Annotated in this window: 48 protein-coding genes and 1 pseudogene (1 of these 49 running past the window's edge); 33 read left to right on the forward strand and 16 right to left on the reverse strand. The window is 71.8% G+C overall.

Annotated features, from left to right (window positions below):
- Positions 1-164 precede the first annotated feature (164 nt).
- Positions 165-743 (reverse strand): biotin transporter BioY, encoded by a 579-nt coding sequence (locus tag ACWD4O_RS16270; protein ID WP_451280336.1) that lies wholly within the window; start codon positions 741-743, stop codon positions 165-167.
- Between the two features lie 458 nt (positions 744-1,201).
- Between ACWD4O_RS16270 and ACWD4O_RS16275 the strand changes: the two genes are divergently transcribed.
- The 11 genes and pseudogenes from ACWD4O_RS16275 (at position 1,202) to ACWD4O_RS16325 (ending at position 10,568) form a co-directional block, all read left to right on the forward strand.
- A complete protein-coding gene (locus ACWD4O_RS16275) occupies positions 1,202-2,428 on the forward strand; it encodes an ROK family protein (protein ID WP_451280855.1) in 1,227 nt (408 codons plus the stop codon).
- 236 nt (positions 2,429-2,664) lie between these two features.
- A complete protein-coding gene (locus ACWD4O_RS16280) occupies positions 2,665-3,732 on the forward strand; it encodes an ABC transporter substrate-binding protein (RefSeq protein WP_451280338.1) in 1,068 nt (355 codons plus the stop codon).
- On the forward strand, positions 3,729-4,595 hold the full coding sequence (locus tag ACWD4O_RS16285) for an ABC transporter permease (RefSeq protein WP_451280340.1): 867 nt from the start codon (positions 3,729-3,731) through the stop codon (positions 4,593-4,595). Before ACWD4O_RS16280 ends, ACWD4O_RS16285 begins: the two co-directional genes overlap by 4 nt.
- Positions 4,571-5,305, forward strand: a complete 735-nt coding sequence (locus ACWD4O_RS16290; RefSeq protein ID WP_451280342.1) for an ABC transporter ATP-binding protein — start codon at positions 4,571-4,573, stop codon at positions 5,303-5,305. The genes ACWD4O_RS16285 and ACWD4O_RS16290 overlap by 25 nt, the downstream gene beginning before the upstream one ends.
- Before the next feature lie 98 nt (positions 5,306-5,403).
- Positions 5,404-6,750 (forward strand): LLM class flavin-dependent oxidoreductase, encoded by a 1,347-nt coding sequence (locus ACWD4O_RS16295; RefSeq protein ID WP_451280344.1) that lies wholly within the window; start codon positions 5,404-5,406, stop codon positions 6,748-6,750.
- A 12-nt stretch (positions 6,751-6,762) separates the two neighbouring features.
- The gene (locus ACWD4O_RS16300) at positions 6,763-7,659 is read left to right on the forward strand and encodes a TauD/TfdA dioxygenase family protein (protein ID WP_451280345.1); all 897 of its coding nucleotides are present in this window, start codon (positions 6,763-6,765) and stop codon (positions 7,657-7,659) included.
- A 119-nt stretch (positions 7,660-7,778) separates the two neighbouring features.
- Positions 7,779-7,919 (forward strand): hypothetical protein, encoded by a 141-nt coding sequence (locus tag ACWD4O_RS16305; protein ID WP_451280347.1) that lies wholly within the window; start codon positions 7,779-7,781, stop codon positions 7,917-7,919.
- A gap of 46 nt (positions 7,920-7,965) precedes the next feature.
- Positions 7,966-8,466, forward strand: a pseudogene (locus ACWD4O_RS16310) (amino acid transporter); the annotation flags it as partial.
- A 185-nt stretch (positions 8,467-8,651) separates the two neighbouring features.
- Positions 8,652-9,293 carry a superoxide dismutase gene (locus ACWD4O_RS16315; RefSeq protein ID WP_451280349.1) on the forward strand — a complete coding sequence of 214 codons (642 nt, stop codon included), beginning with the start codon at positions 8,652-8,654 and terminating at the stop codon, positions 9,291-9,293.
- Between the two features lie 178 nt (positions 9,294-9,471).
- Positions 9,472-9,906: an MMPL family transporter gene (locus tag ACWD4O_RS16320; RefSeq protein WP_451280350.1), complete on the forward strand. Its 435-nt coding sequence runs from the start codon at positions 9,472-9,474 to the stop codon at positions 9,904-9,906.
- Positions 9,903-10,568: a LuxR C-terminal-related transcriptional regulator gene (locus ACWD4O_RS16325; protein WP_451280857.1), complete on the forward strand. Its 666-nt coding sequence runs from the start codon at positions 9,903-9,905 to the stop codon at positions 10,566-10,568. The genes ACWD4O_RS16320 and ACWD4O_RS16325 overlap by 4 nt, the downstream gene beginning before the upstream one ends.
- 21 nt (positions 10,569-10,589) lie before the next feature.
- On the opposite strand, the gene ACWD4O_RS16330 is transcribed toward ACWD4O_RS16325, so the two are convergent.
- Together ACWD4O_RS16330 and ACWD4O_RS16335 are read right to left on the reverse strand one after the other, a co-directional pair.
- Positions 10,590-11,366 carry an SAM-dependent methyltransferase gene (locus tag ACWD4O_RS16330; RefSeq protein WP_451280352.1) on the reverse strand — a complete coding sequence of 259 codons (777 nt, stop codon included), beginning with the start codon at positions 11,364-11,366 and terminating at the stop codon, positions 10,590-10,592.
- 57 nt (positions 11,367-11,423) lie between these two features.
- On the reverse strand, positions 11,424-12,068 hold the full coding sequence (locus tag ACWD4O_RS16335; protein ID WP_451280354.1) for a mycothiol-dependent nitroreductase Rv2466c family protein: 645 nt from the start codon (positions 12,066-12,068) through the stop codon (positions 11,424-11,426).
- A 152-nt stretch (positions 12,069-12,220) separates the two neighbouring features.
- Between ACWD4O_RS16335 and pepN (ACWD4O_RS16340) the strand changes: the two genes are divergently transcribed.
- From pepN (ACWD4O_RS16340) to ACWD4O_RS16350, 3 genes are all read left to right on the forward strand, one after another.
- Positions 12,221-14,809: an aminopeptidase N gene (gene pepN, locus ACWD4O_RS16340; RefSeq protein WP_451280356.1), complete on the forward strand. Its 2,589-nt coding sequence runs from the start codon at positions 12,221-12,223 to the stop codon at positions 14,807-14,809.
- A gap of 232 nt (positions 14,810-15,041) precedes the next feature.
- Positions 15,042-16,100 carry a hypothetical protein gene (locus ACWD4O_RS16345; protein WP_451280357.1) on the forward strand — a complete coding sequence of 353 codons (1,059 nt, stop codon included), beginning with the start codon at positions 15,042-15,044 and terminating at the stop codon, positions 16,098-16,100.
- Between the two features lie 116 nt (positions 16,101-16,216).
- Positions 16,217-16,567, forward strand: coding sequence for a hypothetical protein (locus tag ACWD4O_RS16350; RefSeq protein WP_451280359.1), 351 nt, complete (start codon positions 16,217-16,219; stop codon positions 16,565-16,567).
- 105 nt (positions 16,568-16,672) lie between these two features.
- On the opposite strand, the gene ACWD4O_RS16355 is transcribed toward ACWD4O_RS16350, so the two are convergent.
- The gene (locus ACWD4O_RS16355; protein ID WP_451280858.1) at positions 16,673-17,869 is read right to left on the reverse strand and encodes a glycosyltransferase; all 1,197 of its coding nucleotides are present in this window, start codon (positions 17,867-17,869) and stop codon (positions 16,673-16,675) included.
- A gap of 143 nt (positions 17,870-18,012) precedes the next feature.
- On the reverse strand, positions 18,013-18,462 hold the full coding sequence (locus ACWD4O_RS16360) for an NUDIX hydrolase (RefSeq protein ID WP_451280360.1): 450 nt from the start codon (positions 18,460-18,462) through the stop codon (positions 18,013-18,015).
- A gap of 260 nt (positions 18,463-18,722) precedes the next feature.
- Between ACWD4O_RS16360 and ACWD4O_RS16365 the strand changes: the two genes are divergently transcribed.
- Complete coding sequence (locus tag ACWD4O_RS16365; protein WP_451280362.1) at positions 18,723-22,034, forward strand: S8 family serine peptidase; 3,312 nt, start codon at positions 18,723-18,725, stop codon at positions 22,032-22,034.
- Between the two features lie 95 nt (positions 22,035-22,129).
- Here the strand turns inward: ACWD4O_RS16365 and ACWD4O_RS16370 are convergent, their stop codons facing one another.
- Positions 22,130-22,882: a hypothetical protein gene (locus ACWD4O_RS16370; protein ID WP_451280364.1), complete on the reverse strand. Its 753-nt coding sequence runs from the start codon at positions 22,880-22,882 to the stop codon at positions 22,130-22,132.
- A gap of 1 nt (position 22,883) precedes the next feature.
- Positions 22,884-23,411 carry a sigma-70 family RNA polymerase sigma factor gene (locus tag ACWD4O_RS16375; protein ID WP_398425356.1) on the reverse strand — a complete coding sequence of 176 codons (528 nt, stop codon included), beginning with the start codon at positions 23,409-23,411 and terminating at the stop codon, positions 22,884-22,886.
- A 319-nt stretch (positions 23,412-23,730) separates the two neighbouring features.
- On the opposite strand from ACWD4O_RS16375, the gene ACWD4O_RS16380 reads away from it, so the two are divergent.
- The gene (locus tag ACWD4O_RS16380; protein WP_451280366.1) at positions 23,731-24,762 is read left to right on the forward strand and encodes an aspartate-semialdehyde dehydrogenase; all 1,032 of its coding nucleotides are present in this window, start codon (positions 23,731-23,733) and stop codon (positions 24,760-24,762) included.
- A gap of 7 nt (positions 24,763-24,769) precedes the next feature.
- On the opposite strand, the gene ACWD4O_RS16385 is transcribed toward ACWD4O_RS16380, so the two are convergent.
- Positions 24,770-25,300 (reverse strand): DUF1203 domain-containing protein, encoded by a 531-nt coding sequence (locus tag ACWD4O_RS16385; protein WP_451280368.1) that lies wholly within the window; start codon positions 25,298-25,300, stop codon positions 24,770-24,772.
- Between the two features lie 81 nt (positions 25,301-25,381).
- A complete protein-coding gene (locus ACWD4O_RS16390; RefSeq protein ID WP_451280370.1) occupies positions 25,382-26,575 on the reverse strand; it encodes an MFS transporter in 1,194 nt (397 codons plus the stop codon).
- 150 nt (positions 26,576-26,725) lie between these two features.
- Here ACWD4O_RS16390 and pepN (ACWD4O_RS16395) point away from each other — a divergent pair, with 150 nt between their 5' ends.
- On the forward strand, positions 26,726-29,293 hold the full coding sequence (gene pepN, locus ACWD4O_RS16395; protein ID WP_451280372.1) for an aminopeptidase N: 2,568 nt from the start codon (positions 26,726-26,728) through the stop codon (positions 29,291-29,293).
- Positions 29,294-29,349: 56 nt separating this feature from the next.
- Here pepN (ACWD4O_RS16395) and ACWD4O_RS16400 read toward each other — a convergent pair whose 3' ends face one another.
- Positions 29,350-30,264 (reverse strand): EamA family transporter, encoded by a 915-nt coding sequence (locus tag ACWD4O_RS16400; protein WP_451280374.1) that lies wholly within the window; start codon positions 30,262-30,264, stop codon positions 29,350-29,352.
- Between the two features lie 139 nt (positions 30,265-30,403).
- Between ACWD4O_RS16400 and ACWD4O_RS16405 the strand changes: the two genes are divergently transcribed.
- A complete protein-coding gene (locus tag ACWD4O_RS16405; protein ID WP_451280376.1) occupies positions 30,404-30,925 on the forward strand; it encodes a MarR family winged helix-turn-helix transcriptional regulator in 522 nt (173 codons plus the stop codon).
- 51 nt (positions 30,926-30,976) lie between these two features.
- Here ACWD4O_RS16405 and ACWD4O_RS16410 read toward each other — a convergent pair whose 3' ends face one another.
- From ACWD4O_RS16410 to ACWD4O_RS16430, 5 genes are all read right to left on the reverse strand, one after another.
- Entirely contained in the window at positions 30,977-32,809 is a 1,833-nt protein-coding gene (locus ACWD4O_RS16410; RefSeq protein WP_451280378.1) for a hypothetical protein, read from the reverse strand.
- A gap of 119 nt (positions 32,810-32,928) precedes the next feature.
- Positions 32,929-33,189 (reverse strand): hypothetical protein, encoded by a 261-nt coding sequence (locus ACWD4O_RS16415; RefSeq protein WP_451280380.1) that lies wholly within the window; start codon positions 33,187-33,189, stop codon positions 32,929-32,931.
- A 91-nt stretch (positions 33,190-33,280) separates the two neighbouring features.
- Positions 33,281-35,353, reverse strand: a complete 2,073-nt coding sequence (malQ, locus tag ACWD4O_RS16420; RefSeq protein WP_451280381.1) for a 4-alpha-glucanotransferase — start codon at positions 35,351-35,353, stop codon at positions 33,281-33,283.
- Positions 35,354-35,539 (reverse strand): hypothetical protein, encoded by a 186-nt coding sequence (locus ACWD4O_RS16425; RefSeq protein WP_450945937.1) that lies wholly within the window; start codon positions 35,537-35,539, stop codon positions 35,354-35,356.
- A 190-nt stretch (positions 35,540-35,729) separates the two neighbouring features.
- Positions 35,730-36,266, reverse strand: a complete 537-nt coding sequence (locus ACWD4O_RS16430; RefSeq protein WP_450945852.1) for an HNH endonuclease — start codon at positions 36,264-36,266, stop codon at positions 35,730-35,732.
- Positions 36,267-36,590: 324 nt separating this feature from the next.
- Between ACWD4O_RS16430 and ACWD4O_RS16435 the strand changes: the two genes are divergently transcribed.
- The 14 genes from ACWD4O_RS16435 to ACWD4O_RS16500 all read left to right on the forward strand — a co-directional run bounded on the left by ACWD4O_RS16435 (position 36,591) and on the right by ACWD4O_RS16500 (position 56,171).
- Complete coding sequence (locus ACWD4O_RS16435) at positions 36,591-37,703, forward strand: mechanosensitive ion channel family protein (protein ID WP_451280384.1); 1,113 nt, start codon at positions 36,591-36,593, stop codon at positions 37,701-37,703.
- 246 nt (positions 37,704-37,949) lie between these two features.
- Positions 37,950-39,161 (forward strand): ROK family transcriptional regulator, encoded by a 1,212-nt coding sequence (locus ACWD4O_RS16440; protein ID WP_451280385.1) that lies wholly within the window; start codon positions 37,950-37,952, stop codon positions 39,159-39,161.
- 89 nt (positions 39,162-39,250) lie between these two features.
- Positions 39,251-40,600, forward strand: coding sequence for an ABC transporter substrate-binding protein (locus ACWD4O_RS16445; protein ID WP_351906335.1), 1,350 nt, complete (start codon positions 39,251-39,253; stop codon positions 40,598-40,600).
- 2 nt (positions 40,601-40,602) lie between these two features.
- Complete coding sequence (locus tag ACWD4O_RS16450; protein ID WP_351906338.1) at positions 40,603-41,547, forward strand: carbohydrate ABC transporter permease; 945 nt, start codon at positions 40,603-40,605, stop codon at positions 41,545-41,547.
- Positions 41,548-41,572: 25 nt separating this feature from the next.
- The gene (locus ACWD4O_RS16455; protein WP_351906794.1) at positions 41,573-42,466 is read left to right on the forward strand and encodes a carbohydrate ABC transporter permease; all 894 of its coding nucleotides are present in this window, start codon (positions 41,573-41,575) and stop codon (positions 42,464-42,466) included.
- Between the two features lie 90 nt (positions 42,467-42,556).
- Positions 42,557-43,822, forward strand: a complete 1,266-nt coding sequence (locus ACWD4O_RS16460) for a 6-phospho-beta-glucosidase (RefSeq protein WP_451280387.1) — start codon at positions 42,557-42,559, stop codon at positions 43,820-43,822.
- The gene (locus ACWD4O_RS16465) at positions 43,813-44,802 is read left to right on the forward strand and encodes an N-acetylglucosamine kinase (RefSeq protein WP_451280389.1); all 990 of its coding nucleotides are present in this window, start codon (positions 43,813-43,815) and stop codon (positions 44,800-44,802) included. Before ACWD4O_RS16460 ends, ACWD4O_RS16465 begins: the two co-directional genes overlap by 10 nt.
- Before the next feature lie 190 nt (positions 44,803-44,992).
- On the forward strand, positions 44,993-46,354 hold the full coding sequence (locus tag ACWD4O_RS16470; RefSeq protein ID WP_451280391.1) for a hypothetical protein: 1,362 nt from the start codon (positions 44,993-44,995) through the stop codon (positions 46,352-46,354).
- 44 nt (positions 46,355-46,398) lie between these two features.
- Positions 46,399-47,430 (forward strand): glutamate ABC transporter substrate-binding protein, encoded by a 1,032-nt coding sequence (locus ACWD4O_RS16475; protein ID WP_451280393.1) that lies wholly within the window; start codon positions 46,399-46,401, stop codon positions 47,428-47,430.
- 83 nt (positions 47,431-47,513) lie between these two features.
- Positions 47,514-48,863, forward strand: coding sequence for a hypothetical protein (locus tag ACWD4O_RS16480; RefSeq protein ID WP_451280395.1), 1,350 nt, complete (start codon positions 47,514-47,516; stop codon positions 48,861-48,863).
- Between the two features lie 2 nt (positions 48,864-48,865).
- Positions 48,866-51,568 (forward strand): tetratricopeptide repeat protein, encoded by a 2,703-nt coding sequence (locus ACWD4O_RS16485; protein ID WP_451280397.1) that lies wholly within the window; start codon positions 48,866-48,868, stop codon positions 51,566-51,568.
- On the forward strand, positions 51,569-52,951 hold the full coding sequence (locus ACWD4O_RS16490) for a PP2C family serine/threonine-protein phosphatase (protein WP_451280398.1): 1,383 nt from the start codon (positions 51,569-51,571) through the stop codon (positions 52,949-52,951). It begins immediately after the preceding gene.
- Positions 52,952-53,111: 160 nt separating this feature from the next.
- Complete coding sequence (locus tag ACWD4O_RS16495; RefSeq protein WP_351906362.1) at positions 53,112-54,458, forward strand: vWA domain-containing protein; 1,347 nt, start codon at positions 53,112-53,114, stop codon at positions 54,456-54,458.
- 48 nt (positions 54,459-54,506) lie between these two features.
- A complete protein-coding gene (locus tag ACWD4O_RS16500) occupies positions 54,507-56,171 on the forward strand; it encodes an FHA domain-containing protein (protein ID WP_451280401.1) in 1,665 nt (554 codons plus the stop codon).
- 154 nt (positions 56,172-56,325) lie between these two features.
- Here ACWD4O_RS16500 and ACWD4O_RS16505 read toward each other — a convergent pair whose 3' ends face one another.
- Positions 56,326-57,390 carry a methyltransferase domain-containing protein gene (locus ACWD4O_RS16505; protein ID WP_451280403.1) on the reverse strand — a complete coding sequence of 355 codons (1,065 nt, stop codon included), beginning with the start codon at positions 57,388-57,390 and terminating at the stop codon, positions 56,326-56,328.
- Positions 57,391-57,548: 158 nt separating this feature from the next.
- Here ACWD4O_RS16505 and ACWD4O_RS16510 point away from each other — a divergent pair, with 158 nt between their 5' ends.
- Positions 57,549-57,671, forward strand: partial view of a globin gene (locus ACWD4O_RS16510; RefSeq protein WP_451280405.1) — the start only. 291 nt of this gene lie beyond the right edge of the window; the window shows 123 of its 414 coding nt (coding positions 1-123); its start codon is at positions 57,549-57,551; its stop codon lies off the right edge, out of view.

Below are 57,671 nucleotides of genomic sequence, written 5' to 3' on the forward strand. Positions count from 1 at the left end.
GTACGAGCAGCAGGTCGTGTGGACCGTCGTCGGCACCGACATCGGTCCGCTGCTGCTGGCGCTGACGGAATCCGTCAGGCCACGCCCCTGTCGCAAATCGCCGAACAGGTTGCCGCTCAGCCACTCAGCCGCTCAGCCGCTCAGTCGCTCAGTCGCTCAGTCGCTCAGCGCTTGACGAGCTTCCAGGCCGTCGGCAGCAGGCCCATCGCCAGGAGCGCCTTGAGGGCGTCGCCGATCAGGAACGGTGTGAGGCCGGCCGCGATCGCGGCGGAGGCGGAGATGTCCGCGGCGTAGGCCAGGTACGGGACGCCGACGGCGTAGATGATCGCCTCGCCCAGCAGCATCGCGCCCGCCGTGCGCAGCACGGAGCGGTCGGCGCCGCGGCGGGCCAGCGCGCCCACGGCGGCGGAGGCGAGGATCATGCCGAGGATGTAGCCGAAGGAGACGCTGAGGCCCGAGGCGCCGTCGGCGAACCACGGCACGCCGGCGAGCCCGGCCAGCGCGTACACGGCGAGCGCGGAGACTCCTCGGCGGGTGCCGAGGGTCGTGCCGACGAGCAGCGCGGCGAAGGTCTGGCCGGTCACCGGGACCGGGGTGCCGGGGACCGGGACCGCGATCTGGGCCGCGAGGCCGGTCAGCGCGGCGCCGCCGAGCACGAGCGCGATGTCCCGGACACGGGAGGCGGGGAGCAGGTCGGCGAGGACCTGCCCGGGACGGGCGGCGGTGACGGCGGCGGTGCTCATGGGGACTCCGCGGGGTGGGGACGGTCGGGGACACCGCGACGCTATCCCAGCGATCACGGGCCGCTCACCGTCAGCGCTCGACAAAGGGGGGAACATGACCTTGGTCGGCTTCGGACAAAGGATGCGGGTTACACCCGGTACGGCGTGACGCCGATCACTGAGGTGGGGATGTTTCGCTCACCTTGCGGCAAGACGGCAGGATTGTGTGTTCCCACCAAAGGAATCCTAGTGGTCTGGTCGGATTCACCTTTCCTGCCCTACGCTTCCGGCCATGGTTGCCCAGGCCCAGGCCCTGAACTTCTCGTCGCGTCGCCATGTCGACCTGCGACGCGTAGGCGCTGCCGCCTGTCGCCCTCCGGTGTGAGGCAGGCGGAGTCGGTCACCCGGCGCGCCGTGCCTCACGGACGGCGCAGTGTCGGACCGGCTCCCGACTTCCGAGGAAGTTCCCCATGGCTCCCATGCCCCGTACCGCGGCTCCCCCCGCCCGGACCTCTCCCGTCGCCCACCGGGTCGCCGACAGCGACCGGCGGCGCACCAGTGCCAGCGTGATCCTGCGGTCCGTGCTGGAGCACGGGCCGGTCGCGCGCTCCACCATCGCCCGGCTGACCGGGCTGTCCCCCGCCTCCGTCACCGACCACTGCGCCCGGCTCACCGGGCTCGGGCTGATCCGGGAGGCGGCCGCGCCCCGGCGCAGCAACGGGGTGGGCCGTCCACACGTTCCCGTGGACCTGGACGACTCCCGGCTGGTGGTGGGCGGGGTGCATGTGGCGGTGCCGTACACGACCGTCTCGCTGCTGGATCTGCGGGGACGGGTGGTGGCGCGGCGGGAGTTGAGGCACCAAAGCCTCGAACCGTCCGAGGTGCTGGCACGGGCCGCCGACGGGCTCGGCGCGCTGCTGGGCGAGGCGCCCGGCTGCCTGGCCCTCGGCGCGGGGGTCGCCGTGGGCGGCTGGGTGGACCGGGACTCGGGGACCGTCGTCGAGCATCCGCTGCTGGGCTGGCGGGACGTGCCCGTGCGGGAGACCCTGGCCGCCCGCAGCGGGCTGACGGTCCATGTGGACGGGCATGCGCGGGCGTTGGTCAACGCGGAGCGGCTGTTCGGACGGGCGCGCGGCAGCCGGAGCCTGCTGCAGCTGTTCGTCGGGAACGTGGTCGACGCGGCGTTCGCCACCAACGACGAGGTGCACCACGGGCCGCGTTCGCAGGCGGGCGCCATCGCGCATCTGCCGTTGGCCGGCGGCAGCGAGCCCTGCGACTGCGGACGCGTCGGCTGCCTCCAGGCGGAGCTGAGCGAGCGGACGTTGTGCCGGCGGGCCGCGGCGGCAGGGGTGATCGACGGGGTCAACCCGATGCATGTGCTCGCCGCTGCGAAGGCCGGGGACCCGGTCGCCGTCCGGCTGCTGCGGGAGCGGGCGCGGATGGTGGGGCGGGCGGCCGGGCTGCTGCTGGACGTGCTCAATCCGGAGCGGGTCGTCGTCACCGAGGTGGGCGTGCTGTTCCGGGAGGACTGCCTGGCCGCACTGCGCGACGAGGTCGGGTCGGAGCGCGCGGACTGTGTCCTGCCCGCGAGTTTCGGGGACTCCGTGCTGGCCGTGGCGGGCGGCGCGGTGGCTCTGGACGTGCTGTACCGGGATCCGCTCAGCTCCTCGCCGGGGCGCAATACTCTGCCCGCCGCGCCCGGTTAATTCAGAAACTCCGAATGTTGACAGGCCTTGCCCGAGGACGGGAATATCGTTCCATGAGCTGTCGCACCTTCTGTTGCTGACGCCCCGGTGCGCCGGGAGCGCGCCCTTCTCTTCTCTCTCTGCCTTGCATCTCAGCCTTGCTTGCTCCGCCTTTCATGCGTGAGCTTTCTTTGTCGGGCCATGGTGCACCCGTAATTCCGCACGCCTTTCCTTCGTATTCCCCTGGGGGTTCTCCCATGCCCGTTTCCCGTGCGTCCGGTGTCGACCGACGTCTCTTCCTCGCTTCTCTGCTCGGTGCCGCCGCCGGGGTCGCGGGGCTCAGCGGCTGCGCCGAGAGCAGCGCCGCCACCGGCGGCGAGGGCGCCTCCACGGCTCCGCTCGCCGACAAGGTGCCCGCCGGCACAAGCCTGAAAATCGCGTCCTTCCAGGGCGTGCAGCAGTTGCAGTTGAAGCTGGCGAATCTGCCCGAACTGCCCTTCACAGTGTCGAGCTGGCTGAACATCGGGGCCGGTCCCGATGTCATCAACGCCTTCCGCGCGAAGTCCCTGGACGTCGCCAACAATGCGGGTATTCCGCCGATCCAAGCGCATTACCAGGGCTTCGACGCGAAGATCGTCGCGATCAACATCACGCGCAAGCCGAACTACGTCTTCGCCACCAAGCCGGGCAGCGACATCGAGACCGTCGACGGCTTCCGCGGAAAGAAGCTGGCGTTCTCCCAGGGCCAGGCGCAGGGCGTCGTCCTGCTGCGGGCGCTGAAGAAGGCCGGTCTGAAGTACGACGACGTGAAGCTGGTCCCGCTGACCAGCAACCAGTTCCTCACCGCCCTTCAGTCGGGCCAGGTGGACATCGCCCCGCTCGGCAACACCCAGTCGCCCGCGTACCTCAAGCAGTACGAGTCCAAGGGTGCCCGCATCATCACCACCGACGTCGTCGACCTGCTCAGCCTGCTGTGGGCGCCGACGTCCGTGCTGAACGACAAGGCGAAGGCCGCCGCCGTCGCCGCGTACATCCCGCAGTGGGCTCAGGGCCTGGTGTGGAGCTACGAGAACCCGGACGTCTGGAACGAGGAGTTCTACGTCAAGACACAGAACCTGACCCTCGACCAGGCCAAGTCGATCACGGCACTCGCCAACAAGCCGCTGTTCCCGCCGAGTTGGGACGAGGCCATCAAGTGGGAGCAGGAGACCGCGGACCTCCTCGCGGACGGCGGCTTCGTGAAGAAGTTCGACGTCTCCTCGCTCTTCGACCACCGCTTCGAGGGCATCGCCGCGAAGTCCGTAGCCGCCGAGTACCGGAGTTGACCGCCATGACCACCACCACCGCACTGGGCACGGCCCCCGTCGTCACCGTCGACGACGACACCCCCGGCCGCCCCCGCCGGCGACGGCGTCGCGGCCTCGCCCCCGGCCGCCGGCTGCCCGCCGTCCGTCTCGTCGGGCCCCTGCTGCTCATCGTCCTGTGGGCGGTCGCCTCGGCGGCCGGGCAACTGGACACCGGCGCGATCCCCGCGCCGTGGACCGTACTGGAGACCGGCGTCCACCTGTGGACCGACGGGACGCTGACCACCGACATCCTCACCTCGCTGGAACGCGCCGGGTACGGCTTCGCGATCGGTCTGACCGCCGGGGTCACGCTCGCGCTGGCCTCCGGGCTGAGCCGGACCGGTGAGGCGCTGATCGACGGAACCGTGCAGCTCAACCGGGCGATCCCGACCCTCGGCCTGATCCCGCTGTTCATCCTCTGGCTGGGCATCGGCGAGACCTTCAAGATCGCGATCATCGCCATCGTCGTCTACATCCCGATCTACCTCAACACGCATGCCGCGCTGTCCGGCATCGACCACCGGTTCGTCGAACTCGCCGAGGTGCAGGGCCTGTCGAAGGTCCAGTTCATCCGGCAGATCGTGATCCCCGGCGCGCTGCCCGGATTCTTCGTGGGACTCCGGCTCGGGGTGACCGGCTCCTGGCTGGGGCTGGTGGTCCTGGAGCAGATCAACGCCACCAGCGGCCTCGGCTACCTGATGTTCCAGGCCCAGAACTACGGCCAGTCCGACGTCATCCTCGTCGGACTCCTCATCTACGGCGTCTTCGGACTGATCTCCGACAGCGCGGTCCGTATCGTCGAACGGAGGGTGCTGTCGTGGCGCCGCACACTGAGCAACTGACCCGACCCGCCGTTCAACTGCGCGGGCTGACCCGGTCGTTCGACGGACGCACGGTCCTCGACGGCATCGACCTCGACATCCCCGCCGGCCAGTTCGTGGCGCTCCTCGGGCACAGCGGGTCCGGCAAGTCCACCCTGCTGCGAGCGGTCGCCGACCTCGACCACGAGGTCGTCGGCAGCGGGCAGCTCACCGCCCCCGAGCGGGTGTCGGTGGTCTTCCAGGACTCCCGGCTGCTGCCCTGGCGACGGGTGCTGGACAACGTCCTGCTCGGGCTGGACGGCAAGGAGGCCGGCCGGAAGGGACGGGCCGCCCTCGCCGAGGTGGGCCTCGGCGGCCGGGAGCGGGCATGGCCCAACGAGCTGTCCGGCGGCGAGGCGCAGCGGGCGGCGCTGGCTCGCTCGCTGGTCCGCGAGCCCGAGCTGCTTCTTGCCGATGAGCCGTTCGGGGCGCTGGACGCGCTCACCCGGATCAAGATGCATGCGCTGCTGCGTGAGCTGTGGGAGCGGCACAAGCCGTCCGTGCTGCTCGTCACCCACGACGTGGACGAGGCGATCGTGCTCGCCGATCGGGTCCTCGTCCTCGAGCACGGACGCATCGGGCTCGATCTGACGATCGATCGGCCGCATCCTCGCTCGTATCGCGATCCGTTGCTGGGGGAGTACCGGGAGCGGTTGTTGGCGGCGCTGGGTGTGACGGAGGACGTGGGGTGAGCGTCTGCTGGGGGCTGCGCCCCCAGACCCCCCTTCGGCCCTGAACGGGCCTCGTCCTCAAACGCCGGACAGGCTAAAACAACCAAAGGACCTCGCCCATGCCCCGCCACCTCCACCTCAACGCGTTCCTCATGAGCACCGGTCATCATGAAGCCTCCTGGCGGCTTCCGGAGAGTGATCCGTTCGCTCATGTGGAGCTGGATCACTATGTCCATCTGGCCCGGATCGCCGAGCGCGGCACCTTCGACTCGCTGTTTCTCGCCGACGGGCCTCAGCTCTGGGGCAACATCGCCCAGCGTCCAGCCGGCGCCCTGGAGCCGCTCACGCTGCTCACCGCGCTGGCGACCGCGACTCAGCACATCGGGCTGATCGCCACCGCGTCCACGTCCTACAACTCCCCCTACAACCTGGCCCGCAAGTTCGCCTCGCTGGACATCATCAGCGCGGGCCGGGCCGGTTGGAACATCGTCACCACGGCCGGCGCCGAGGCCGCCCGCAACTTCGGGCTCGACGCCGAGCCCGCGCACGCCGAGCGGTACGCCCGCGCCGCCGAGTTCCTCGACGTGGCCCTGAAGCTCTGGGACAGCTGGGAGGACGATGCGATCGTCGCCGACAAGGCGTCCGGCGTCTGGGGCGACGACGACAAGATCCACCCGCCCCGGCACCAGGGCACCTACTTCAGCGTCGAGGGCGCCCTCAACGTCCCGCGCTCGCCGCAGGGTTACCCGCTGCTCGTGCAGGCGGGGTCGAGCGAGGACGGGAAGGCGTTCGCCGCCCGGTACGCGGAGGCGGTGTTCACCGCGCAGCAGACCGTCGAGGACGCGCAGGCGTTCTACGCCGACCTCAAGTCCCGTACGGCGGCGGCCGGTCGCGACCCCGACCACATCAAGGTGCTGCCGGGGATCGTGCCGGTGATCGGCTCGACGGAGGCGGAGGCGCGGGCGCACGAGCAGGTCCTCGAGGATCACATCGTCCACTCGCACGGTGTGGGCAATCTGGAGAGGCTGCTCCAACTGCCCGCCGGATCACTGGAGTTGGATGCCCAGCTTCCGGCCGATCTGCCTCCCGAGAGCGCGATCGAGGGCGCCAAGAGCCGCTACACGCTCATCGTCGAACTCGCCCGGCGGGAGCGGCTCACCGTGCGGCAGCTGATCGGGCGGCTCGGCGGCGGACGGGGGCACCTCACCTTCGCGGGGACGCCCGAGCAGGTCGCCGACGCGATCGAGACCTGGTTCACCCAGGGTGCCGCCGACGGCTTCAACATCATGCCCGCGGTGCTGCCCTCCGGCCTGGACGCCTTCGTCGACCACGTCGTCCCGATCCTGCGTGCCCGCGGTCTGCTCCGCACGGAATACGGGCCGCGTCAGACCCTGCGCGAGAGGTACGGCCTCCCGCGCCCCGCCAACCAGCACATCAGCCCCGCACCCGCACCCGCCCTCGTCTGAAAGGACCCGCACGTGTCCGTCATCGAAATCCAGAAGGTCACCGCCAATATCGGCGCCCGGGTGTCCGGCGTCGACATCTCCAAGCCCCTCGACGAGGAGCAGGTCGCCGCGATCCGCGAGGCCCTCAACGTCCACAAGGCTCTGGTCTTCGACGAGGTGAACCTCGACGACGCGAGCCAGCAGGCCTTCGTCCGTCACTTCGGCGACCTGACCACCGCCCACCCGACGGTCGGGTCCGTCGACTCCGCGCCGAACGTGCTGCCCGTCGACAGTGAGCGCGGCCGGGCCGCCAACCACTGGCACACCGACGTCACGTTCGTCCTCAACCCGCCGCAGGCCAGCACCCTGCGCAGCATCACGATCCCGCCGTACGGCGGCGAGACGCTGATCGCCAGCTCCGCCGCCGCCTACCGCGACCTGCCGGAGTCCCTGCGCCGGCTGGCCGACACCCTGTGGGCGGAGCACACCAACGACTACGACTACGCGGTGCCGGCCGAGGAGCTCGACGAGGAGCAGGCCGCCCAGCGCGCCCGGTTCACGTCGATCAAGTACCGCACGGTCCACCCGGTGGTCCGCGTCCATCCGCTGACCGGCGAGCGCGGACTGTTCATCGGCGGCTTCGCGCAGCGGATCGTGGGCCTGTCGCCGGCCGAGTCCCGCAAGATCCTCGACCTGCTCCAGGCGTACGTCACCCGGCCGGAGAACATCCTGCGCCACCGCTGGTCCGTGAACCAGCTCGTCCTGTTCGACAACCGCATCACCCAGCACTACGCCATCGACAACTACAACGGTCTGCCGCGCCGTCTGCACCGGGTGACCGTCGCCGGTGACGTGCCGGTCGGCATCGAGGGCAAGGAAAGCTACTCCATCGAGGGGGACGCGGCGCACTACACCTCCGTCGCGGCGTAGGCACTCTGCGCGACCGGCGTGTCCGGATACTGGGCAGTCCCTCCCTGTGAGCGGAGGGGCTGCCCAGACTATGGGCGTTTTTGCCCTTCTCACGTCGACGCATTGGACGAGCCGCGCCCATGCCCACCAGCACCAACGGCAATACCGGCACTACCAGCACCACCGGCACCACCGAAGCCACCGGCACCGCCGTCGAGGCTTCGCAGGAGTCTGACGCCAGCGCCCTCTCCCACGGCCTGAACAGCGCCACCTGTCGATGATCGCCCTCGGCGGCGTCATCGGCGCGGTCTCTTCGTCGGTTCGGGCGCGGGGATCGCCGCCGCCGGTCCGTCGATCGTCCTCGCCAACGTCTACGGCTCCTCGCGCATCGTGTACTCGCTGGTGGAGCGGGGTCAGGGGCCGCGGGTGCTGGGCCGGGTGTCGGGCGGCGCGCCGCGGATCGCGGTGCTCGCGTCCTGTGTCTTCGGGTTCGGCTGCGTGGTGGTGAGCCGCTGGCGTCCGGACGACGTCTTCCCCTGGCTGCTGAACATGATCGGCGCGGTGATCCTGGTCGTCTGGATCTTCATCGCGTTCTCCCAGCTGCGGCTGCGCGCCCGGCTGGAGCGGGCGGCGCCGGAGCGGCTCGTGGTGCGGATGTGGGCGTTCCCGGTGCTCACCTGGGTGGCGCTGGCGGGCATGGCGGCGATCCTCGTCCTGATGGCGCGGGAGCCGGGCACTCGGGTGCAGCTGTACTGGTCGGGCGGGATGACGGCGTTCCTGGCGGCCGTCGGGTACGCGTGGCAGCGGCGGCGGGCGGCCGCCGGCTGACCTCCGTCCTCCCCGGCTCCCCCCGGCTCCCCCATCGGCCCTCGCGTGGCGACACGCGAGGGCCTTCTCGTTCCCCGAACCTGTGGGCCGAACCTGTGGGCCGAGCCTGTTGCCCGGAACCCCCTTCTTATTGCTAGCCTGCACTTGCAAGTTGCTTGCAATAAGAGGTTTGAGGGGACCCCGCCATGCCCGTCTACACGCTGCCCGAACTGCCCTACGACTACTCCGCGCTCGCCCCCGTGATCAGCCCGGAGATCATCGAGCTGCACCACGACAAGCACCACGCGGCCTATGTGAAGGGCGCGAACGACACGCTGGAGCAGCTCGCGCAGGCGCGGGACAAGGAGTCGTGGGGCTCGATCAACGGCCTGGAGAAAAACCTGGCGTTCCATCTCTCCGGGCACATCCTGCACTCGATCTACTGGCAGAACATGACCGGCGACGGCGGCGGCGAGCCCCTCGCGGCGGACGGCGTCGGAGACCTGGCGGACGCGATCACCGAGTCCTTCGGCTCGTTCGCCGGCTTCAAGACCCAGCTGACCAAGGCCGCCGCGACCACCCAGGGCTCCGGCTGGGGCGTCCTCGCCTACGAGCCGCTCAGCGGCCGTCTGATCGTCGAGCAGGTCTACGACCACCAGGGCAACGTCGGCCAGGGCTCCGTGCCGATCCTCGTCTTCGACGCCTGGGAGCACGCCTTCTACCTCCAGTACAAGAACCAGAAGGTCGACTTCATCGACGCGATGTGGGCCGTCGTCAACTGGCAGGACGTGGCGAGGCGTTACGAGACGGCGAAGTCCCGCGCGGACGTTCTGCTGCTCGCGCCCTGACGGCCCGTGCGAAGCGTCCTGCCTCGTGATCGTCTTCTCACCCTTCACGCAGGCAGGCGGAATGAGGGAAGCCCCCGCGAGGACGTGACTCGCGGGGGCTCTCCATGAAATCAATCGACTCACCCACGGTGCGCATCGCGCGTTCCAGCGCCCGGCACGGCAGCCCGAGGTCGCGGAGGTGGCCGCGCCGGTCCGCCCCGCCGGCGGCCGGATCCTCATGGTCGAGGTGGCCCTGAAGGGCGAGGAGCGGGACGCCAAGAACAAGGTCGACGCGCTCACCGCGCAGACGGCGGCCGTCCAGAGCGCCCACCCGGAGCTGCTGCTCCAGGAGACCGGCAGCCCCTCCATCAGCAAGGGCGTCGACGAGCAGCGCGGGGACGATCTCGCGCTCTCCGAGAAGATCACCCTGCCGGTCACCCTGCTGACGCTGCTGGTCGTGTTCGGCTCGCTCACCATGGCCGCCGTGCCGCTGCTGCTGGCGCTGTCCTCGATCGCGGCGGCCGTCGGGCTGTCGATGGTCGCCTCGCACGTCTCCCCCGACACCGGGGGCGGCACCAACGTGATCCTGATGACGGTCTCGCCGTCGGCGTCGACTACACGCTCTTCTATCTGAAGCGCGAGCGCGAGGAACGGGCCCGCGGCGGGGGCCGGACCGGTTCGAAGGCGCTGGTCGAGCCGGCGGCGGCGACCTCGGGGCGGGCGGTGGTGGTCTCCGGGTTCGCGGTCGTCGCGTCGACCGCCACGCTGTACCTGGCCTCGGACGTCAGGACCGGGGTGGTGGCCCTGCTGGCCGGGGAGGACGGCATCGACCTGCGGATGCCGGTCCTCGACCGGGTCCGCACGACGACCGAGATCGTCGCCCGCCACCCGCGCACCCGGGTCCTGATCCTGACGACGTACGACACGGACGCGGACATCGAGCGCGGGGTGGAGGCCGGGGCCATCGGCTATCTGCTGAAGGACACCACGCGCGAGCAGCTCGTCGACGCGATCCGGGCGGCGGCGCGCGGGGAGACGGTGCTCGCGCCCCGGGTGGCGCAGAAGCTGGTCGCCCGGCTGCGGCGGCCGGTGCAGGAGGCGCTGACCGCCCGGGAGACGGACGTCCTCGGCGCGGTGGCCGACGGGCTGACCAACGCCGAGATCGGCCGCCGGCTCGTCATCGCCGAGGCGACCGTCAAGACCCATCTGCTGCGGCTGTTCGCCAAGCTGGACGTGAACGACCGGACCCGGGCGGTGGTGGTGGCCATGGAGCGGGGGCTGCTGCCCCCGCCGTAGCCCGGGGTCGGGCGGCCGGGATCAGGGCTTGCGGCCCAGGCCGCCGTGCTGGCCGATCGGGTGCGGGTCCGCGCCTGGGGCCGGACGCCACAGCGGCACGGACACCACGCCCGGCTCGACCATCTCCAGCCCCTCGAAGTAGCCCTCGATCTGCTCGACCGGACGCAGGAAGTAGGGGACCGCGCCGGTCTCGTTGTAGGCGTCCTGCGCCTGCTCGTAGGCGGGGTCGGTGCCCCGGGAGCCGTCGTTGACGCAGAGGTAGCTGCCCGAGGGCAGGCCGGCGAGCAGGGCGCGCACGAGGTCACGGGCGCGGTCGTAGCCGTCGACATGGCCGAGGATGCCGCTGAGGATCAGGGCGGTGGGGCGGGTGAGGTCGAGGGTCCGGCCGGCGGCCGCCAGGATGCCCTCGGGCTCGTACAGGTTCAGGTCCTCGTACGCCGTCACGCCCTCGGGGGCGGAGGTGAGCAGGGCGCGGGCGTGGGCGAGGACCAGCGGGTCGTTGTCGACGTAGACGATCCGCGACTCGGGGGCTAGGCGCTGGGCGACCTCATGGGTGTTGTCCACGGTGGGCAGCCCGGTGCCGACGTCGAGGAACTGGCGGACGCCCGCCTCCTCGACCAGGTAGCCGATGCTGCGGCCGAGGAAGGCGCGGCTGCTGCGCGCGATGGTCACGATGCCGGGGAAGACCGCGGTGTAGGCGTCGCCGGCCGCCTCGTCCACCGGGTAGTTGTCCTTGCCGCCCAGCCAGTAGTTCCAGATGCGGGCCGAATGGGGTACCGAGGTGTCGATCTCCGTCATGGAAGACATCGTGCCCCCGCGAGGGCTGCTCGCGGGGGCCTTGTCGCACAGATTTCGTTACAGGTTGCTGAAGTCCGGGCCCTTGGTACGGGTGCGCTTGATCTCGTAGAAGCCGGGGACCGACGCGACGGCGACGGTGCCGTCCCAGAGGCGGGCGGCCTCCTCGCCCTTGGGGGCGGGGGTGACGACCGGGCCGAAGAAGGCGATCTGCTCGCCGTCGGGGCCGGGGACGGCGATGACCGGGGTGCCGACGTCCTGGCCGACCTTCTCGATGCCCTCCTTGTGGGAGGCGCGCAGCTGGGCGTCGAACTCGAAGTCCGACTGCTCGGCGTACTCGATCAGGGACGCGGGCAGGCCGACGTCCTTGAGGGCGCCCGCAATGGCCTCCAGGGTCGCGCCCTCGCCGTTGTTGTGGATACGGGTGCCGAGCGCGGTGTACAGCGGGCCGAGGACGTCGGCGCCGTGCAGCTGCCAGGCGGCGGTGACCACGCGCACCGGCTGCCAGGCCTTGACCGCGAGCATCTCGCGGTACTCCTCGGGCAGCTCGTCGAGCTTGTTCTCGTTGAGGACGGCGAGGCTCATGATGTGCCAGCGGACCTCGATGTCGCGGACCTTCTCGACTTCCAGGACCCAGCGGGAGGTCATCCAGGCCCAGGGGCACAGCGGGTCGAACCAGAAGTCGACGGGCGTCTTCTCCGACATGTCTCTCCTCAGAAGGTCCTCAGCAACTCAATTCCTCACGTCAACACCGTCGCCCGTGCCGCACATTCCCTGCTGCCCGGCGTCAGGGGCGCATGGCAGGATCGCTGCTGACCACGAGATCCATCCCATGACGTGCCGAGGGAGTACCGCCCGTGCCCGGTGAGAACCTGTCCCGCGACGAGGCCCGGGAGCGGGCCGCCCTGTTGTCCGTCGACGGGTACGACGTGTCCCTCGACATCCGGTCGGCGGTGGGCGAGGAGGCGGGAGAACGCACCTTCCGGTCGGTCACCACGCTGCGCTTCCGCTGCAACGAGCCCGGCGCGTCGAGCTTCGCGGACCTGATCGCGCCGAGCGTGACGGCCGTCTCCCTCAACGGCCGCGATCTCGACCCCGGCGAGGTCTTCGACGGCGCCCGGATCCTCCTCGACGACCTGGCCGCGGAGAACGAGCTGGTCGTCGACGCGAGGTGCGCCTACTCCCGCACCGGCGAGGGCCTGCACCGCTTCGTCGACCCCGAGGACGGCGAGGTGTACCTGTACACGCAGTACGAGCCGGCCGACGCCCGCCGGGTCTTCGCCAATTTCGAGCAGCCGGACCTCAAGGCCCCGTTCCGCTTCGAGGTGCGCGCGCCCGAGGGATGGACGGTGTGGAGCAACGGCGCCGGCGAGCGGGCGGACGGGGTGTGGCGGTTCGCGGAGACGAAGCCGATCTCGACGTACATCACCTGTGTGGTGGCCGGTCCGTACCACTACGTGACGGACACCTACAGCCGTGACCTGGGCGACGGCACGACGCTGGAGATCCCCCTCGGCGCGATGTGCCGCAAGGGGCTCGCGCCCCACTTCGATCCCGAAGACGTCTTCCTGATCACCAAGCAGGGCCTGGACTTCTTCCACGACCGCTTCGACTACCCGTACCCCTTCGGGAAGTACGACCAGGCGTTCGTCCCCGAGTACAACCTCGGCGCGATGGAGAACCCGGGCCTGGTGACCTTCCGCGAGGAGTACGTCTTCCGGGGGAAGGTGACACGGGCCTCGTACGAGGCGCGGGCGAACGTCATCCTGCACGAGATGGCGCACATGTGGTTCGGCGACCTGGTCACCATGCAGTGGTGGGACGACCTGTGGCTGAAGGAGTCCTTCGCGGACTTCATGGGCGCGTTCGCGCTGGTCGGCGCGACCCGCTTCACCGACGGCTGGATCACCTTCGCCAACCGCCGCAAGGCCTGGGCGTACCGGGCCGACCAGCTGCCCTCCACGCACCCGGTCACGGCCGACATCCGCGACCTCCAGGACGCCAAGCTCAACTTCGACGGCATCACGTACGCCAAGGGCGCGTCCGTCCTGAAGCAGTTGGTGGCGTACGTCGGGCAGGACGCGTTCCTGGAGGGCGCCCGCCGCTACTTCAAGCGGCACGCGTACGGGAACACCCGCCTCGGCGATCTGCTCTCGGTGCTCGCCGAGACCAGCGGCCGGGACATGGCCGTATGGGCGCGGTCCTGGCTGCAGACGGCCGGCGTGAACTCGCTGACCCCGCAGGTGCTGCTGGACCCGGCGGGCCGGGTGAGCGAGCTGGCCGTGCTCCAGGAGGCCGCTGCAATCGCCCCGGCGGAGCACCCCGAGCTGCGGCCGCACCGGGTGGCGATCGGCCTCTACCGGCTCCGGGAAGGCCGTCTCGTGCGGTACGCGCGTGCCGAGACGGACGTCGACGGCCCCCGTACGGTCGTCGCGGAGCTGGCCGGCGCCGAGGCGCCCGAGCTGGTGCTGGTCAACGACGACGACCTCACGTACTGCAAGATCCGGTTCGACGAGACCTCGCTCGCCACCCTGCGCGAGCACCTGGGCTCGACGACCGACCCGCTGGCCCGCGCCCTGTGCTGGTCGGCCCTGTGGAACATGACCCGGGACGCGCTGCTGTCCGCGTCCGACTTCGTGGACCTGGTGACACGGTTCGCGCACCGCGAGTCCGACATCGGCGTCCTGCAGATGCTGCACGCGTGGGCGAACTCGGCGCTGGTCCACTACGCGCCCGAGCAGTGGCGACCGACGGGCGGGCGGATCCTCGCCGACATGGCGCTGCGGGATCTGCGGGCGGCCGAGCCGGGCAGCGAGCACCAGCTGGCCTGGGCGCGGTTCTTCGCGTCGGTCGCGTCCTCCGGCTCCGACTTCGAGCTGCTCCAGGGGCTGCTGGACGGCACGGCGAAGATCGACGGGCTGGAGGTCGACCAGGAGCTGCGCTGGACGTTCCTGGAGCCGCTGGTGGCGCACGGCGTCGCGGACGAGTCGGCGACGGCGGCCGAGCTGGCCCGCGACGACACCGCGTCCGGCAAGCGCCACCAGGTGCGCTGCCTCGCCGCGCGTCCGTCGGCGGCGGTCAAGGCGCAGGCGTGGGCGCAGCTGGTGGAGTCGGACACGCTGTCCAACGCGCTGGTGGAGGCGACGATCGCGGGCTTCGACCAGCCCTCGCAGCGGGAGCTGCTCGCGCCGTACGCGGAGAAGTACTTCGCGTCGATCGAGCGCATCTGGTCGGAACGCTCCATCCAGATCGCGATGCACGTCGTCCGGGGCCTGTTCCCGTCGCTGCAGGACTCGCCGCAGACGCTGGCGGCGGCGGACGCGTGGCTGACGGCGCACGGGTCGGCGGCCCCGGCGCTGCGCCGCCTGGTGCTGGAGGCGCAGGACGACCTGGCGCGGGCGCTGCGGGCGCAGGCGGCCGGCGCGGAGGCCGCAGCCGGGCAGTAGAAAGCCGAGCAGTAGAAGTACGGCCGATCTTTGGCCATGAATTCCGCCCACGGTCACCGTTACGGAATTCAGTCAATCAGAACCGTAACCCCTGGCTCCCCCGTTCGGGACCAGGGGTTTTCGGCGCCTACTCGGCATCCGAACACCCGTCCTTTAGGGCGAGCTTGTCCGGATTTGTCGACGGGCGTGTAACAGCGGTTATGCGGCCGTCCGAGCGCGGAATCCCCGTTGCATGAACCACAACACCCCGCTCCCCCAGGTCCCCTCGGCGTCCCCCCGCCCGGTCCGTCATCTGTCGGACGTGCAGCGCCGTGTCACCACGGCGGCCCAGCTCCGCTCGCAGGGCGTCGCGCCGGCCGAGGCGAACGAGCAGTGCCGGCCCGGCGGGCCCTGGCAGCAGCTCCTCCCCGGTGTGTACCTGCTCCACCCGGGCCCGCCGACCAGCGAGGAGCGGCTGCACGCGGTGCTGATGTACGCGGCCCGCGAGGGGACGGCGCCCGGGGTGCCGGTCCAGCCGGGGTCCGGGGAGCCGCACCGGCCGGTGTACAGGGAGGCGATGATCACGGGTCTGGCCGCGCTGAACCTGCACGGCCTGTCCTGCGCTCCGCCGCTGCTGTCCCTGGAGCACATCGACGTCCTGGTCCCGCGGCTGCGCCGGCTGCGCTCGACGGGCTGCGCGCACATCGTCCGCACGGCCTCGCTGCCGGCTCCCGAGCAGGCGACGGGGGTTCCGGTGGCGCCGGTGCCGCGCGCGCTGGCCGACGCGGTGGCGCAGCTGACGGACGCGGGGGTGGTACGACGGCTGCTGTCGGAGGCGGTGCGCGGGGGGCACTGCGAACCGGCGGCCGTGGTACGGGAGTTGAACGAGGCGAAGCTGCTGAGCCGGCCGCATGTGGTGGACGCCGTGGACTCGCTGCTCGCGGAGGGGCGCGCGATCGCGGAGGACCGGCTGTACACGATGGTCGTCGAGCACGGTCTGCCCGACCCGGTGTGGAACGTGGACCTCCGGCTGCCGGGCGGGCCCCACCTGGGCGGCCTGGACGCGTACTGGCCGGAGCAGGCGGTCGCGGTGGAGCTGGACACCCGGGCCCCGCGCCAGGACGAGGACGCGCTGTGGTCCGAGTACGCCCGTAAGCGGGAGCACTTCGAGCGCCTGGGCATCACGGTCGTGTACATCACGCCGAAGAAGCTGCGGGTCTCGATCGAGCAGCAGGCCGCGGTGGTCCGCACGGCCCTGATGGCCGCGGGCGACCGGGACCCGGCCGCGTATGTCGTGGTGCTGCCCCGGTAGGAGGGGGATCGGGGAGGCATCAGGAGGGGAGAGGAGGGCCGCCGGGCGCCGGCGGCCCTCCTCGGCAGTGCCCGTGCCCATGGATCGCCACGGGCTCGGGCTCCTAGGGTGAACCGATGAGATTACGCCCGGTGTTGGTCGTGCTGTTCCTGCTGCCGCTGCTGTGGGGGGCGGTGTCGCTGCTGAGAGCCGGATCGGCCTACGGCGTCCCGGACTGCCCGGGGATCCAGCTGGGCCCGGACGGCGAGGACCACCCCGGCCGCATGCGACGCGCCTACACCTGCTCGCTCTACTACAACCACACCGAGGACTCGGCCGGCACGGCCACGTACGACCAGCTGAAGGTCGCCCAGGCCCACGAACGCGGCGGCCTGTACCACCAGGGGATCCTGCTCACCCTGTACGGCCTGGCGGGCATCGGCATCGCGACGGCCGCCACCCGCAAGCGCGACGCCGCAGCGCCCTGAACGGGCGCGGGGCGCTGACATATGCGGCTCCGCCGCGCGGGCGCGACCAGCCACGACGGAGCCGCAGCCGAACGACGGCACATCGCGGCACGTCCAGCGGAGCGCTCAGCCGTCCTCCCGCTGGGGGATCCGCTGGACGGATCCCGCGAAGACCCGGTCGATGAGGGCCGCGTACGACGCGATCATGCGGGTTCTGCTGAAACGTTCCCGGGCGGCGGCCGACGCCGGGGCGAACTCGTCGCGCCGGGTCACCGCCTCCGTCCAGGCCGCCGCGATCGCCTGCGGGTCGGGCGGGGTGACGAGGCCGCGGCCCGCCACGATGGCCGCGCTGTCGCCGACGTCCGTGGTCACCGGGACCGCGCCGCACATCATGCCCTCGACCAGGCACAGGGGGGCCGCCTCGCCCCAGGCGGAGGTCAGCGCGACGACGTCGGAGGCGGCGTAGACCGTCTCCATGTCGTGCCGCACGCCGAGCAGGTGGAGCCGCGCCGGAAGGTCCGGCGCGCCGGCGAAGGCGTCCGCGATGTCGCCCGCGAGGCCGGGGTTGGCCGTCGTCATGCCCGCCCCGCACATCAGGACGTGCCCGTCCGGCACCGCGTCCAGCCACGCGGCGGCCGCCGCCAGGAAGAGCGGGACGTTCTTCATGCCGTCGTAGCGGGCGGCGAAGACGACGACCGGGGCCGCGGGGTCCACGCCCAGGGCCGTGCGCACCGCCAGGCGCCGTACGGCGTCCGGGCGGAAGCGGATCAGATCGACGCCGTTCGGGATCACATGCAGCAGGCCCGCCGGGACGCCGGCCGCCTCGTAGGCGGCCCGGGTCGACTCGGCGCAGCACACGGCCGCCGCCACCGTGCCGTCGGCGATCGCGGCCTTGAGGTCGCCGAGGGCGCGGCCCTGGTTCTCGGGGTCGGAGCGGTGCAGACAGACCACGACCGGGCGGCGCGGCAGGCCCGCCCGGGCGAGGAGGGCGAGGGGCTGTTCCTTGAGGGAGAGGACGACGTCCGCGTCGGCCGTCGCCCGAGCGGTATCGGCCAGCTCGGGGCCGGTGAAGACGGCCGGATCCAGGCCCCCGGCGCCCCCGGCGCCGAACGTACGGCCGAGCGAGGTGACGCCCACGTCGGCCGCCGTCAGCTTCCGGTAGCAGGCGTCGTCCTCCATCCGCTGGCGGGTGGCCTCGCGGTGCACCTCGCCGTGGATGCTCAGTACCCGATGGTGCTGGCCGCCTTCCCGCAGTCCCAGCACCACATCGCTGTGCACGATCCGGGCTCCTCCGGAGAAGAAGCCCTCGTAGACCGAGAGCACCCGCAGTCCGTTTCCTCTGCGCACACGATCACCCGCCTCGCACCGATATCCAGCCATCCCCGTGAAGTGCGGGTTAGCCGATATGAGGCGGTACAGACATTACGTCCGAATGAACTGGACGCTTCGGATCCGGGTCTGCTGCATTACCGCGAACGCCCGTCCGCCGACCGCTCGCGCCAGAGCTCGAGCCCGATGTCCACCAGGCCCACCCGGACCAGGGCGGGCACCGCGTCCAGGTCGTGCCAGGCGGCCAGGTCGGTGGAGCCGTTCACCTCGTAGCGCAGCTCGCCGCCGACGACCCTGCCCGCGTAGAGGATGCGGACGCCGTGGTGGTCCACGGGGCCGCGCAGGCCGTCGCGGCGGGAGACATGGCGGGAGGAGTCGATGCCGAGGAGGCCCGTCACCTCGACCCGGTAGCCGGTCTCCTCGTCCAGTTCGCGCACCACGGTGTCGAGGGGGTCCTCGCCGTGCTCCATGCCGCCGCCGGGGAGCACCCACTCCGGTGTGCCGTCGGGGGCCGGTGAGCGGGCGAGCAGGACCGAGCCGTCGCGGACGCAGACGGCGTAGGCCGCCACCCTCAACCTCTTGCGCATGCGAGGACGTTAGCCGGTGGGGTTCCCGCCGACACAGGAGTTTCCGGGCACAGCGTGCGGACAGTCCCCGCACAGAGGGCTCGTAGAGGGTTTTCCCCATTCATCCATATCGATTCGGTCAACTCTCCCCAAACAGCAGTCCCTTGAGTAAAGCTTTGCGGTCATCCGGGACCATGCTCCGGACGACCGTGATCAGGACAGGAACGGCCCGATCACGTGCCGCTCGCTCCTTTACCTACAGGTGCCTACAAGGGATGCCGATGACCCTCACCCCCCAGCGCGAACCGATATCGGGTACCAGACGCGTGGCCCGGATAGCCGTGGCCGCCGGCCTGGTGGCCGCGCTGTCCGCGGCCGGGCCGATACCCCTGGCCTTCTCCGCCGACAGCGGACAGACCCCGGCCGCGGCCGACCCGGGCGTGAAGTCCGCCCACGACAAGCTCGGCTCCGACGACGCCGACCTCCTCGCCGAGGCCAAGGCCGCCGGCGACAAGAACGTCACGCTGATGGTCGCGACCGCCCCCGGCCAGACCGAGCAGGTCGCCGAGGAGCTGGACGCGGTCAAGGGCGGCTCCGTGGGCGAGTCCTACGACAAGGTCGGCTACGTCCGCGCCACCCTCCCGACCGGCAAGGCCGACGCGGCGATCGCCGCCGCCGCCAAGCTGACCTCGGTGCACGCCATCGACCTGCGCCAGGACATCGTCCTCGACGACCCGACGCCGGACGCGGACACCGCCAAGGACGCCAAGTCCACGGCGACGAAGACCTACCCCGCGCCGAACGCGAAGACCCCGGCCGAGAACCCGTACAACCCGTCCTTCGAGACGGGCGCCGTCGACTTCGTGAAGAAGAACCCGAAGGCGGACGGCCGCGGCGTCACCATCGGCATCCTCGACTCCGGTGTGGACCTGGCGCACCCGGCGCTGCAGAAGACCACGACCGGCGAGCGCAAGATCGTCGACTGGGTCACCGCGACCGACCCGATCCTCGACGGCGACGCCTCCTGGCGCCCGATGGTGACTGCCGTCTCCGGGCCCAGCTTCACCTTCGGCGGCCGCACCTGGACCGCGAAGCCCGGCTCGTACCAGATCAACCTCTTCCGGGAGTCCGCCACCGCGGGCGGCGACGCCAAGGGCGACGTCAACCGCGACGGCGACACCACCGACGCCTGGGGCGTCCTGTACGACGCGGCCGCCGGCACGGTCACCGTCGATGTGAACAACAACGGCGACTTCACCGACGACACCGCGATGAAGCCGTACAAGGACGGCTACCAGATCGGGTACTTCGGCACCGACAACCCGGCGACCGACGTCGCCGAGCGGCAGCCGTTCGTCGTGGAGGTCCGCAAGGACGTGCCGATGGACCCGTTCGGCGGCGACTGGGTCGGCAAGACCGCCGACTTCGCCAACATCGGTCTCATCGCCAGCGAGCACGGCACGCACGTCGCCGGCATCACCGCCGCGAACAGCCTGTTCGGCGGCAAGATGAACGGCGCCGCGCCCGGCGCGAAGCTCGTCTCCTCCCGCGCCTGCGTCTTCGGCCCGGGCTGCTCCAACGTCGCGCTCACCGAGGGCATGATCGACCTGGTCGTCAACCGCGGCGTCGACATCGTCAACATGTCGATCGGCGGTCTGCCGACGCTGAACGACGGCAACAACGCGCGCGCCGAGCTGTACACGCGCCTCGTCGACACCTACGGCGTGCAGCTGGTGCTCGCCGGCGGCAACGAGGGCCCCGGCGCCAACACCATCGGCGACCCCGGTCTGGCCGACAAGGTGATCTCGGTCGGCGCGGCCATCTCCAAGGAGACCTGGGCGTCCAACTACGGCTCCCAGGTGACGAAGAAGTACTCGCTGCTGAACTTCTCCTCGCGCGGACCGCGTGAGGACGGCGGCTTCACGCCGACGCTCGTCGCGCCCGGCGCCTCGATCAACACCACGCAGACCTGGCTGGAGGGCGCCCCGGTCGCCGAGTCGGGCTACTCGCTGCCGGCCGGCTACTCCATGCTCCAGGGCACCTCGATGGCCTCCCCGCAGGCCGCGGGCGCCTCGGCGCTGCTGATCTCGGCGGCGAAGCAGCAGAAGGTCGCGCTCACCCCGGCGACCCTGCGCACGGCGCTGACCTCGACCGCCCACCACATCAAGGGTCTCCAGGCGTACGAGGAGGGCGCGGGCGCCATCGACATCGTGGACGCCTGGAAGTCCATCAAGAAGGGCGCCACCGCCCACGACTACACCGTCAAGGCCCCGGTCGACACCGCGCTCGACCAGGCGCTGAAGACCCCGGGCTTCGGCACCGGCATCTACGACCGTGAGAGCGGCCTCAAGGCCGGGCAGAAGAAGACGTACGACGTCACCATCACCCGTACGTCCGGCGCCGACAAGGCGATCCGCCACGAGCTGCACCTCGAGAACAACGCGGCCGGAACCTTCAAGATCCTCGGCTCGGACGAGGTGAAGCTGCCGCTGAACAAGCCGGTGACGATCCAGATCCAGGCCAAGCCGAAGGCCGCGGGCATCGCCAGCGCGATCCTGGAGGTCGACGACCCGAAGACCGAGGGCCTCGACAAGCAGATCCTCAACACGGTCGTCGTCTCGACCCCGGTGAAGCACACCTTCCATGTGTCGAACACCGTGCAGCGCAACAGCTTCCAGTCCTACTTCCTGACCGTGCCCGAGGGCGCCAAGTCCTTCGAGGTCGCGATCGGCGGGCTGAAGGACAAGAGCCAGACCCGGTTCATCTCGATCCACCCGTACGGCGTCGGGGTCGAGGACAGCTCCACGATCTACTGCTACAGCAACTACCCGAACACCAACGGCTGCAGGCCGGACGCCCGTTCGTACCAGAACCCGCAGGCCGGGGTCTGGGAGATCGAGGTCGAGTCGCGCCGCACCTCGCCGCTGCTCGACAACCCGTACACGCTGGACGCCACCGTCTACGGCGCGGCCTTCGACCCGGAGACCGTGACCGTGCCCGAGGCGAAGGTCGGCACCCCGGCCGCCGCCTCCTGGAAGGTCACGAACAACTTCGCGGCCATCGACGGCAAGCTGGCCGGCGGCCCGCTCGGCTCGTCCAAGACGACCCGCCCGACCATCGCGGACCACGAGAACCAGACCACCACGGTCGAGGTCCCGGCCGGCGCCAAGTCGCTCGACGTCTCCATCGGCAACGTCTCCGACGCCTCCGCCGACCTGGACCTGACGGTCTACGACGCGGACGGCAACCAGGTCGCCCAGCAGGCCGACGGTGACTCGGAGGAGGCGGTCTCCATCCCGTCGCCCGCCGCCGGCACCTACACCATCGAGGTCGCGGGCTACTCCGTCCCGGCCGGCACGACGGCGTACGACTACGTGGACGTGTTCTTCTCGTCCTCGCTCGGCACCGTCGACGTCGACGGGTCGACGCCGGTGAAGCTCGCCACGGGCGCCTCGGCGTCGGTCTCCGCGACCGTCACCGCCCTGGCCGCCGCACCCGAGGGCCGGGCCTTCTTCGGCCAGGTCCAGCTGGTGAACGCGCGGGGCACCGTCGCGGGCAGCGGCAACGTGGTGATCGAGAAGGTCACTCCGTAGCGGCTCGACGCATGACAGGGGCGGGCGTCCGTACGGGCGCCCGCCCTTCGTCCGTCACGCCATCCGTCACGTCATCCGTCACGCCGTCCGTCACGTCATTCGCAGGCGACGCCCTCCGTGTCGGGCAGCGCGCGGGCGAGCGCCTCCCGCTCGACGGCGATGTCGGATTCGCCGACCGCCCACAGGTCGGCGGTCGCGGACCCCTTCCCCAGGGCGACCAGGACATGGTCGCCCTCGCCCAGCAGCGGATCCATGTCGTCCTCGACCAGGAACTGGACCTCGGGCCGCGCCGGCTTCTCCGGCTTGTAGGAGCGGGTGACGTCCAGGGTGACCCGCTCCCGGGTGGTGCCGGGCACCCGGACGACATCCGTGACGTCCCCCTCGACGACGAACCGGGCGCAGGCCAGGTAGTCGGGATCGCCGAGGAGCGCCCCCTCCCCGCCCGCGGACGCCTCGGCCCGCTCGTCCGACGCCGCCCCGCTGTCGTCGGCGCTCTTGCTCGACGCGATGTCGGCCGCCCCCCGGCCGACCTCGACGACGACCCACCCGCCCCCGAGCACCAGGGCGCCGGCGGCTGCGACGCCCACGACGCGCAGCGCGAGGGGACGGAGCCGGCGCACCGGGGCAGGCGCCGGTGCCTCGGCGGGCTCCGGGACCGGCTCCGTGAGGACGTCGGCGATGAGGCCGAGCTGCTCGCGGAGAAGAGCGACGTCGGCACGGGCGGAGCGGTGGTCGGGATCGGCGCGGACTTCTTCGGAGAGGTCGCCGGGGGGAACGTCCAGGATGGCGGCCATCAGCGCGTCCATGCCGTCGTGACCGTCGTGACCGTCGTCGTGTGGCTCTTCCACGTCACACCACCTCGTCCTCGTGCAGGCGGGCGCGCAGGGCCCGGACCGCCGTGTGCAGGCGGCTCTTGACCGTGCCCTCCGGGACGCCCAGCTCCCGGGCGATCGAGCGCACCGGAAGGTCGGCGTAGAAGCGCAGGACGACGACCTGACGCTGGGCGTCGGGCAGATCGTCCAGCCCTTGCGCGACGGCCAGGGAGAGCACGCTGGTGTCCTCGCCGGAGGGGTGCTCGTGCTGGCGCAGCGAGGCCAGCCGCTCCCCCAGCCGCTCCTGACGGCGCTTGGCCCGGTGCCAGTCCATGGCGAGGTTGGACGCGACGACCGCCGCCCAGGCGGAGACGTCGCGCGGCGCCTCGTACCCCTTCGCCGCACGCTCCAGCAGCCGCAGGCGGACCTGCTGTACCCCGTCCAGCAGGTCCGCCTGTGGCACCCCGCCCAGGGCGAGCACCGCCCGCACCCGGCGTTCCTGCGCCGCGTCCAGGGGGTCACCGTGTTCGTCCCCCTGGACGCGGCGGGCGATTCTGCGCAGCACAGACACCCCTCCCCTCGCCGCGTTGCCTCTACGACGCCGTGGCGCACCGAAACGTTCGGCGAAACCGTGGGATTTTCTTCAGAGGCGTACGTCACACCGCGCCACGGGGCAGCACAGCTTGCGGCGCGGACCGGTCGCGGGGCCAATTTCTCCAGCTCAGGGGGTGCGCGGGCGGGAGTTCCGCGACCGGGCGCCACGGCGGGGCGTCCCAGCCCTCGGGCATGCCGGCGAAAGAATTGGACAGGTGGGCCGGGGTCGGCCGCATGATGGAAAAGCCACGGCCAGGCAATACGTACGTAACGAGACAGAGGGAGTCGCCGTGAGGGTCGGAATCGTCGGAGCCACCGGTCAGGTCGGCACGGTCATGCGCAGGATCCTCGTCGAGCGGGCTGCATCTTCCCCCCTTGGCCCGGTCACGGAGCTGCGTCTGTTCGCGTCGGCCCGCTCCGCCGGGTCCGTGCTGGACGGCGTGACGGTGGAGGACGCGGCGACGGCCGACTACTCGGGCCTGGACATCGTGCTGTTCTCGGCGGGCGGCGCGACGTCGAAGGCGCTGGCCGAGAAGGTCGCCGCGCAGGGCCCGGTCGTGATCGACAACTCCTCGGCCTGGCGCAAGGACCCGGACGTCCCCCTGGTCGTCTCCGAGGTGAACCCGCACGCGATCGCGAACCGTCCCAAGGGCATCATCGCCAACCCGAACTGCACGACCATGGCCGCGATGCCGGTCCTGAAGCCGCTGCACGCGGAGGCGGGCCTGGAGGCGCTGGTCGTGGCGACGTACCAGGCGGTGTCCGGCTCGGGCGTCGCGGGCGTGGCCGAGCTGCACGGTCAGGCGCAGAAGGTCGTCGCCGACGCGGACAAGCTCACCCACGACGGCGAGTCGGTCGACTACCCCGAGCCGCAGGTCTACAAGCGCCCGATCGCCTTCAACGTCATCCCGCTCGCCGGCTCGATCGTCGACGACGGGCTGAACGAGACGGACGAGGAGCAGAAGCTCCGCAACGAGTCCCGCAAGATCCTGGAGATCCCGGGCCTGAAGGTCTCCGGCACCTGCGTCCGCGTCCCGGTCTTCTCCGGCCACTCGCTCCAGGTCAACGCCCGCTTCGCGCGCCCCCTGTCGGCGGAGCGCGCGACAGAGCTGCTGTCCGCCGCGGAGGGCGTCGTCCTCACCGACATCCCGACCCCCCTCCAGGCGGCCGGCAAGGACCCGTCGTTCGTGGGCCGCATCCGCGAGGACGAGACGGTCGAGCACGGCATCGCCCTCTTCATCTCCAACGACAACCTGCGCAAGGGCGCTGCGCTGAACGCGGTCCAGATCGCGGAGCTGGTGGCGGCGGAGCTGAACGGCTAGGCCTGGCCTAGCGCCTGACCTCGTAGAGGAAGCAGCCGTACTCGACGGCCCGGACGTGCACGAACGCGACGTCCGGGCCGTCGAACGCTTCCCGGAAGGCCGCGTCGAGCTCCCCGGCCTCGACGAGCGCGCCCCCGAGGATGCGCCCCTCGCCGGAGTACCGCCGAACGGTCCGATGGGCATCGCCGAACGGGAACCCGCCCCCGGCCGCCCCGGGAACCGGCCCCGGACAACTCTCGCCGCCGGCATGAACGAACACCGGCCCCTGCTCGTCGTAGGCCCCGGGCTCGGCCCCCGTCTCGGCCGCCCATCGCCGCAGGGGCGCGTAGGAGACGAGCGCGATCCTCTCCCCCACGGCGCTGCGCCGCAGACAGCAGCGCAGCGGCGCACCGCCCTCGTGATCGACGAACGGCGTCACCGGCCGCCCGGCGTCATCACGGACCCGCAGCCCGTCGAGAGCGGAGGCGGGGATGGCCCGCACGGTGTAGTCCCGGGACGTTGTCGTAGAAGTCGTAGAAGCAGCAGTAGAAGTAGCCATACCTCCACCCTCCGGCCGACCGGCCCGTCCGCACCGGCGGATTCCGGACGTCGAGCTCCGGCGAAAGAGATGGTGGTGGGGTCAGTCCGGGCCGGCCCTCGCCGATATCAGCAGCGGTACCGCCGATACGCCGAGCGCCGCCGCAACGTACAGCGCCGCTGTCAGTCCGAAGGCGTCCGAGACGCGGCCCCCGGTGAACGCGCCCAGTGCTATCGCCGTGTTGAAGACTCCGGCGAACATCGCGGACACGGCCTCGCGGGCGTGCGGCACGGCCGTCGAGAGCCAGGTCTGGGCGGAGACGGACACGCCGCCGTAGACCAGGCCCCAGAGGACGAGCAGCGTCGTGGAGAGGGTCGGTGAGGCGGCGGCGGGGACCAGGAGGGCGATCACCGTGCCCAGGGCCGCCGCGATGACGCACAGCAGTCTTCGGGGGCTGCGGGCGGCGAACACGCCCGCCGCGAAGGTGCCCACGACGCCGGCGAGGCCGTAGCAGAGGAGCAGTGTGCCGATCTGGCCGGTGTCCCACCCGCGTACGCGCTCCAGGACCGGGCGGACATAGGTGTACGCGGCGAAGTGACCGACGATCAGCAGTGCCACCGCCGACATCCCGCGCCGTATGCGGGGAACGCCCGCGAGACGTGCCAACTGCCGCAGTCGCACCGGCTGCTCGGCGGGGAGCGGCGGCAACGCGAGGGCCAGGGTCAGCGCGGCTCCCGCCGCGAGGGCGGCCAGGGCGGCGAAGGACCAGCGCCAGCCGACGGCCGTGGCGAGGAGGGTGCCGGCCGGGACGCCCAGCACCGACGCCACGGCCACTCCGCTGAAGACGACCGACGTGGCCCGGCCGACCGACGGCGCCGGGACCAGTCGTACCGCGAGGCCCGCCGCGAGCGCCCACACCCCGCCGATGCAGACCCCGACCAGTGCGCGGGCGGCGAGCAGGATCCGCACGTCGGGCGCCAGGGCGGAGAGGAGGTCGGCCGCGGCGAGCACGAGCAGCAACGCGCACAGGACCTGGCGGCGGTCGGCACGGCGTACCGCGACCGGGAGGAGGGGCGCGGCGACCGCGGCGACCAGTCCGGGCAGAGTGAGGGTGAGGCCGGCCGTGCCTGCCGAGACGTGCAGTCCGTCGCGCAGGGGGGTCAGCAGGCCGACGGGCAGCATCTCGGTGGTGACGACGCAGAAGGTGGCGGCGCCGAGGGCGAGCACGGCGGCCCAGGGGCGGGCGGGGGCCGCAGGGGCGTCCGAGGTAACGCTGGTGGGGGTAGTGGAGGCCATGCCTCCACCATTCAGCGCCGGCCCCATGCTTCCCAGCCCGTCCCGCAGGCCGGACACCTCACGGCCGCCGCCTCGCCAGGAACGTCGTCGCCCCACGCACCCCTCCCGTGGAAGGATGGCGCAACCCACACATATCGAGGAGATGACCGCGTGCCTGGCACAAACCTGACTCGCGAAGAGGCGCAGCAGCGGGCGAAGCTGCTCACCGTTGACTCGTACGAGATCGATCTCGACCTCTCCGGCGCGCAGGAGGGCGGCACCTACCGGTCCGTGACCACGGTGCGCTTCGACGCCGCGGAAGGGGGCTCGGAGTCCTTCATCGACCTCGTCGCCCCGACCGTCCACGAGGTGACCCTCAACGGTGACCCGCTGGACGCCGTCGCGGTGTTCAAGGACTCCCGGATCGCGCTGCCCGGCCTGCTGGAGGGCCGTAACGTCCTGCGCGTCGTCGCCGACTGCGCGTACACCAACACCGGTGAGGGGCTGCACCGGTTCGTCGACCCGGTCGACGAACAGGCCTATCTGTACACGCAGTTCGAGGTGCCGGACGCGCGTCGCGTCTTCGCCAGCTTCGAGCAGCCGGATCTGAAGGCGACCTTCCGGTTCACGGTGAAGGCCCCGAGCGGCTGGACCGTCATCTCCAACTCGCCGACGCCCGAACCCAAGGACGACGTCTGGGAGTTCGAGCCGACGCCGCGGATCTCGTCGTACATCACCGCGCTCGTCGTAGGGCCGTACCACTCCGTCCACAGCGTGTACGAGAAGGACGGGAAGAGCGTCCCGCTCGGCATCTACTGCCGACCGTCCCTCGCCGAGTTCCTCGACTCGGACGCGATCTTCGAGGTCACGCGGCAGGGCTTCGACTGGTTCCAGGAGAAGTTCGACTACGACTACCCGTTCAAGAAGTACGACCAGCTGTTCGTGCCGGAGTTCAACGCGGGCGCGATGGAGAACGCGGGCGCGGTCACCATCCGCGACCAGTACGTCTTCCGGTCGAAGGTGACCGACGCGGCGTACGAGATGCGCGCCGAGACCATCCTGCACGAGCTGGCCCACATGTGGTTCGGCGACCTGGTCACCATGGAGTGGTGGAACGACCTGTGGCTGAACGAGTCGTTCGCCACGTACACGTCGATCGCCTGCCAGGCGTACGCCCCCGACTCGCGCTGGCCGCACTCGTGGACGACGTTCGCCAACTCGATGAAGACCTGGGCGTACCGGCAGGACCAGCTGCCCTCGACCCACCCGATCATGGCCGAGATCCGGGATCTCGACGACGTGCTCGTCAACTTCGACGGGATCACCTACGCCAAGGGCGCGTCCGTCCTGAAGCAGCTCGTGGCGTACGTCGGCATGGACGCGTTCTTCGCGGGCGTGCAGGCCTACTTCAAGCGGCACGCGTTCGGCAACACGCAGCTGTCCGACCTGCTCGGCGCGCTGGAGGAGACCTCCGGCCGTGACCTGGGCACCTGGTCGCAGAAGTGGCTGCAGACCGCCGGCATCAACGTTCTGCGCCCGGAGATCGAGACGGACGCCGACGGTGTCGTCACCGCCTTCGCCATCCGTCAGGAGGCCCCGGCGCTCCCGGCGGGCGCGAAGGGCGAGCCGACGCTGCGCCCGCACCGCATCGCGGTCGGCCTGTACGACCTCGACGGCGACAGCGGCAAGCTGGTCCGCGACGAGCGCCTGGAGCTGGACGTCGACGGCGAGCTGACGGTCGTCCCGCAGCTGGTCGGCAAGCGCCGTCCGGACGTCGTCCTGCTCAACGACGACGACCTGTCGTACGCCAAGGTCCGCCTGGACGAGCAGTCCCTCGCGTTCGTCACCGAGCACCTGGGCGACTTCGAGTCCTCGCTGCCCCGCGCCCTGTGCTGGGCGTCGGCCTGGGACATGACCCGGGACGGCGAACTGCCCACCCACGCCTACCTGTCGCTGGTGCTGTCCGGCATCGGCAAGGAGTCGGACATCGGTGTGGTGCAGTCGCTGCACCGCCAGGTCAAGCTCGCCATCGACCTGTACGGCGCCCCGGCCACCCGCGAGGCCCTGCTGACCCGCTGGACGGACGCCACGCTGGCCCATCTGCGGGCGGCCGACGCGAGCAGCGACCACCAGCTGGCGTGGGCGCGGGCGTTCGCCGCGACGGCCCGCACTCCGGAGCAGCTGGACCTCCTGGAGGCCCTGCTGGACGGTACGCAGACGATCGAGGGCCTGGCCGTCGACACCGAGCTGCGCTGGGCGTTCGTGCTGCGCCTCGCGGCGGTCGGCCGGTTCGACGAGGCGGAGATCGCCGGGGAGTACGAGCGGGACAAGACAGCGGCCGGCGAGCGTCACGCGGCGAGCGCGCGGGCCGCGCGTCCGACGCCGGAGGCCAAGGCGGAGGCGTGGGCGTCGGTCGTGGAGTCCGACAAGCTGCCCAACGCGCTCCAGGAGGCGGTCATCGGCGGCTTCGTCCAGACCGACCAGCGTGAGCTGCTCGCGTCGTACACGGAGCGGTACTTCGAGGCCGTCAAGGGCGTCTGGGACTCCCGTTCGCACGAGATCGCCCAGCAGATCGCGGTCGGTCTCTACCCGACGATCCAGGTCTCCCGGGAGACCCTGGACCGGACGGACGCCTGGCTGGCCTCGGCCGAGCCGAACGCGGCCCTGCGCCGCCTCGTCTCCGAGGCCCGCTCGGGCGTGGAGCGCGCGCTGCGGGCCCAGGCGGCCGACGCGCAGTAGGTTCCGCGCAGGTGACGGCAGAGGGCGCCCGGTGTCACATCGGGCGCCCTCTGCCGTCACCCGGACGCCGTCTCGTGCAGCGCCTTGCGGACGGTGTGCGGCGGGCGTGGTGCGGCCGGGCGTCCCGCCCACAGTTGCCCCGCCACCGTCGCGCCGAACGCCAGCACCATGCCCGCCAGCTGGAGCGGCGTCAGGGACTGCCCGAGGGCGGCCCAGCCGACGACGGCCGCGGTCAGCGGGGAGAGCGGGCCGAGGAAGGTGACCCGGGTCGCGCCGAGCCGGCCGATGCCCCGGAACCAGAGCCAGTACGAGACGGCCGTGTTCCCCAGGGCGAGGTAGAGGTAACCGCCGATCGCGCGCCCGTCCAGGGCGGGCGGGGCGCCCTCGATCAGGAAGGCGAGCGGGGCGATGAGCAGGCCGCCCGCGGTGAGCTGCCAGCCGGTGAGCGCGAGCGGGCCGACGCCTTCGGGGCTGCCCCACTTCCTGGTGAGCACCGTGCCGGCCGACATCGAGGCGGTGGAGGCGATCGCGGCGAGCACGCCGAGCCCGTCCAGCGCCCCGGCCGCCTTCAGCACGACCAGGCTGACGCCGAACACGGCCACGATCCCGGCGAGGAGGGTCCGTGCGGTCGGCCGCTGCCCGAGCAGCAGCGCCGAGAGGGCCACGACGAACAGCGGGCCGGCCGAGCTGACGACGGCGGCCGTGCCGCCGGGCAGCCGGTAGGCGGCGAGGAAGAGGAGGGGGAAGAAGGCGCCGATGTTCAGCGCGCCGAGTATCGCGGCCTTCCCCCACCAGACGCCCCGGGGCAGCACCCGGCCGAGCGCGAGCAGCAGCAGCCCGGCGGGCAGGGCCCGCAGCAGGCCGGTGAACAGGGGCCGGTCGGCGGGGAGGAACTCGGTGGTGACGGCGTAGGTGGTGCCCCAGGAGATCGGGGCGAGGGCGGTGAGCAGGACGGTCGCTGACCTCTTCATGGCAAATAGCTTAGCGCTAAGCAACTTAGCGTCAACCCTCTTACCTCCGATCCGCTTAGTGCGTATCCACTTAGTGCAGATCCGCTTAGTACAGAGCCACTTTCTTGCGGGCGATCGAACCCGGCGGGATACTCACCGCATGAGCAGTCAGCACCCCCCGCGCGAGGACCCCGTCGACGCGATCATCGGGCAGTGGGCGACGGTCCGGCCCGACCTCGACACCGCCGCCATGGAGGTCTTCGGCCGGATCTCCCGGCTCGCGCGCGCGATGACCGACCGCATGGAGAAGGCGTACGGCGCCCTCGGCATCGGACGCGGCGAGTTCGACGTCCTCGCCACCCTGCGCCGCTCCGGCGAGCCCTACACCCTCTCGCCCCGCCAGCTCTCGGCCACGCTGATGCTCACCACCGGCGGGATGACCGGCCGCCTCGACAAGCTGGAACGGGCCGCCCTGCTGCGCCGCTCCCCCGACCCGCACGACCGCCGCGGCCTCCAGGTCACGCTGACGGACAAGGGGCTGGACCTGGTGGACCGCGCGGTCGGCGCGGGCCTCGCCGTCCAGACGGAGGCCCTGAACGCCGCCCTGAACGCCGAACAGGCCGGCCGCCTGGCCGACCTGTTGCGAGAGCTGCTGGTGGTCACGGAGACCCCGGGCCACTGAGCGGGGACGGACGCGGGGAGTTGACGGACCCGGAGGATGGACCCGGGGGGATCAGCCGTCCTCGGGCGGCCAGGGGAATCCGAGCTCCGCGGCGCGCTCGCGGCTGCCGCCGCAGAGCTGTGCGTAGGTCTTCGGGTCCTCCCCGGCCAGTCGGCGCAGCGCGGCGGCGGCCTGCGCCTCGGGTGGGGAGCCGTCGTCCGGGAGGGTCCAGCGGAACTGGAGCGGATCGCCGTCCGCCGCCCCGGCCCCGAGTCCCGGCGCGTACAAGAACGTCACCACGGTCGTGTCCGGGTCCTCGTGGCCGGTACCGATCCAGCCCCGGCGCGCGTCCCACCGGGCGAGCAGCTCCGGCCGTTCCACCAGCCCCGCCTTGATCAGACGGGCCGTCCTACGGGCCCGCCAGGACCAGGAGTCGTCGGCCTCCGCCCGGGCGATCTCCGCGTCGTAGGCGGCGGCGTCGAAGCGGAGGGCGGGGAGTTCGGGCGCGGACCCCTGGGGGCAGGTGAAGTCCGGCCGCCGCCACTCCTCCCACACGACCTCCGCGCCGTCGCGGCGGATCGTGACGTAGAGCGCGCCGCAGCAGCCCTCGGTGCACCAGGCCTCGGCGAGCTGCACCCGGCGGGGCTCGGGACCGGCCCGCAGCAGCCGGTCGTCCAGCAGGCGTTCGGGGCTGTGCACGGGACCGGGCGGGAAGACCTCCGGGACGAGCGGACGCCCGTCGACGAGGATGCGGGCCTCGACGGGCTCCCGGTCCACGGGGTCGCCGGCCACGACCTCGATGCGCAGCCGGCCGGCGGCGGTCGTGAACGGACGCCGTCCGGTGCGGCGGATCCAGCCGGCGCGGGCGTCGCCCGGATCCGTCTCGGCCAGGGCTGCCCAGGACGGCTCCGCGAGCAGTCGGTCGAGAGAGTCGAGGAGCGCCCCGCGGCAGCCTGAGGGCCAGTCCAGCAGCGCTCCGGCGCCGGTGCTCAGATCCTGGGCGAGCGAGAGAAGGGTCGCGTGGTGTTCGAGGGTCGGGGGCAGGAGGCCCGCCCGGTCGACGACCGTCCCGTAGACACTGCGCGCGTCGTGGTAGGCGAGGAGCTCGGTCGGGTCGTCGGAGGAGCACGCCATCCGGACGAGGAGGCGGCCCGCCCGGGCGAGCAGGGCCGGGTCGGCGGGCCGCTCGGCGAGCAGGTCGGGCAGTCGGACGGCTTCCGCGATCCGGCGGGCGGTCGCGGTGCCGATGAAGCGGGCGTCGGCGGGGAAGGCCACCAGCTCGCCGGGGACGGCCCGGCTGTCGCCCGTCCCCAGCGCGCGGACGAGCGGCAGCAGTTCGGCTCGGCGGACCGAGGAGACGAGCCAGACGACGGCGGCGGCCCTGCGGTCGAGGGCGTCGAGCGCCTGGACGGCCGGACCGTTGAGCGATCGCAGCAGACCGAGGGCTGCCGCACACGGGACGTCCTCGGCTTCGCCGACTCGGGCGAGAAGTGCGAGGCCCGCGATGACGGCGGGCACGGCCGTGCCGGTGCGGGTCAGTCCCCTGGCCAGGGCGCGGGCCGCAGCGTGCTGTTCGGCCGGCAGCGGCAGCGCGGCGACGGCGGACAGGATCAGGTGTCGATGGCGGCCGCGGACGCCGAGTTCGGCGAAGCGGCGATGCAGGGCGGCCGGATCCTCCGGCAACGGCTGCAGCGCTTCCGGGATGACGGCCGCGGCAGTCCGGTAGGGCAGCCGGGTCTCGCTGTCGTCGGATTCGGCCGCTGAGGCCGACGGGCCGGGGAGGTCGAAGCCGCGGCCGGGCGGGAGCCCGTCGGAGGACTCCCGCAGCAGGCGCTGCACATGGTCGTACAGGGCCGGGTCGTGCGGGGCGGGAGGGAGCGCGGTGCGCTCTTCCGGGGCGCTCACCGAGCGCAGGGGAACTCGATTCCGTGGGTCATGCGCGGAAGCGTGCCAGTGCGGCCGCAGCCTGTCGACGGAATTACCTGCCGCCAGGCGGTGCGGCCGCTGTGCGGCTCAGTCGGTGGTCAGGCCTTCGCCCTGGTGGGCTTCGCGACGCGGTGCTCGGTCTTGGACTTGTCGAGGACCATCACCAGCCCGGTGATCACCCCGAACAGCGCGAGCGGCGCCAGGACATAGAGGCCCAGCGTGTCGATGACACTCAGGCCCTGGCCGGGGTCGTCACCGTCGTCGCGGGTCAGCGCGAGCGCGGGGGACGACATGAGCAGCATCATCAGCGTCGTACCGGCAGCCAGGGCGCCGGCGCGCAGGGCGTTCTTCTTGTCCACGGTGCAAAGTTAGCGAACGACGTCGGGGTGCGCGCGCCCGGGGGTGCGTAAGGGGCGCCCCCAGGCGCCTTGCCCGCCCGAGGGGCGCTCGCTATCGCTCTCCGGACGCCTCCGCGAACACCTCCGCCAACGCCCGCAGCCGAGGCGAGCTGGTCAGCTGTTCCAAGGTGACCGGAAGGCCCTCCGCGTCCGCGATGGGAAGGCGCCAGTTCGGATACTGGTCCCAGGTGCCGGGCAGGTTCTGCGGGCGGCGGTCGCCGACGCCGTCCGGCAGCCAGACGCCGATCATGCGGGCCGGGGTGCGCAGCAGGAAGCGGTGGACGGCCTGGATCTCGGCCTCCTCCGAGGAGCGGTCGCTGCCGCCGCCGGTGCCGGCCAGCAGCCCGAGGCGGGTGAGCTGGGCCAGCCACTCCCCGACATCGCCTGCCGCCTCCGCCCGTTCCTCCTCCAGCGGGCGGGTCAACAGGCCCAGCCGGTCGCGGAGTTCGACGTGCTCGCCGGTGAGCCGGGCGGCGGTGGAGGGCAGGTCGTGGGTGGTGGCGGTGGCCAGGCAGTCGGCGCGCCAGCGGTCGGGGGGCAGGGGGCGTCCGTCGCCGTCCCAGTCCCGTTCGAACCACAGGACGGACGTGCCGAGCACGCCCCGTTCGCGCAGCGCCTCCCGGACGCCCGGCTCGACGGTGCCGAGGTCCTCGCCGATCACCACCGAGCCCGCCCGGGAGGCCTCCAGGACCAGCACGGCGAGCATGGCCTCGGCGTCGTAGCGGACGTACGCGCCCTGCGTCGGCGGTTCGCCCTGCGGGACCCACCAGAGGCGGAACAGGCCCATGACGTGGTCGATGCGCAGCGCGCCGGCGTAACGGAAGAGGGCCCGCAGCAGGCGTCGGTAGGGCTCGTAGCCGGACGCGGCCAGCCGGTCCGGGCGCCAGGGCGGCAGACCCCAGTCCTGGCCGCGGGCGTTGAAGGCGTCCGGCGGGGCGCCGACCGACATCCCGGCGGCGAAGTACTCCTGCTGGGCCCAGGCGTCGGCCCCCTCGGGGTGCACGCCGACCGCGAGGTCGTGCACGATCCCGACCGGCATGCCCGCCTCGCGCGCGCCGCGCTGGGCGTCGGTGAGCTGGGTGTCGGTGAGCCAGGCGAGACGGGAGTGGAAGTCGACGCGGTCCATCAACTCGCCGCGGGCGCGGGCGGTTTCGGCGGACCGCGGGTCGCGCAGCGCCTCGGGCCACCGCTGCCACCGCGACCCGTGCACCTCGGCGAGCGCGCACCAGGTGGCGTGGTCCTCCAGCGCCTGACCCTGCTCGGCGAGGAAGTCGCAGTAGGCGGCGCGCCGGCCGGGCCCGAGCGGCACCTCGGCGACCAGCTCCAGCGCCTGCCGCTTGAGCTCCCAGACGGCGTCCCGGTCGATCAACTCCCCCTTTTCCAGGACGGCTTCGCGCAGCCGTCCGGCGCGCTCGAACACCGAGCGCGGAGCGTCCGGGCGGACGTACGCGAACTCGGGGACGTTCTCGACCCGCAGATGCACCGGATCGGGGAAGCGGCGCGAGGAGGGCCGGTACGGGGACGGATCCGTCGGCGCCCCCGGTACGGCCGCGTGCAACGGGTTGACCTGCACGAACCCGGCCCCGAGCACCCGTCCCGCCCAGCCGGCCAGCTCGCCGAGGTCCCCGAGGTCGCCCATGCCCCAGGAGCGCTGGGAGAGCAGGGAGTAGAGCTGGACGAGGAATCCGTACGAGCGTCCCTCGGGCGTGGGCAGGCGGGGCGGGGCGACGACGAGATGGGCGCGGCCGGTGCGCCCGTCGGGTGCGACGACCGTCAACCGGTGCACCCCGGCGGGAAGTCGCTCGACGGAGTCGCGGCTCTCGCCCTGCTCGGTCTCGATGTGCAGCCGGGCGCCCTCGGGGAGGCCGGCGAGCGCCTCGCACGGGCTGCCGCTCCAGCACACGACCGTCGGCGGCAGCAGCCGCTCGCGCAGTTCCCGTTCCCGGACGGCGAGGGCGGCGCGGACCGCCTGCGGGGTGTCCGCGTCGACGTCGAGGGCGGCCAGGGCGCGGGTGACGGCGGCGGCCGAGGCCGTGACCGTACGGTCCGGGGAGGGCTGGTAGGAGGTGGCGACGCCGTACAGCGCGGCGAGTCGGGCGAGCTCCTCTCCGGGGGGCGCGGTCATCTACGGCCTCGTGGAGTCTGGGTCCGCGGCGAACGGCGGCTCGCTGGTCAGGGGCTCGGCGTCGGGCAGCGGCGGCTCGCTGGTCAGCGGGGGCTCGGCGGCGGGGCTCTCCGCGATCAGGGCACGGGTCTCTTCGGGCCGGGTGGACGGGTCCACCGGGCGTTTGCAGCGGGCCGGCGCGATCACGGTGGCCTCCTCGTGGGGTACGGATCGGATACCGCAGCCCTACCCAGTGGACGCGAGGACAGACGTCCTCACCACATCACATCCCCCCGCGGCACACCGACGCGCCGGCCCTGCCGTGCGCCCCGAAGGGCCCCGTGGCCTTGCCCTGCCGACTGCGCGACGCCACGGGGCATGAAGAAGCCCGGATCCGTCAGGCGGAGATGCCGTCGATCCGGGCCAGGGCGTCGTCCGCGCCGTACGGCTGCAAGTACGGCAGCCAGCGCGGGTCCCTATGGCCCGTGCCGATGATGCGCCAGGCGAGGCCGGAGGGAGGGGCGGGTTTATGGCGCAGCCGCCAGCCGATCTCGACGAGGTGCCGGTCGGCCTTGACATGGTTGCAGCGACGGCAGGACGCCACGACGTTGTCCCACACGTGCTTGCCCCCACGGCTGCGCGGGATGACGTGGTCGACGCTGGTTGCGACGCCACCGCAGTACATGCACCGGCCCCCGTCGCGCGCGAAGAGCGCCCTGCGGGTAAGAGGAACGGGCCCCCGATAGGGAACCCGGACGAATCGCTTGAGCCGGACCACGCTGGGTGCGGGGACTGTGACGGTCGCGCTGTGCATAAAGGCGCCGGATTCCTCCAGGGAGATTGCCTTGTTCTCCAGGACGAGGACGAGCGCGCGGCGGAGCGGTACGACGCCGAGCGGCTCGTACGACGCGTTGAGGACCAGGACATGCGGCACGGATGCCTCCTTGGGCGTCGGCGGCGCGTGGCTCGCGCCGGGACGATCTGCAGCCAGTCTCTCCTCTTGCCTGGTGGACGCGCCACCATGTCCCGGTAACGGGCTGGGAGTGTTTTCGACCACAACCTGTCTTCTCCCCCGGATCATGGCCGGTTCATGCGCAGGTGAGGACCGTCTCTCCTTCACGCATCTGGCCGAACCACACGCAATGCCCCGTTAGTGTGGTGGTTCTGTCCGTCCGGTGACCTTTCCGTGACCTTGCAGCGCGTGTCACCCTTGACCGCCGCACCGGACGGAGCAGTGCAGCACCTGGAGGTACCTGCCGTGTCCTTGCCCGCCGTCCTACTGGCCGCCGACGCGTCGTCGCCCTCGCCGACTCCCTCGGAGTCGCCGACCGCGGTGACCGTCCCGTCCCTCCAGGACGCCCAGGAGAGCGCGACGAACGCGGCCAGCTGGGTCGAGGAGAACTGGTCGACCTGGCTGGCGATCGGGCTGCGGGTGCTGCTGATCCTGGTGATCGCGGTGGTGCTGAGAGTGGTGGTGCAGCGGGCGATCACCAAGCTGATCGACCGGATGAACCGGACCGTGGAGTCGGTGGACGGCACGGCGCTGGGCGGGCTGCTGGTCAACAACGAGCGACGCCGTCAGCGCTCGCAGGCGATCGGCTCGGTGCTGCGCTCGGTGGCCAGCTTCCTGATCCTCGGCACGGCCGCCCTGATGGTGCTGGCCACCTTCGAGATCAATCTGGCCCCGCTGCTGGCCTCCGCCGGTGTCGCGGGCGTCGCGATCGGTTTCGGCGCGCGCAACCTGGTCACGGACTTCCTCTCCGGCGTGTTCATGATCCTGGAGGACCAGTACGGCGTCGGCGACCAGATCGACGCGGGCGTGGCCTCCGGCGAGGTCATCGAGGTGGGGCTGCGGGTGACCAAGCTGCGCGGCGACAACGGTGAGATCTGGTACGTCCGCAACGGCGAGGTCAAGCGGATCGGCAACCTCTCGCAGGGCTGGGCGACGGCCGGCGTCGACGTGACCGTGAAGTCGTCCGAGGACCTGGACCGGGTCAAGGCCACGCTGGACGAGGTCGCCGAGAAGATGAGCAAGGAAGAGCCCTGGAACGAGCTCCTGTGGAGCCCGATCGAGGTCCTCGGCCTGGACAGCGTCCTGCTCGACTCGATGGTGGTCCGCGTCTCCGCGAAGACGATGCCGGGCAAGGCGCTGTCGGTCGAGCGCGAGCTGCGCTGGCGCGTCAAGCGCGCCTTCGACGCGGCCGACATCCGCATCGTCGGCGGCGAGACCGCCACCGCCACGGAGGACCCGGCCGACCCGACGGCCTCGGTCGCGGCCCCCTCCGTCTTCTCCAACGCCGACTCCCCGCAGGTGGCGGCCGCCACCCCGATCACTCCGCAGCGCGCGGCGGCCACGCCTCCCGCGAAGTAGGCCCGCAAAGGCGTGCGGAGGCCCGCGGAGGCCCCCCGTGTAACGCCCGCCGCCCCTGTACCGCCCCCGAGGTAACGACTCTGTTGCCTCGGGGGCGGTTTCCGTTTTCGTGTCTTGACGCCCTCTTCGTGGCGGGTTTACCTTCCCTTCCACCGATAGGAAACTTTCCTAACAGTGGCTCGATGTGGACTTGCACATGGCGTCACTGAAAGGCTGGGCAGTTCAGAAAAGGCAGGTGTCGATCCCATGGCAGGAACCGCCGGTACGCCGGGCACCCCGCGCGTCCTGCGCGCCATGAACGACCGCGCCGCGCTCGACCTCCTGCTGGCGCACGGCCCCCTGTCCCGCACCCGCATCGGCAAGCTCACCGGCCTGTCGAAGCCCACCGCCTCCCAGCTCCTGGCCCGCCTCGAAGCGGCCGGACTGGTCCTGGCCACCGGCACCACCGAGGGGCGACCCGGCCCCAACGCCCAGCTCTACGAGGTCAACCCGGCCGCCGCCCACGCCGCCGGACTCGACGTCACCCCCGAACGCGTCCTCGCCGCCGTCGCCGACGTCACCGGCCGGACCCTGGGCACGTACGAGGTGCCCACCCCCGGCAGAAAGACCGTCGAGGCCGTCGTACGGCAGGTCACCGACGCCCTCGACGGCGCGGTGAAGGCCGCCGGCCTCACCCGGGACGACGTGCGGCGGCTCGTCGTCGCCACCCCCGGCGCCTTCGACCCCACCACCGGCCGACTGCGCTACGCCTCCCACCTGCCCGGCTGGCACTCCCCCGCGCTGCTCGACGAACTCGCCGCAGCCCTGCCGATGCCGGTGGAGTACGAGAACGACGTCAACCTCGCCGCCGTCGCCGAACAACGGCTGGGCGCGGCCCGCGACCACGAGGACTTCGTCCTGCTGTGGAACGAAGGCGGCCTCGGCGCCGCCCTCGTCCTCGGCGGCCGGCTGCACCGCGGCTGGACCGGCGGCGCGGGAGAGGTGGGTTTCCTGCCGGTTCCGGGCGCGCCCCTGGTCCGACAGGTGACGAAGGCCAACAGTGGCGGCTTCCAGGAGCTCGCGGGCTCCCAGGCCGTCCCCCGGCTCGCCCGGGAACTCGGCATCAGCCAGATCCCCTCGGGACCGTACGCCGAGGTCGCCGCCGCGCTCGTGGAGCGGGCCGCCACCGAGGACACCGTCCTGAACCGGCTGCTGCTCCAGACGTACGCGACCCGGCTCGCGACCGGTCTCGCCTCACTCGTCTCCGTGCTCGACCCCGAACTCGTCGTCCTCAGCGGCGCCTCCCTGACGGCCGGCGGCGAGGTGCTGCGCACCCTCGTCCAGGCCGAACTGGAGGAGCTGGCCGCGTCCCGGCCGAAGCTGGTCATGGGCGACGTCACCGAACGGCCCGTGCTGCGCGGCGCGCTGGAGAGCGCGCTGGCGGCCACCCGCGACGAGGTCTTCGACACCTCGCGCTAGCCCGCGCCCCTCCGCAGACCTCTTCTCCTGCTCATAGACCCCTTCACCTCACCTCACCTCTCCCTGCCCTGTTCATGGAAGGCTCCGCCATGCCCACACGCATTCCCGAAGTCGTCCGAAAGGCGGCTTTCGCCCTCACCGCCTCCACCGCTCTCCTGCTCAGCACCACCGCCTGTACCGGCCAGTCCGCGACCGGGACGGACGACGACGCGTCGAAGGAGCAGACGATCACCTTCTGGCACGCCTGGAGCGCGCCGAACGAGGTGAAGGCCGTCAAGGCCCTGGTCGCCGGCTTCGAGAAGGCGCACCCCAACATCCATGTGAACGTCGTCGGCAACATGACCGACGACAAGATGAACCAGGCGCTGCGCGCGGGCGGCAGCAAGGCGCCCGACGTGATCTCGTCGTTCACCACCAACGGCGTCGGCAAGTTCTGCTCGTCGGGCGCGCTGGTCGACCTGGGCCCGCTCTTCGAGAAGTCGGGCATCGACCCGGCGACCACCTTCCCGAAGGCGATGAGCGAGTACACCCAGTACGACGGCACCCGCTGCGCCGCCCCGCTCCTCGGCGACGCCTACGGCCTCTACTACAACAAGACCGCCTTCGAGAAGGCCGGCATCACCAGTCCGCCCAAGACCTGGTCCGAGTTCGCGGCCGATGCCAAGAAGCTGACCGTCGCCAAGGGCGACACCTACTCCCAGCTCGGCTTCATGCCGAACTACCACGGCTGGGAGACGACCACCGAGCACTACATGGGCCAGTTCGGGCCGACGTACTTCGACAAGAGCGGCAAGTCGACGATCGCCACCGACCCGGCCGTCGCCGACGCCATGACCCTGCAGAAGAAGCTTGTCGACGACCTCGGCGGCTTCCAGAAGCTGGAGAAGTTCCGCTCCGGCCTCGGTGACGAGTGGGGTCCCAAGCACCCCTTCCAGACCGGCCAGGTGGCCATGCAGCTGGACGGCGAGTGGCGCCTGGGCATGGCCGAGGAGGCGAAGCCCGACTTCGAGATCGGCGTCGCCCCGCTGCCCGTCCCCGACGACCAGGCCGACCAGTACGGCAAGGGCTACATCACCGGCACCATCACGGGCATCGCCGCCACCAGCCAGAAGCAGAACGCGGCCTGGGAACTGGTCAAGTACATCACCACGGACACGGACGCGGTGGTCGGCTTCTCCAACGCGATCCACAACGTGCCCTCGACGCTCGCGGCGCTGAAGTCCCCGAAGCTGAAGTACGACCCGCGCTTCAAGACGTTCCTCGACATCGCCGCGGACCCCAACTCGACCACCTCGCCGGCCTCGGTCAACGGCGGCGTCTACCTCACCACCATCCAGGAGCTCGGCTACGACTACGAGAGCGGCAAGGTCACCGACCTGCAGGCGGGCCTGAAGAAGGCGGCGGCGCAGATCGACACGGACATCGCGCAGGCGAAGTAGCCATGGCCGCCACCCACACACTGCGGGCGAAGCACCGGCGTTCGAGGCTGCGCACCCTCGCCTTCCTCTCGCCCTGGCTGATCGGCTTCTCGGTCTTCTTCGCGTACCCGATGGTCTCGACGGTCTACTTCTCGTTCATGCACTACGACGGCTTCAAGCCGCCGACCTGGGTCGGGACGAAGAACTGGACGTACGTCTTCGAGTCCTACCCCTTCTTCTGGCCCGCCCTGCGCAACACGCTCTGGCTGGTCGTGATCATGGTGACCCTGCGCGTCCTGTTCGGACTCGGGATCGGCATGCTCATCACGAAGATCAAGACGGGTACGGGTGTCTTCCGCACCCTCTTCTACCTGCCCTACCTCGCCCCGCCGGTGGCCGCGACGATGGCGTTCGCGTTCCTCCTCAACCCCGGTACGGGACCGGTCAACTCGATCCTGGAGAAGATCGGCATCCCGGCCCCGGGCTGGTTCAACGACCCCAGCTGGTCCAAACCTGCGCTCACGCTGATGTTCCTGTGGGGCGTCGGCGACCTGATGGTCATCTTCATGGCCGCGCTGCTCGACGTACCGAGAGAGCAGTACGAGGCGGCCGAACTGGACGGCGCGTCGGCGTGGCAGCGGTTCCGGTTCGTCACCCTGCCCAACATCTCGCCGATCATCATGTTCGCCGTCGTCACCGGCGTGATCGCGGCCATGCAGTGCTACACACAGCCCCTGGTCGCCGGAAAGGTCGCCTCGGGCGTGATCCAGGGCGCGGGCACCATGTTCCAGCCCGGCTACCCCGAGCACTCCACGCTCACCCTCCCCCAACTCGTCTACAACCTCGGCTTCCAGCGCTTCGACTACGGCTCCGCCTGTGTCGTCGCCCTGGTCCTGTTCGCCCTGTCGATGGCGTTCACCGCGCTGTTGATGCGGCGCCGGGGCGGTCTCATCCAGGCAGGTGACTGACATGGCTCAGGACGTGGCCCAAGACATGGCCCAAGTACTGGAACGGCCGGTGGAGTCGAAGGTCCCCGCCTCGCCCGCCGAGCGCACGGCCCGCCGCAAGGCGCTCCTGGAATGGATCGCGGTCCACTCCCTCGGCGTGGCGGCGGCCCTGTTCTTCACGCTCCCGTTCGTCTTCGTGTTCCTCACCTCGCTGATGAGCGACTCCCAGGCCCTCAGCCGGGACCTGATCCCGCACACCTGGGAATGGGCCAACTACAAGAAGGTCTTCGACACCCCGGGCTTCCTCACCTGGTGGAAGAACACGCTCGTCTACGCCGGCCTCGGCACCGTCCTCGTGGTCGTGTCGTCGATGCCCGTGGCGTACGCCCTCGCCAAGTTCCGCTTCCGGGGCCGCAACCTCACCCTGATGCTGGTGATCTCGATGATGATGCTGCCCCCGCAGGTGGTCGTCATCCCGATGTACCTGTTCTGGGCGAAGCAGCTGGACCTCTCGGGCACCCTGTGGCCAATGATCATCCCGCTGGCGTTCGGCGATGCGTTCTCGATCTTCCTCCTGCGCCAGTTCCTGATGACGATCCCGAACGAATACCTGGACGCGGCGAAGGTGGACGGTTGCGGCGACCTGCGCACCCTCCTGAAGGTCGTACTCCCGATGGCGAAGCCGGGCATCGCCGCAGTGGCCCTCTTCCAGTTCTTCAACGCCTGGAACGACTACTTCGGCCCGCAGATCTACACCTCGGAGAACCCGGGCGCCTGGACGCTGTCCTACGGCCTGGAGTCCTTCAAGGGCGCGCACCACACCGACTGGAACCTCACCATGGCGGCCACCGTTCTCGTCATGGCCCCGGTGATCCTCGTGTTCTTCTTCGCGCAGAAGGCGTTCGTCGAGGGCGTCACCCTGACCGGAGTGAAGGGTTGAACCTCGCATGCTGCATCTCCCCGGGGGACAACCCCCGGACCCCCGGCCGATGATCACCCTTCCCGGAGCCTGGAAGCGAGGCACTCCCCAGTGAAACTCACCGTGGTAGGCGGCGGCTCGACCTACACCCCCGAACTCGTCGACGGCTTCGCACGTCTGAGGGACACCCTCCCCGTCGAGGAACTGGTCCTCGTCGACCCGGCGGCCGAACGCCTGGAACTGGTCGGCGGCCTGGCCCGCCGCATCCTCGCCCGGCAGGGCCACCCCGGCCGGGTCGTCACCACCTCCGACCTGGACGCGGGGGTGGAGGGCGCCGACGCCGTCCTGCTCCAGCTGCGGGTCGGCGGCCAGGCGGCGCGCGAGCAGGACGAGACCTGGCCGCTGGAGTGCGGCTGCGTCGGACAGGAGACGACCGGCGCGGGCGGCCTGGCGAAGGCGCTGCGCACGGTCCCGCTGGTCCTGGACATCGCCGAACGCGTCCGCCGCACCAACCCGCACGCCTGGATCATCGACTTCACCAACCCGGTCGGCATCGTCACCCGCGCCCTGCTGAAGGAGGGCCACAAGGCGGTCGGCCTGTGCAACGTGGCGATCGGGCTGCAGCGCAAGTTCGCGGCGCTGCTCGACGTCGAACCGGCCGATCTGCACTTGGACCACGTGGGCCTCAACCACCTCACCTGGGAGACAGGGGTGCGGCTGGGCGGCCCCGAGGGCGACGACGTCCTGCCGGGCCTGCTGACCGACCACGCCGACGCGATCGCCGCCGACCTGCGGCTGCCCCGCCCGCTCCTGGACCGGCTGGGCGTGGTCCCGTCCTACTACCTGCGCTACTACTACGCGCACGATCAGGTCGTACGGGAACTGCGGGACAAGCCGTCCAGGGCGGCCGAAGTGGCAGCGATGGAACGCGAGTTGCTGGCGCTCTACGCCGACCCGACGCTCGACGAGAAGCCGGAGCTGCTCGCCAAGCGCGGCGGCGCGTTCTACTCGGAGGCCGCGGTGGACCTGGCGGCGGCGCTGCTCACCGGCTCGGGCAGCCCCTACCAGGTGGTGAACACCCTCAACAACGGCACGCTCCCCTTCCTCCCGGACGACGCGGTGATCGAGGTCCAGGCGGCGGTGGGCCAGAAGGGCCCGTCCCCGCTGCCCGTACCGTCCCTCGACCCGCTCTACCAGGGCCTGATGGCCAATGTGACGGCCTACGAGGACCTGGCACTCTCGGCCGCTCTGCACGGCGGCCGCGACCGGGTGTTCAAGGCCCTCCTCGCGCACCCCCTGATCGGCCAGTACGAGTACGCCGAGCAGCTGACCGACCGACTGATCGCACACAACCGGGAGCACCTCGCGTGGGCCTGACGGCAAGCGTTCTCGCCATCGACGCGGGCAACAGCAAGACGGACGTCGCCGTCGTGGCGGCCGACGGGGAGATCCTCGGCACGGCCCGCGGCGGCGGCTTCCGCCCGCCCGCGGTGGGCGTGGAGGCGGCGGTGGACGCGCTGGCGGACACCGTCACGCGCGCGTACCGGGCCGCCGGGGTCACCGCCGCGACCCATGTCTCGGCGTGCCTGGCCAACGCGGACCTGCCGGTGGAGGAGGAGCAGCTGGCGGCCGCCCTGCACGCACGCGCGTGGGGCGCGTCCGTGGACGTCCGCAACGACACCTTCGCGATCCTGCGGGCCGGCGTGGCCGAACCCCGGGGCGTGGCCGTCGTCTGCGGCGCCGGCATCAACTGCGTGGGCATGCGCCCCGACGGCCGCACCGCCCGCTTCCCGGCCCTCGGCCGCCTCTCCGGTGACTGGGGAGGCGGCTGGGGCCTGGCCGAGGAGGCGATCTGGCACGCGGCACGCGCGGAGGACGGCAGGGGCGACGCGACGACCCTGGCCCACACGCTCCCGGCCCACTTCGGCCTCCCGACCATGTACGCCCTGATCGAGTCCCTGCACCTGGAGGACATCGAACCGGGCCGCCGCCACGAACTGACCCCGGTCCTCTTCGGGACGGCCGCCGACGGCGACCGCATCGCGCGCGGGATCGTCGACCGCCTGGCGCAGGAGGTGGTCACGATGGCGGTGGTCGCCCTGACCCGCCTGGAACTCCTTGAGGAGGAGACACCCGTCCTCCTGGGCGGAGGCGTCCTGGCAGCCGGCCACGACCAGCTGGACGACGGCGTACGGGAGCTGCTCGCCGCGCGGGCGCCCAAGGCGGTGCCTCAGGTGGTACGGGCACGTCCCGTGCTGGGAGCGGCGCTGCTGGGCCTGGACAGACTGGGGGCGCGAGCGGACGTGCACGAACGAGTGCGGGCTCACTTCGAGACACCCGGCCCGTCCGGCGATTGAGGACGAGGCCCGTTCAGGGCCGAAACGGGGTCCGGGGGCGGCAGCCCCCGGGGAACCGAACATCCCCTCACGGCGTATTCATGAACAGGGGTGACTGCGATCTGATCAAGATCCAGTGAAGGCCGGTGCGCAATGTCACTCCCGCCAGCGATACTTGCGGCGAGAGATGACCATGGGGGAGGTCAACAACGTGGCAAACCCGGCAACAACGACACGACCGCCGACGCGCCGCACGGCATTCGCCGAGGGCGTGGATCTGGCGCGTGCCGCGGCGAACACCGAGCCCGGACGGCTGCGCATCATCGGCGCCGTCCTCGCCCTCCTCGTCGTCGCCTTCGGCGCCGTGACGGCCTGGCAGACGACCGACCGCGCGGCCGCCGCGGACGACGTGCTGCACAAGAGCCAGCCGCTCAGCACGGCCGCGGCCGACATCTACCGCTCGCTGGCCGACGCCAACACGGCCGCCTCCAGCGGCTTCCTCGCGGGGGGCGAGGAGACGGCGGAGTCCCGGCAGCGGTACGAGGAGGACATCGACACGGCCGCCGCCAAGCTCGTCACCGCGGCCAACAACGCCGACCCCGGCTCGGCCTCGACGGCGTCCATCACCAAGCTGAACAAGCTGCTGCCCGAGTACAAGGGCCTGGTGGAGCGCGCGCGGACGTACAACCGGCAGGGCTTCCCGGTCGGCGGCGCCTATCTGCGGTACGCGAACGAGAAGATGCAGGGCGAGATGCTCCCGGCGGCCGAGGATCTCTACAAGACGGAGAACCAGCGCCTGCAGGCGGACTACGGCGACGCCACGCCCTACCCGTGGGCGGCGATCGCGCTCGGCGTCCTCGCGCTGGCCGGTCTGGCCTGGGCGCAGGCCCGCAACTACCGCCGTACGAACCGCGTCCTGAACCACGGTCTGGTCGCCGCGACGGCGGCCTCCACCGTCGTCCTCCTCTGGCTGGTCGTCGGCCACACCGTGGCCCGCGCGGGTCTCGAGGACTCCTACGAGCACGGCGTCCGCTCGCTGAACGTCCTGCACGACGCGCGGATCGCCTCCCTCAAGGCGCGCGGCAACGAGAACCTCACCCTGGTGGCGCGCGGCGCCGAGACGGTGAAGGTGACGGCCGACGGCGACGAGGTCACGCTCGACAAGTACGACCACGAGTTCGACACCGAGATGACCACCCTCGGCAAGGGCCTCGCGCAGGCGGCGAAGCTGGCCGACGACCAGTCGGGCGAGAAGCCGGTCGCGTCGGCCGAGAGCAACATGGCGGAGTGGAAGAAGCGCCACACCACCGCTCGCGCGCAGGACGACAACGGCAACTACGAGCAGGCGCTGGCCCTGGTGATCGGCGGCAAGGACGCGACCGGCGCGTGCTTCGACAACGTCGACAAGAACCTCGCGGACGCGCTGGCGCACGAGCAGACCGAGTTCAAGCAGGCGGCCGGGGACGGCCTGGGCGCGATGACCGGTCTGTCGATCGGCGCCGCCGTGCTCGCCGTGCTGGGCGCCGCCGGAGCGGTCCTCGGCATCGGCCGCAGGCTGTCGGAGTACCGGTGAACGGGCGGGCACCGGGTAACGGACCGGTGGGAGGAGGCGTGACGATGCGTGTGCGACGGGTGCGGGCCGGCCTGAAGGGCTGGGGCGGAGTGGGCGCGATGGCGGCCGTGTGCGCCCTCGCGCTGGCGTTCGTGCTGCTGCTGCCGTGGACGCAGTCCCACGGCGAGGGGAGCACCGACCAGGGCGGCCAGGGCGCCGCCGAGGGCAGCCCGGCGGCCGACGCCACCTGCACGGCCCCGGAGAAGCAGACGCTGGCGCCGTCGACCGCCGACGGCACGACGATCGCCGCGATCAAGGCCCGGCAGGGCGAGAAGCGCAAGCTGATCGTCGGCGTCGACCAGAACAGCTACCGCTGGGGCTACCGCGATCCCAACAACACCGGCGCGGAGCTGGAGGGCTTCGACATCGACCTGGTCCACCGGATCGCCCAGGACATCCTCGGCGACCCGAACGCGGTCCAGTTCAAGGCCATCCCGACCAACCAGCGCATCCCGGCCGTCCAGGAGGGCCGGGTCGACATGATCGTGCGCACGATGACGATCTCGTGCACCCGTCTGGACGAAGTCGCTTTCTCCGCGCCGTACTTCAAGACGGGGCAGCAGGTCCTCGCCCCCAAGTCCTCGACGATCACGGGCTACAACGACACGCTGGCGAAGAAGAAGGTCTGCACGGCGACCGGTTCGACGGCCAACACCCAGCTGGCCGACGACAAGAAGGCGAACAAGCTGGCCTCCACCGTCGACATCTCCACCACCGTCCCCAACCAGCTCGACTGTCTGGTCCGGTTGCAGCTCGGCGAGGTCGACGCGGTGGTCACCGACGGCGCGCTCGCGGCCAGCCAGGCCGCCCAGGACCCCACGGTCGAGCTCAAGGGCGCCCCGTTCACGACCGAGTACTACGGCGTGGCGATGAAGAAGGACGCGAGCGATCTGGTACGCCGGGTCAACCAGATCCTGGTGGAGTACCGCGCGAGCGGCTGGCAGGCGTCGTACGACAAGTGGCTGTCCGCGACACTGGGCACGGACACGGCGAAGTCGCAGCCGCCCACGCCGCCGCAGTACCTGCGCACGAGCTGACGGACGGAACACCGGGCGGACCGCCGGGCAGGGCAGAGCAGCAGACAACCGACACAGGACGACACGGCAGCGAGAGGTGATCGATGGGCGTCACGGGACCTCCCGGGCCGGTGATGGACCGGGACGAGGTCGACCGTGCGCTGGCGCGGCTCGGTGCGGAGCACGAGGCGATCGAGACCTCGCTCCTCGCCCTGCAGGACCACGCGGGCCGCAGGCTCCTCGAAGGCGCCGAGCTCACCGGCGTCACCAAGGAGCGCTGGGCGTCCGCGGAGGCGTCGATCACGCTGCTGTGGGCGTACTTCGACGCGTACGCCGACGCGCTGCGCGGCGCCCGCGAGATCCGCTCGCGCCGCCGCTGGTCCAGTCGCGAGGACCTGGTGGAGCTGACGGAACTACTGCGCGGCGAGTCCGTCACGGTCGCGGGATCGGTCGCGGGATCGATCGCCGGCTCGGCCGCCGCGACCGCCCACGCGCCGACGCTGCACGGCACGGGCAAGCTCAGCCACAGCTTCTCCCTCAGCACCCTCGTCGACCGCATGAACGAGCTGTACGCGTCGTCGCTGGACATGGTCGTCGCCGCCGACGCGGTGTGGTCGGCGCTGCCCGCGCGGATAGATTTACTGGCCGCGGAGCTCCAGCGCACGCGTCGGCTCGCGCACTCCGTCGGTGTCCGCCCGGGCGAGCACCCGGCGGGCGACGACCTGGAGCGCATCACGCACACCCTGACCGCCCTGCGCGAGCAGGTCGTGTCGGACCCGCTCGCCTACTGGGCGCCCACACAGGGCAGTTCGGCGCCGGGCGGCGGCCGTCCGGACACCACGGTGTACGACCGTGAGGCGCGCGCCCTGGAGGACGTACGCCGGGAGATCGACGCCGTCCTGACGGTCCGGCAGGACGCCGAGCAGCGGCTGGTGAAGCTGCGGGACATCCTCAGCCGCGCCGACCGCACCCTCGCCGAGGCGCGCACCGCGCGCGGCGAGGTGCTCGCGAAGATCGCCGCGACCGAGGTGCCGGTGGTCAGCGGCCCGCCGACCGTGCTGCAGGAGCAGCTCGCGACGGCCGCCGAGTACCGCAGACACGCCCAGTGGCACCGGCTGTCGCCGCTCCTGGAGTCCCTGGAGGAGAAGGCGGAGGACGAACTGCTGCGCGCCCGCGAGTCGTTGACCGAGGTCACCCAGCCGCTGGCGGTCCGCGCGGAGCTGCGCGGCCGGCTCGACGCGTACAAGGCGAAGGTCGCCCGGCACGGGCTCGCCGAGGACCCGTTCCTCATCGAGCGCTACGACGCGGCGCGCCGCATGCTGTGGAGCGCGCCGTGCGATCTGCGCGTCGCCGAACAGGCCGTCCTGCGCTACCAGCAGGCGGCCGCCGAACTGCTCACGGCACCGCGCGTGCCGGACCAGGGCGGACCTCAGGACCGTAGGGGGGAGCAGTAACCATGAGTCAGGCGGGACAGTCGTGTCAGCGGCCGGGCTGCGAGGGTTCGTACGAGGACGTGGGCGGCGGCGAGCTGTACTGCGACACCTGCGGTCTGGCCCCGGTCGTGTCCTCGAAAGGCATGGTCGGCTCCCCGCCGACCGGGGTGACCCGCGGCGGCAAGGGCTCGTCGGGCAGCGCGAGTTCACGCTCCAGCGGGCAGAGCGCGCGCAGCTCCCGGACGTCGTCGCAGTCGTCGAAGTCGCGCCGCTCGGTGTCCGGGCGGCTGTCGCGCTCGCTCTCGGGCAGGTCGACGGGCCGCTCGGTGTCGGTGCGCAGCTCCGGTTCGACGGCCGGCTCCTCCGGGCGCGCCCGGCTCGGCGTCGGTCTGGTCTCGGTGCCGCAGGTGCCGCGTCCCGACCCGCGCGCGATGGTGCTGGAGAACCCCGAGGTCCCCGAGCGCAAGCGGTTCTGCTCGCGCTCCGACTGCGGTGCGCCGGTGGGCCGTTCGCGCGGCGAGCGCGAGGGCCGCACGGAGGGCTTCTGCACCAAGTGCGGCAACCCGTACTCCTTCGTCCCGAAGCTGAAGTCCGGCGACGTCGTGCACGGCCAGTACGAGGTCGCGGGCTGTCTGGCGCACGGCGGCCTGGGCTGGGTCTACCTGGCGGTGGACCGCGCGGTCTCCGACCGGTGGGTGGTCCTCAAGGGCCTCCTCGACACCGGCGACCAGGACGCGATGGCCGCCGCGATCTCCGAGCGGCGCTTCCTCGCGGAGATCGAGCACTCCAACATCGTGCGGATCTATAACTTCGTCGAGCACCTCGACCAGCGCACCGGCTCGCTCGACGGCTACATCGTCATGGAGTACGTCGGCGGCAAGTCCCTCAAGGAGATCGCCAACGACCGCCGGACCACGGCGGGCAAGCGGGATCCGCTGCCGGTGGAGCAGGCGTGCGCGTACGGCATCGAGGCCCTGGAGGCGCTCGGCCATCTGCACAGCCGCAACCTGCTGTACTGCGACTTCAAGGTCGACAACGCGATCCAGACCGAGGACCAGCTCAAGCTGATCGACATGGGCGCGGTCCGCAGGATGGACGACGACGAGTCGGCCATCTACGGCACGGTCGGCTACCAGGGGCCGGAGGTCGCCGAGGTCGGTCCCTCGGTCGCCTCCGACCTGTACACGGTGGGCCGTACGCTCGCCGTCCTGACGTTCGACTTCCAGGGCTACACGACCGTCTTCGTCGACTCCCTGCCCGACCCCGACAACATCGAGGTCTTCCGCCAGTACGAGTCCTTCTACCGGCTCCTCGTCCGCGCCACCGACCCCGATCCGGCCCGCAGGTTCGCCTCCGCGCAGGAGATGGCGGAGCAGCTGACGGGCGTGCTGCGCGAGGTCGTCTCGCTGCAGAGCGGCCGGGCGCGGCCCGCGCTGTCGACCCTGTTCGGGCCGGAGGTCAAGGTCACGGACAGCGAGCTGTTCCCGAAGCTGGACGGCGAGGTGTCGCGGCTGGGCTCCCGGGTCGCCGCGGTCAAGTCCCGTCGACTGTTCGGTAGTTCGGGGACGGCGGCGGCCCTCGCCGGTGCGGGCGGCGGCAGCGGTACCGGCGTTTCGGCCACGCCCTCGCTCGGCGCCGCTCCCCTTCCTGTCGTGGCTCCCGCGTTCGCGGGCGGAGCCTCGCTGCCGAGCACGGGCGCCGGCGCGGACACCGTCCCGTCACTGCCGAGTGCCGGCGGCGTCGCGTCGGCCGGCTCCTCGCCGACCGTCGTGCCCGGCGCCACCCCCGGCATCGTCAAGACCGTGCCCGCGCCCGCCGCGGCCCTCGCGCTGCCCGTGCCGCACGTCGACCCCGCCGACCCCAACGCGGGCTTCCTCGCAGGCCTGTTGACGTCCGGTCCCGGCGAGTTGATCACGGCCCTCACGGCCGCGCCGGCGCCGTCGGTCGAGACCCGGCTGCGACAGATCCGCGCCTGGCTGGAGAACGGCGACCACCAGGCCGCTCTCACCTCCCTCCGGACCCTGGAGGACGAACGGCCCGACGACTGGCGGGTGGTCTGGTACCGGGGCGTGGCCTCGCTGGTCACCGGCGACCACGAGGGCGCCGCGCTCTCCTTCGACGCGATCTACGACGCCTTCCCGGGCGAACCCGCGCCCAAGCTGGCGCTCGGCCTGTGCGCGGAGGTGCTGGGGCAGCTCGACAACGCCGCCGAGTACTACCGCCTGGTGTGGTCGACCGACCCGAGCTATGTGAGCTCCGCGTTCGGCCTCGCGCGCGTGCAGCTCGCCGCGGGGGACCGCCGGAGCGCCGTCCGGACGCTGGAGTCGGTGCCGGAGTCCTCCATCCACTACACGGCGGCCCGGGTGGCGGCCGTGCGCGCCCGGCTCCGGCAGCGGACCGCCCTCGCCACCGACGTACCCTTCCTGGAAGACCTCACCGCCGCCGCGGCCCAGGTCGAGGCGCTGGACGCCTACGGTCTGGATCCGACGCGGCGCGAGCAGTTGTCCGCGGAAGTCCTCGGCAGCGCCCTCGACTGGATACTCTCCGGTGGCCAGGGCACCGGCCCGGCCGCCCGGGCGCTGCTCGGCAGCGAACTGGACGAGCGGGGGCTGCGCTTCGGCCTGGAGCGCTCGTACCGCACGCTGGCCCGGCTGGCGACCGGCGGCGATGAGAGGATCGACCTGGTGGAACGTGCCAATCGTTACCGCCCCCGGACGTGGGTGTAGTTGATGTCGCAGATGCCCCGGCAGGCCGCCCTGCCGACGTGTCCGAGCTGCGCGGAGCCGCTCGACGCGGGTGACCGTTTCTGCGGCGCCTGCGGATACGACCTGTCCGCCGTGCCACCGCGCCCGGACGACCACCCGACCCTCACGATGAACGGCTCGACGCAGCCGACTCCTCCGGAGGGGCTGGGAATGAACACAGGGGTGGGCGTGGGAATGACCGGTCCGCCCGTACCGGGCGCCGGCTCGGGCCTGCCGGGCGCCACCGGTGCGGCCCTGCCGCCGCCGGACGGCCCCGGTGCTCCTCCCCCGCCGCCCCCCAGGGCCCCGGCGCCGTCCGCCGCCTCCCCCGGCGCCCCCGCCACCCCTGCCACCGGTGTCCGCTTCGATCGGCCCCCGGAGCCCGACGAGTACGCGCTGCAGGCGCCGGACCCGCGCGTGGCCGCCGAGGCCGCCGCGGGGGCCGAGCCCGCCAAGGTGTGCGTGGCCTGCCGTGCGGGCCGGGTGGACGACGACGGTTACTGCGAGAACTGCGGGCACGCCCAGCCGCGCGAACGGGACCATATGGAACTGGAGTCGGGCCCGCTGGCCGCCGTCAGCGACCGCGGCCTGCGCCACCACCGCAACGAGGACGCCTTCGGCCTCGGCTGCACCGCCCTGCCCGACGGCTCACCGGCCCTCGTGGCGATCGTCTGCGACGGCGTGTCCTCCGCGACCCGCCCCGACGACGCCTCGCTCGCCGCGTCGAGGGCGGCGAGCGCGGCGCTGCTGGCGGCCCTGCCGCAGGGCACGCATCCACAGGCGGCCATGCACGAGGCGATCGTCGCCGCGTCGCACGCGGTCAACGCGCTGGCCACCGAGCCCGCCACCGCCCGTGAGCACGCCCCGCACCAGAACGCTCCCGCCTGCACCCTGGTGGGGGCGGTCGTCACCCCCGGGCTGCTGGTCGTCGGCTGGGTGGGCGACAGCCGTGCCTACTGGATCCCGGCGGACCGCACCTCGCCCGCGGCCCGGCTCACCGAGGACGACTCGTGGGCCGCGCAGATGGTCGCCGCGGGACTGATGAACGAGGCGGAGGCCTACGCCGACGAGCGCGCCCACGCGATCACCGGCTGGCTCGGCGCCGACGCCTATGAACTGGAGCCGCACACCGCGTCCTTCAAACCCGACCGGCCGGGTGTGGTCGTGGTGTGCACGGACGGCCTGTGGAACTACGCGGAGGCGGCCGAGGAGATGGCCGAGGTCGTCCCGCCGGACGCCGCCGTCCGGCCCCTGCACAGCGCACGCGTCCTGGTCGGTCACGCCCTGGACGGCGGGGGCCACGACAACGTAACAGTGGCCGTCGTGCCGTTCCCCGCCCCCGTACAGGGGGCAGGATCGGCCTGAGGCCGCAAAACGGGGAAACACGGGTAACGCGGGGTAACGCGGAGCAACACGGCGTAACACGCGCAAGCACGGGGAAGCACGCGTAGGGGCCGGTGGGGACCGGCCCCTACCCAGACATCGCCCTGCGAACGTAGGGTTTTCGAGGGGGATTTGAGTAGGCATGGCCAATTTCTCGAAGTCGAACGTGCCGCAGTTCTCGGTGGACGTCTACCAGAACGAGTACCTCCCGGAGGGCGGCCGCGAGGTCAGCGCGATCGTCACGGTGACCTCCACCGGCGGCGGCACGGTGGGCAGCGCGGTCGCCGCGCCGCACCTCTACTCGCCGGGCGAGGGCCCGTCCGCCGCGGTGGCGGTCATGGTGGACTGCTCCGGCTCGATGGACTACCCGCCGACCAAGATGCGCAACGCCCGCGACGCCACCGCCGCCGCCGTCGACACCCTGCGCGACGGAGTGCACTTCGCGGTGATCGGCGGCACGCACGTCGCCAAGGAGGTGTACCCGGGCGGGGGCCGGCTCGCGGTCGCCGACGCGACCACCCGCGAGCAGGCCAAGCAGGCGCTGCGCCGGCTGAGCGCGGGCGGCGGCACGGCGATCGGCACCTGGCTGCGGCTGGCCGACCGGCTGCTGTCCACGGCGGACGTCGCCATCCGGCACGGCATCCTGCTCACCGACGGCCGCAACGAGCACGAGGCCCCGGAGGACCTGAAGGCCGCCCTGGACTCCTGCGCCGGACGCTTCACCTGTGACGCCCGCGGCGTGGGCACCGACTGGGAAGTGAAAGAAGTCACAGGGATCGCCTCCGCCATGCTCGGCACCGCCGACATCGTCGCCGACCCGGCCGGCCTCGCCGCCGACTTCACGCAGATGATGGAGACGGCGATGGGCAAGGAGGTCGCGGACGTCGCGCTGCGGCTGTGGACCCCGGTCGGCACCACCGTCAAGTTCGTCAAGCAGGTCGCGCCGACGGTCGAGGAGCTGACCGGACGCCGCACCGAGGCGGGCCCGCGCGCGGGCGACTACCCCACCGGTTCCTGGGGCGACGAGTCCCGCGACTACCACGTCTGCGTCGAGGTCCCGGCCGCGAGCCTCGGCCAGGAGATGCTGGCCGCGCGGGTCTCGCTGGTCATCCCGCAGCCCGAGGGCAGCGTCCAGAACCTGGGCGCGCAGGGTCTCGTCCGGGCCGTGTGGACCGACGACATGGCCGCCTCGACGTCGATCAACCCTCAGGTCGCGCACTACACGGGCCAGGCCGAACTGGCACAGGTCATCCAACAGGGGCTGGATCTGCGCAAAGCGGGCGATATGGATGGAGCAACGGCCAAACTGGGCCGGGCCGTTCAGCTCGCGAGCGTCTCGGGGAACGCGGATACTGCGAAACTGCTTGCGAAGGTGGTGGACGTGGTCGATGCCACGACAGGTACTGTGCGACTGAAGGCGAAGGTCGCGGACGCCGACGAGATGACGCTCGAGACCCGGTCCACAAAGACTGTTCGTGTAAAGAAGTGACCTGAACGAGCTTTTGGGACACCGAAGCAGAGAGGGGGACGCGCCGACATGCCGACCTGCCCGAACGGACACCAGTCGGGTTCCGACGACTGGTGCGAGGTCTGCGGTCACCGCATGGCCGGTGCCGTACCTCCGCCCCCGCCGCCCCCCACCGCCGGCTACGGCTTCCCGCCGCCCCCGCCCGGCCAGGGCCCGCCCGGCCAGCCCGGCCAGCCCGGTGGAGGACGGCATCTGTCCTCCGTACCGGACCACGAGCCGGAGCTCTGCCCGCAGTGCCGTACGCCCCGTGAGGGCGGCGCGCCCTTCTGCGAGGAGTGCCGGTGGAACTTCCTGACCAACACGGCGACCTCGTACATGCCGGCCGCCCCGCGGCCCCCGGCCCCCGGCCCCGGCGCTCCGGGCGGACCTGGTGGTCCCGGCGGCCCCGGTGGTCCCGGCGGCCCCGGTGGGCAGTTCCCGCCGGCGCCTCCGTCCTACGGGGGCAGTGACTCGTTCGACTACCAGAGCTCCCGCCCGTCGCAGGTGAACCGTCCCGCCGAACCGTTGCAGCCCTTCGGCGGCGAGCCGGGAGGTCCCTCGGGACGAGCGGGCGGCCCCCCGCCGTTCGGCCGCGAGCCTTCGGGTCCGGGCGGACCCGGTGGACAGGGCGGTCCCGGTGGACCCGGCAGGCCCGGCGGCCCGCCCGGTCCCGGCGGCGGCCGTCCCCCCGGCCCGCCCGGCGCCGACCCCTTCGCAGGCCCGCCGTCGGGTCCCCCGCAGGACCCCTACCGGCGGGAGCAGACCGGGCAGTCCTCCGACCCCTTCGGCCGTGAGCCGTCCGCCGACCCCTTCAACCGCGAGCCGTCCGCAGATCCCTTCGGACGCCTGCCCTCCGGTCCCGGCGGTCGTCCGCCCGGCCCGCCCGGCTCCGGCCAGGGTGGCCCGTCCGGCTTCGGCGGCGACCCCTCGCGGCCGGTTCCGCCGCCGCCCGGGCCCACGCCCACGGCCGGCCCCGGCATGCCGGGTCAGGGCGGCCACGGTCGCCATGGCGGCGGCCAGGGCGGTCCGGGAGGCCCCGGAGGTCCGGGGGCTCCGCAGGCCTTCCAGCCGTCCGGTCCGCCGGCCCAGCCGGGCTACCCGCAGGAGACCGGCCGACCGCAGGGCGGCCAGCCCTTCGGCGGCGGTGACGACGACTGGGTGCTCTCCCCGCCGTCGCACACCGGCCCCGGCGGTCCCGGTGCGCCCCAGGGCGGCGGTGGCTACGGCTACCCGCAGCCCGGCACCACGCAAGCGCCGCCCCCGCCCGGCCCGGCGTTCCCACAGCAGCCGACGACCTGGTCCGCGACGATCGGCCCGGACCGCGCGTACTTCATGGCGATGATGCACCGCTCGGGCCCCGAGGCCGCGGGACTGAACCTGCCCGCGTACTCGCCCGAGCAGCAGCGCGCGCTCACCGGCAACCAGATCACCATCGGCCGCCGCCGGCACTCCACGGGCGAGACCCCCGACATCGACCTGTCGGTGCCGCCGGAGGACCCGGGCGTCTCGCACCAGCACGCGGTGCTGGTCCAGCAGCCGGACGGCAGCTGGGCGGTCGTCGACCAGAACTCGACGAACGGCACGACGGTCAACGGCTCCGAAGAACCGATCCAGCCGTTCGTCCCGGTACCGCTGCAGGACGGCGACCAAGTGCACGTCGGCGCCTGGACGACGATCACGGTCCGCCGCGGCTAGGAGCGCCGCCAGGCGCTCCGCCGGGGGTGCCGCGAAGTGCCTGTGCCGTCGTTCCGCTGCGGTGCCGTCGTGGCTGGTCGCGCAGTTCCCCGCGCCCCTTCGGGGCGCTGCCGACTTCGCCCGACCCGCTCAGGCCCGGACAGGCTCTGGACCTCTAGGGCTCTACCAGGCCGGTGTCGAACGAACCGGGCAGGGGCCAGGCGTACGGCCCCTCCGGTTCGTCGAGCCAGGCCCAGGCGTGCTCGACGCCGACCGTGACGCCGAAGCGCTCCCGCCCCGGCCTGCCCTCGCGCTCCCACAGGGCGAACGCCTCCTGCGGTTCGAGGGTGTCCCGGGTCAGCGCCAGCAAGAAGTGGAACAGCTCGCTCTCCCTGGCCCGGCGCGGCACCCCGGCGAGCGCCACCGGCTCCGGCTCGGGCCGCTCCGACCCGCACGGCGGCGACCCACGCAGCGGCACGAAGTAGGCCGGGGTGTGCAGAAAGCGCCCCTCGGCCTGGTCGGCGTCCCGGACGGTCAGCGCGATCAGCCCGGTGGCCAGCGGCGCCAGGATCAGGGCGCCGGGGACGCACTGGGGCAGCCAGACCCGGGGGATCGACGTCAGCGTGCAGGTCGCGATGATCCGGTCGAAGGGGGCGCGTTCGGGGACCCCGCGCGCCCCGTCCCCGGTGACGACGGTGGGCCGGTACCCGGCGGCGGCGAGATGCCGACGGGCGGACTCGGTGATCTCCGCATCCAGATCGACGGTGGTGACGTTCCCGTCGCCGAGCCGGTACGACAGCAGCGCCGCGTTGTAGCCCGTGCCCGCGCCGATCTCCAGGACCCGGCTCCCGTCCTCGACCCGCAGCTCGGCCAGCATCAGCGCCATCAGCGAGGGCTGGCTGCTGGAGGAGACCAGCACACCGTCGCGCATCCGGGTGGCCAGGGGGACGTCCTCGTACGCGCCGCGCACCCAGCGTTCCCGGGTGCGCGGGTCGGGGCTCTCGCCCCAGCGCCGTTCGTAACCGCCGCCGCCGACGCCGCCGACGCCGGAGCCGCCTACGCCTCCGACGTAGTAGTACGGCACGAAGAGATGCCGCGGGACGTTCGCGAAGGCCTCCCGCCATCGCGGGTCGGCGTCGAAGGCCCCGCTCGCCTCGATCACGCGTACCAGCGTGGCACGTGCGGAGACGGCGAGGCCCGCGAGCGGCTCGCCGCCCCGGTCGACTTCATGGGCGCCCATGACTCCACTGTGCGGCGCGCGGCCCCGGGAAGCGAGCCCCACGGCGACCCTTGGAGCGAGCCCCGCGGCAAGCCCTGAGGTAAGCCCTGAGGTAAGCCCCGGGACAAGCCCTGGCGGTGGTCCTAAGCCTCGGGTCCTCCGTCTCCCCGTCTGAGACCATGGGGGATGTGAAAGAGATTCGGCGCGGCACGCTTCAGGAGCAGACCTTCTACGAGCAGGTCGGTGGGGAGGAGACCTTCCGCCGACTGGTCCACCGTTTCTACCAGGGAGTCGCCGAGGAC

The organism is Streptomyces sp. NPDC002623 (assembly GCF_053592635.1).

What these genes read in the sequence shown, in the direction of transcription:
- ACWD4O_RS16485 (WP_451280397.1), top strand. Translation starts at nt 48,866, where the DNA reads ATGAGTCAGGCGGGACAGTCGTGTCAGCGGCCGGGCTGCGAGGGTTCG.
- ACWD4O_RS16475 (WP_451280393.1), top strand. Translation starts at nt 46,399, where the DNA reads ATGCGTGTGCGACGGGTGCGGGCCGGCCTGAAGGGCTGGGGCGGAGTG.
- ACWD4O_RS16455 (WP_351906794.1), top strand. Translation starts at nt 41,573, where the DNA reads ATGGCCCAAGTACTGGAACGGCCGGTGGAGTCGAAGGTCCCCGCCTCG.
- ACWD4O_RS16385 (WP_451280368.1), bottom strand. Translation starts at nt 25,300, where the DNA reads ATGGCTACTTCTACTGCTGCTTCTACGACTTCTACGACAACGTCCCGG.
- ACWD4O_RS16405 (WP_451280376.1), top strand. Translation starts at nt 30,404, where the DNA reads ATGAGCAGTCAGCACCCCCCGCGCGAGGACCCCGTCGACGCGATCATC.
- ACWD4O_RS16360 (WP_451280360.1), bottom strand. Translation starts at nt 18,462, where the DNA reads ATGCGCAAGAGGTTGAGGGTGGCGGCCTACGCCGTCTGCGTCCGCGAC.
- ACWD4O_RS16335 (WP_451280354.1), bottom strand. Translation starts at nt 12,068, where the DNA reads ATGTCGGAGAAGACGCCCGTCGACTTCTGGTTCGACCCGCTGTGCCCC.
- ACWD4O_RS16500 (WP_451280401.1), top strand. Translation starts at nt 54,507, where the DNA reads ATGCCGACCTGCCCGAACGGACACCAGTCGGGTTCCGACGACTGGTGC.
- ACWD4O_RS16295 (WP_451280344.1), top strand. Translation starts at nt 5,404, where the DNA reads ATGCCCCGCCACCTCCACCTCAACGCGTTCCTCATGAGCACCGGTCAT.
- ACWD4O_RS16270 (WP_451280336.1), bottom strand. Translation starts at nt 743, where the DNA reads ATGAGCACCGCCGCCGTCACCGCCGCCCGTCCCGGGCAGGTCCTCGCC.
- ACWD4O_RS16480 (WP_451280395.1), top strand. Translation starts at nt 47,514, where the DNA reads ATGGGCGTCACGGGACCTCCCGGGCCGGTGATGGACCGGGACGAGGTC.
- ACWD4O_RS16365 (WP_451280362.1), top strand. Translation starts at nt 18,723, where the DNA reads ATGACCCTCACCCCCCAGCGCGAACCGATATCGGGTACCAGACGCGTG.
- ACWD4O_RS16445 (WP_351906335.1), top strand. Translation starts at nt 39,251, where the DNA reads ATGCCCACACGCATTCCCGAAGTCGTCCGAAAGGCGGCTTTCGCCCTC.
- ACWD4O_RS16280 (WP_451280338.1), top strand. Translation starts at nt 2,665, where the DNA reads ATGCCCGTTTCCCGTGCGTCCGGTGTCGACCGACGTCTCTTCCTCGCT.
- ACWD4O_RS16330 (WP_451280352.1), bottom strand. Translation starts at nt 11,366, where the DNA reads ATGACGGAGATCGACACCTCGGTACCCCATTCGGCCCGCATCTGGAAC.
- ACWD4O_RS16450 (WP_351906338.1), top strand. Translation starts at nt 40,603, where the DNA reads ATGGCCGCCACCCACACACTGCGGGCGAAGCACCGGCGTTCGAGGCTG.
- ACWD4O_RS16505 (WP_451280403.1), bottom strand. Translation starts at nt 57,390, where the DNA reads ATGGGCGCCCATGAAGTCGACCGGGGCGGCGAGCCGCTCGCGGGCCTC.
- ACWD4O_RS16400 (WP_451280374.1), bottom strand. Translation starts at nt 30,264, where the DNA reads ATGAAGAGGTCAGCGACCGTCCTGCTCACCGCCCTCGCCCCGATCTCC.
- ACWD4O_RS16495 (WP_351906362.1), top strand. Translation starts at nt 53,112, where the DNA reads ATGGCCAATTTCTCGAAGTCGAACGTGCCGCAGTTCTCGGTGGACGTC.
- ACWD4O_RS16315 (WP_451280349.1), top strand. Translation starts at nt 8,652, where the DNA reads ATGCCCGTCTACACGCTGCCCGAACTGCCCTACGACTACTCCGCGCTC.
- ACWD4O_RS16305 (WP_451280347.1), top strand. Translation starts at nt 7,779, where the DNA reads ATGCCCACCAGCACCAACGGCAATACCGGCACTACCAGCACCACCGGC.
- ACWD4O_RS16440 (WP_451280385.1), top strand. Translation starts at nt 37,950, where the DNA reads ATGGCAGGAACCGCCGGTACGCCGGGCACCCCGCGCGTCCTGCGCGCC.
- malQ (WP_451280381.1), bottom strand. Translation starts at nt 35,353, where the DNA reads ATGACCGCGCCCCCCGGAGAGGAGCTCGCCCGACTCGCCGCGCTGTAC.
- ACWD4O_RS16390 (WP_451280370.1), bottom strand. Translation starts at nt 26,575, where the DNA reads ATGGCCTCCACTACCCCCACCAGCGTTACCTCGGACGCCCCTGCGGCC.
- ACWD4O_RS16345 (WP_451280357.1), top strand. Translation starts at nt 15,042, where the DNA reads ATGAACCACAACACCCCGCTCCCCCAGGTCCCCTCGGCGTCCCCCCGC.
- ACWD4O_RS16275 (WP_451280855.1), top strand. Translation starts at nt 1,202, where the DNA reads ATGCCCCGTACCGCGGCTCCCCCCGCCCGGACCTCTCCCGTCGCCCAC.
- ACWD4O_RS16350 (WP_451280359.1), top strand. Translation starts at nt 16,217, where the DNA reads ATGAGATTACGCCCGGTGTTGGTCGTGCTGTTCCTGCTGCCGCTGCTG.